This window comes from Streptomyces sp. NPDC091289, assembly GCF_044757365.1.
GTDB lineage: Bacteria > Actinomycetota > Actinomycetes > Streptomycetales > Streptomycetaceae > Streptomyces.
The window spans coordinates 54,676-110,773 of record NZ_JBIVUT010000019.1 but is presented as its reverse complement, the minus strand read 5'-3'; the positions used below and the strand labels follow the sequence as shown (position 1 = coordinate 110,773).

General features: G+C 72.8%; 51 protein-coding genes and 3 tRNA genes (2 of these 54 running past the window's edge). 24 read left to right on the top strand and 30 right to left on the bottom strand.

Annotation, left to right across the window (positions count from 1 at the left end; translation table 11 throughout):
• Positions 1-479, top strand: partial view of a hypothetical protein gene (locus ACIQPT_RS25160; RefSeq protein ID WP_401158691.1) — the 3' portion only. 88 nt of this gene lie to the left of the window's left edge; the window shows 479 of its 567 coding nt (coding positions 89-567); its start codon lies off the left edge, out of view; the stop codon is at positions 477-479.
• A gap of 29 nt (positions 480-508) precedes the next feature.
• Here ACIQPT_RS25160 and ACIQPT_RS25155 read toward each other — a convergent pair whose 3' ends face one another.
• Positions 509-1,483, bottom strand: coding sequence for a spermidine synthase (locus tag ACIQPT_RS25155; protein WP_401158689.1), 975 nt, complete (start codon positions 1,481-1,483; stop codon positions 509-511).
• 76 nt (positions 1,484-1,559) lie between these two features.
• Positions 1,560-2,045, bottom strand: coding sequence for a hypothetical protein (locus ACIQPT_RS25150; protein ID WP_401158687.1), 486 nt, complete (start codon positions 2,043-2,045; stop codon positions 1,560-1,562).
• Between the two features lie 312 nt (positions 2,046-2,357).
• Here ACIQPT_RS25150 and ACIQPT_RS25145 point away from each other — a divergent pair, with 312 nt between their 5' ends.
• Entirely contained in the window at positions 2,358-3,764 is a 1,407-nt protein-coding gene (locus ACIQPT_RS25145; protein WP_401158685.1) for a tetratricopeptide repeat protein, read from the top strand.
• 86 nt (positions 3,765-3,850) lie between these two features.
• Here the strand turns inward: ACIQPT_RS25145 and ACIQPT_RS25140 are convergent, their stop codons facing one another.
• Together ACIQPT_RS25140 and ACIQPT_RS25135 are read right to left on the bottom strand one after the other, a co-directional pair.
• Positions 3,851-4,450, bottom strand: coding sequence for a DUF1772 domain-containing protein (locus ACIQPT_RS25140; protein ID WP_401158683.1), 600 nt, complete (start codon positions 4,448-4,450; stop codon positions 3,851-3,853).
• A 266-nt stretch (positions 4,451-4,716) separates the two neighbouring features.
• The gene (locus ACIQPT_RS25135; protein WP_401158681.1) at positions 4,717-5,313 is read right to left on the bottom strand and encodes a histidine phosphatase family protein; all 597 of its coding nucleotides are present in this window, start codon (positions 5,311-5,313) and stop codon (positions 4,717-4,719) included.
• 251 nt (positions 5,314-5,564) lie between these two features.
• On the opposite strand from ACIQPT_RS25135, the gene ACIQPT_RS25130 reads away from it, so the two are divergent.
• From ACIQPT_RS25130 to ACIQPT_RS25100, 7 genes are all read left to right on the top strand, one after another.
• Positions 5,565-6,578, top strand: a complete 1,014-nt coding sequence (locus ACIQPT_RS25130) for a phosphatase PAP2 family protein (protein WP_401158679.1) — start codon at positions 5,565-5,567, stop codon at positions 6,576-6,578.
• 106 nt (positions 6,579-6,684) lie between these two features.
• A complete protein-coding gene (locus tag ACIQPT_RS25125; protein ID WP_401158842.1) occupies positions 6,685-7,695 on the top strand; it encodes a hypothetical protein in 1,011 nt (336 codons plus the stop codon).
• Positions 7,686-9,347, top strand: coding sequence for a hypothetical protein (locus ACIQPT_RS25120; protein ID WP_401158677.1), 1,662 nt, complete (start codon positions 7,686-7,688; stop codon positions 9,345-9,347). The genes ACIQPT_RS25125 and ACIQPT_RS25120 overlap by 10 nt, the downstream gene beginning before the upstream one ends.
• Positions 9,344-10,678, top strand: coding sequence for an AAA domain-containing protein (locus ACIQPT_RS25115; RefSeq protein ID WP_401158675.1), 1,335 nt, complete (start codon positions 9,344-9,346; stop codon positions 10,676-10,678). The genes ACIQPT_RS25120 and ACIQPT_RS25115 overlap by 4 nt, the downstream gene beginning before the upstream one ends.
• 126 nt (positions 10,679-10,804) lie before the next feature.
• A complete protein-coding gene (locus ACIQPT_RS25110) occupies positions 10,805-11,146 on the top strand; it encodes a hypothetical protein (protein ID WP_401158672.1) in 342 nt (113 codons plus the stop codon).
• A 242-nt stretch (positions 11,147-11,388) separates the two neighbouring features.
• A complete protein-coding gene (locus ACIQPT_RS25105) occupies positions 11,389-12,075 on the top strand; it encodes a bifunctional DNA primase/polymerase (protein WP_401158670.1) in 687 nt (228 codons plus the stop codon).
• Positions 12,066-12,139 (top strand) — tRNA-Lys (locus tag ACIQPT_RS25100). Before ACIQPT_RS25105 ends, ACIQPT_RS25100 begins: the two co-directional genes overlap by 10 nt.
• An 85-nt stretch (positions 12,140-12,224) precedes the next feature.
• On the opposite strand, the gene ACIQPT_RS25095 is transcribed toward ACIQPT_RS25100, so the two are convergent.
• Complete coding sequence (locus tag ACIQPT_RS25095; protein ID WP_401158840.1) at positions 12,225-13,466, bottom strand: M6 family metalloprotease domain-containing protein; 1,242 nt, start codon at positions 13,464-13,466, stop codon at positions 12,225-12,227.
• Between the two features lie 386 nt (positions 13,467-13,852).
• On the opposite strand from ACIQPT_RS25095, the gene ACIQPT_RS25090 reads away from it, so the two are divergent.
• Positions 13,853-15,754 carry a putative bifunctional diguanylate cyclase/phosphodiesterase gene (locus ACIQPT_RS25090; protein WP_401158668.1) on the top strand — a complete coding sequence of 634 codons (1,902 nt, stop codon included), beginning with the start codon at positions 13,853-13,855 and terminating at the stop codon, positions 15,752-15,754.
• A 23-nt stretch (positions 15,755-15,777) separates the two neighbouring features.
• Here the strand turns inward: ACIQPT_RS25090 and ACIQPT_RS25085 are convergent, their stop codons facing one another.
• The gene (locus ACIQPT_RS25085; protein WP_401158666.1) at positions 15,778-16,920 is read right to left on the bottom strand and encodes an LLM class flavin-dependent oxidoreductase; all 1,143 of its coding nucleotides are present in this window, start codon (positions 16,918-16,920) and stop codon (positions 15,778-15,780) included.
• A gap of 130 nt (positions 16,921-17,050) precedes the next feature.
• Positions 17,051-17,821, bottom strand: coding sequence for a decarboxylase (locus ACIQPT_RS25080; protein WP_401158664.1), 771 nt, complete (start codon positions 17,819-17,821; stop codon positions 17,051-17,053).
• Between the two features lie 224 nt (positions 17,822-18,045).
• Between ACIQPT_RS25080 and ACIQPT_RS25075 the strand changes: the two genes are divergently transcribed.
• Positions 18,046-19,089 (top strand): D-2-hydroxyacid dehydrogenase, encoded by a 1,044-nt coding sequence (locus tag ACIQPT_RS25075; RefSeq protein ID WP_401158663.1) that lies wholly within the window; start codon positions 18,046-18,048, stop codon positions 19,087-19,089.
• Here ACIQPT_RS25075 and ACIQPT_RS25070 read toward each other — a convergent pair.
• Positions 19,061-19,531, bottom strand: coding sequence for a hypothetical protein (locus ACIQPT_RS25070; RefSeq protein WP_401158660.1), 471 nt, complete (start codon positions 19,529-19,531; stop codon positions 19,061-19,063). The genes ACIQPT_RS25075 and ACIQPT_RS25070 overlap by 29 nt on opposite strands.
• 224 nt (positions 19,532-19,755) lie before the next feature.
• Between ACIQPT_RS25070 and ehuB the strand changes: the two genes are divergently transcribed.
• From ehuB to ACIQPT_RS25035, 7 genes are all read left to right on the top strand, one after another.
• Positions 19,756-20,658: an ectoine/hydroxyectoine ABC transporter substrate-binding protein EhuB gene (gene ehuB / locus ACIQPT_RS25065; RefSeq protein ID WP_401158659.1), complete on the top strand. Its 903-nt coding sequence runs from the start codon at positions 19,756-19,758 to the stop codon at positions 20,656-20,658.
• A 22-nt stretch (positions 20,659-20,680) separates the two neighbouring features.
• Complete coding sequence (ehuC, locus tag ACIQPT_RS25060; protein WP_401158656.1) at positions 20,681-21,412, top strand: ectoine/hydroxyectoine ABC transporter permease subunit EhuC; 732 nt, start codon at positions 20,681-20,683, stop codon at positions 21,410-21,412.
• A complete protein-coding gene (gene ehuD / locus ACIQPT_RS25055; RefSeq protein ID WP_401158655.1) occupies positions 21,409-22,053 on the top strand; it encodes an ectoine/hydroxyectoine ABC transporter permease subunit EhuD in 645 nt (214 codons plus the stop codon). Before ehuC ends, ehuD begins: the two co-directional genes overlap by 4 nt.
• Entirely contained in the window at positions 22,043-22,900 is an 858-nt protein-coding gene (gene ehuA, locus ACIQPT_RS25050) for an ectoine/hydroxyectoine ABC transporter ATP-binding protein EhuA (RefSeq protein WP_401158652.1), read from the top strand. The genes ehuD and ehuA overlap by 11 nt, the downstream gene beginning before the upstream one ends.
• Positions 22,901-23,067: 167 nt before the next feature.
• Entirely contained in the window at positions 23,068-23,826 is a 759-nt protein-coding gene (locus ACIQPT_RS25045) for an IclR family transcriptional regulator (protein ID WP_401158650.1), read from the top strand.
• 45 nt (positions 23,827-23,871) lie between these two features.
• Positions 23,872-24,423: a hypothetical protein gene (locus ACIQPT_RS25040; protein ID WP_401158648.1), complete on the top strand. Its 552-nt coding sequence runs from the start codon at positions 23,872-23,874 to the stop codon at positions 24,421-24,423.
• Between the two features lie 88 nt (positions 24,424-24,511).
• Positions 24,512-24,585, top strand: a tRNA-Lys gene (locus tag ACIQPT_RS25035).
• Between the two features lie 56 nt (positions 24,586-24,641).
• Here the strand turns inward: ACIQPT_RS25035 and ACIQPT_RS25030 are convergent.
• The 4 genes from ACIQPT_RS25030 to ACIQPT_RS25015 all read right to left on the bottom strand — a co-directional run bounded on the left by ACIQPT_RS25030 (position 24,642) and on the right by ACIQPT_RS25015 (position 30,387).
• A complete protein-coding gene (locus ACIQPT_RS25030) occupies positions 24,642-26,294 on the bottom strand; it encodes an AMP-binding protein (RefSeq protein WP_401158647.1) in 1,653 nt (550 codons plus the stop codon).
• Positions 26,295-26,320: 26 nt separating this feature from the next.
• Positions 26,321-26,911 (bottom strand): lytic polysaccharide monooxygenase, encoded by a 591-nt coding sequence (locus ACIQPT_RS25025; RefSeq protein WP_401158646.1) that lies wholly within the window; start codon positions 26,909-26,911, stop codon positions 26,321-26,323.
• A 204-nt stretch (positions 26,912-27,115) separates the two neighbouring features.
• Positions 27,116-29,065 carry an SPFH domain-containing protein gene (locus ACIQPT_RS25020; RefSeq protein WP_401158644.1) on the bottom strand — a complete coding sequence of 650 codons (1,950 nt, stop codon included), beginning with the start codon at positions 29,063-29,065 and terminating at the stop codon, positions 27,116-27,118.
• Between the two features lie 29 nt (positions 29,066-29,094).
• On the bottom strand, positions 29,095-30,387 hold the full coding sequence (locus ACIQPT_RS25015) for a peptidoglycan-binding protein (RefSeq protein WP_401158838.1): 1,293 nt from the start codon (positions 30,385-30,387) through the stop codon (positions 29,095-29,097).
• Positions 30,388-30,592: 205 nt separating this feature from the next.
• Here ACIQPT_RS25015 and ACIQPT_RS25010 point away from each other — a divergent pair.
• The 3 genes from ACIQPT_RS25010 (at position 30,593) to ACIQPT_RS25000 (ending at position 34,948) form a co-directional block, all read left to right on the top strand.
• Positions 30,593-30,666, top strand: a tRNA-Lys gene (locus ACIQPT_RS25010).
• A 428-nt stretch (positions 30,667-31,094) separates the two neighbouring features.
• A complete protein-coding gene (locus tag ACIQPT_RS25005; protein WP_401158642.1) occupies positions 31,095-33,014 on the top strand; it encodes a glycosyltransferase family 2 protein in 1,920 nt (639 codons plus the stop codon).
• Positions 33,011-34,948 carry a galactose oxidase-like domain-containing protein gene (locus ACIQPT_RS25000; RefSeq protein WP_401158640.1) on the top strand — a complete coding sequence of 646 codons (1,938 nt, stop codon included), beginning with the start codon at positions 33,011-33,013 and terminating at the stop codon, positions 34,946-34,948. Before ACIQPT_RS25005 ends, ACIQPT_RS25000 begins: the two co-directional genes overlap by 4 nt.
• A 122-nt stretch (positions 34,949-35,070) precedes the next feature.
• On the opposite strand, the gene ACIQPT_RS24995 is transcribed toward ACIQPT_RS25000, so the two are convergent.
• The 14 genes from ACIQPT_RS24995 to ACIQPT_RS24930 all read right to left on the bottom strand — a co-directional run bounded on the left by ACIQPT_RS24995 (position 35,071) and on the right by ACIQPT_RS24930 (position 50,072).
• Positions 35,071-36,114 carry a glycoside hydrolase family 6 protein gene (locus tag ACIQPT_RS24995; protein ID WP_401158637.1) on the bottom strand — a complete coding sequence of 348 codons (1,044 nt, stop codon included), beginning with the start codon at positions 36,112-36,114 and terminating at the stop codon, positions 35,071-35,073.
• A 351-nt stretch (positions 36,115-36,465) separates the two neighbouring features.
• Positions 36,466-37,191 carry a class F sortase gene (locus ACIQPT_RS24990; protein WP_401158635.1) on the bottom strand — a complete coding sequence of 242 codons (726 nt, stop codon included), beginning with the start codon at positions 37,189-37,191 and terminating at the stop codon, positions 36,466-36,468.
• A 1-nt stretch (position 37,192) separates the two neighbouring features.
• Positions 37,193-37,759, bottom strand: a complete 567-nt coding sequence (locus tag ACIQPT_RS24985; protein ID WP_401158633.1) for a hypothetical protein — start codon at positions 37,757-37,759, stop codon at positions 37,193-37,195.
• 146 nt (positions 37,760-37,905) lie between these two features.
• Entirely contained in the window at positions 37,906-38,739 is an 834-nt protein-coding gene (locus ACIQPT_RS24980; RefSeq protein ID WP_401158631.1) for an HAD-IIA family hydrolase, read from the bottom strand.
• Between the two features lie 75 nt (positions 38,740-38,814).
• Positions 38,815-40,365 carry an alkaline phosphatase family protein gene (locus tag ACIQPT_RS24975; protein WP_401158629.1) on the bottom strand — a complete coding sequence of 517 codons (1,551 nt, stop codon included), beginning with the start codon at positions 40,363-40,365 and terminating at the stop codon, positions 38,815-38,817.
• A gap of 133 nt (positions 40,366-40,498) precedes the next feature.
• Positions 40,499-41,554, bottom strand: a complete 1,056-nt coding sequence (locus tag ACIQPT_RS24970; RefSeq protein ID WP_401158627.1) for a 2-aminoethylphosphonate ABC transporter substrate-binding protein — start codon at positions 41,552-41,554, stop codon at positions 40,499-40,501.
• Between the two features lie 39 nt (positions 41,555-41,593).
• Positions 41,594-42,391 (bottom strand): ABC transporter permease, encoded by a 798-nt coding sequence (locus ACIQPT_RS24965; protein WP_401158625.1) that lies wholly within the window; start codon positions 42,389-42,391, stop codon positions 41,594-41,596.
• A complete protein-coding gene (locus ACIQPT_RS24960) occupies positions 42,378-43,337 on the bottom strand; it encodes a 2-aminoethylphosphonate ABC transporter permease subunit (protein ID WP_401158623.1) in 960 nt (319 codons plus the stop codon). Before ACIQPT_RS24960 ends, ACIQPT_RS24965 begins: the two co-directional genes overlap by 14 nt.
• Entirely contained in the window at positions 43,334-44,410 is a 1,077-nt protein-coding gene (locus tag ACIQPT_RS24955) for an ABC transporter ATP-binding protein (RefSeq protein ID WP_401158836.1), read from the bottom strand. Before ACIQPT_RS24955 ends, ACIQPT_RS24960 begins: the two co-directional genes overlap by 4 nt.
• A gap of 188 nt (positions 44,411-44,598) precedes the next feature.
• Entirely contained in the window at positions 44,599-45,339 is a 741-nt protein-coding gene (locus ACIQPT_RS24950) for a phosphonatase-like hydrolase (RefSeq protein WP_401158621.1), read from the bottom strand.
• Positions 45,340-45,343: 4 nt separating this feature from the next.
• Positions 45,344-46,468 carry a TIGR03364 family FAD-dependent oxidoreductase gene (locus tag ACIQPT_RS24945; RefSeq protein ID WP_401158619.1) on the bottom strand — a complete coding sequence of 375 codons (1,125 nt, stop codon included), beginning with the start codon at positions 46,466-46,468 and terminating at the stop codon, positions 45,344-45,346.
• Positions 46,469-46,611: 143 nt separating this feature from the next.
• A complete protein-coding gene (locus ACIQPT_RS24940) occupies positions 46,612-47,382 on the bottom strand; it encodes a GntR family transcriptional regulator (protein WP_401158617.1) in 771 nt (256 codons plus the stop codon).
• A 241-nt stretch (positions 47,383-47,623) separates the two neighbouring features.
• A complete protein-coding gene (locus ACIQPT_RS24935; protein WP_401158615.1) occupies positions 47,624-48,784 on the bottom strand; it encodes a peptidase in 1,161 nt (386 codons plus the stop codon).
• A gap of 172 nt (positions 48,785-48,956) precedes the next feature.
• Positions 48,957-50,072, bottom strand: coding sequence for an ROK family protein (locus tag ACIQPT_RS24930; RefSeq protein WP_401158613.1), 1,116 nt, complete (start codon positions 50,070-50,072; stop codon positions 48,957-48,959).
• Between the two features lie 73 nt (positions 50,073-50,145).
• Here ACIQPT_RS24930 and ACIQPT_RS24925 point away from each other — a divergent pair, with 73 nt between their 5' ends.
• Positions 50,146-51,339: a Gfo/Idh/MocA family oxidoreductase gene (locus ACIQPT_RS24925; RefSeq protein ID WP_401158611.1), complete on the top strand. Its 1,194-nt coding sequence runs from the start codon at positions 50,146-50,148 to the stop codon at positions 51,337-51,339.
• A complete protein-coding gene (locus ACIQPT_RS24920) occupies positions 51,336-51,815 on the top strand; it encodes a heme-degrading domain-containing protein (protein ID WP_401158609.1) in 480 nt (159 codons plus the stop codon). The genes ACIQPT_RS24925 and ACIQPT_RS24920 overlap by 4 nt, the downstream gene beginning before the upstream one ends.
• Positions 51,816-51,878: 63 nt before the next feature.
• On the opposite strand, the gene ACIQPT_RS24915 is transcribed toward ACIQPT_RS24920, so the two are convergent.
• The 4 genes from ACIQPT_RS24915 to ACIQPT_RS24900 form a co-directional block, all read right to left on the bottom strand.
• Positions 51,879-52,739 (bottom strand): fumarylacetoacetate hydrolase family protein, encoded by an 861-nt coding sequence (locus tag ACIQPT_RS24915; protein WP_401158606.1) that lies wholly within the window; start codon positions 52,737-52,739, stop codon positions 51,879-51,881.
• Between the two features lie 138 nt (positions 52,740-52,877).
• A complete protein-coding gene (locus ACIQPT_RS24910; RefSeq protein WP_401158604.1) occupies positions 52,878-53,648 on the bottom strand; it encodes a YidC/Oxa1 family membrane protein insertase in 771 nt (256 codons plus the stop codon).
• A 149-nt stretch (positions 53,649-53,797) separates the two neighbouring features.
• Positions 53,798-54,130, bottom strand: coding sequence for a DUF6412 domain-containing protein (locus tag ACIQPT_RS24905; protein ID WP_401158602.1), 333 nt, complete (start codon positions 54,128-54,130; stop codon positions 53,798-53,800).
• Between the two features lie 261 nt (positions 54,131-54,391).
• Complete coding sequence (locus tag ACIQPT_RS24900; RefSeq protein ID WP_401158600.1) at positions 54,392-55,189, bottom strand: class E sortase; 798 nt, start codon at positions 55,187-55,189, stop codon at positions 54,392-54,394.
• 298 nt (positions 55,190-55,487) lie between these two features.
• Between ACIQPT_RS24900 and ACIQPT_RS24895 the strand changes: the two genes are divergently transcribed.
• A protein-coding gene (locus tag ACIQPT_RS24895) for an SEC-C domain-containing protein (RefSeq protein ID WP_401158598.1) crosses the window boundary here: on the top strand, positions 55,488-56,098 show its 5' portion. Its footprint extends 394 nt past the window's final position; 611 of the gene's 1,005 nt are visible here — the first part of the coding sequence; the start codon lies at positions 55,488-55,490; its stop codon lies beyond the right edge, outside the window.

Here is a 56,098-nt window from a genome sequence, read left to right as displayed (position 1 = left end):
TGACGGGGACGGCGTACGACCCGCCCCGGGCCGTGCCGATCTCGGTGGGCGCGGGGCCTCCTCAGCGCATCGGGCAGTCCACCGAGGCGCCCCTCGTCTCCTCGACGCACCGGGCGTCGCCCTCCCCTTCCGCCTCCGCCTCCACCTCTCCGAGCGCCGGTGGCGCGCGCCCGTCCCCGTCGGCCTCGCGCCCCTCCCGTACGCCGTCGGCGCCCCCGGCGAAGCCGCCCGCGTCCTCGACGTCCGGCGAGGTGAAGAGCTATCGCACCGACGGCGGCCGGGTCGTGTTCGAGCTGGGCTCCGACGCGGCGAAGCTCGTCTCGGCGACTCCGGAGCCGGGCTGGTCGATGCAGGTGTGGACGAACGACGCCTGGATCCGGGTCGACTTCAGCGACGGGGGCGGGAAGGACGGAACGACGTACTCCGTGTTCTGTACCTGGAACGGGCATCCGCCGCTGGTGCAGATCGTCGCCCCGTAGGCCGTCCGGATCGTCGGGCGTGGCCCGGGCTACTCGAAGACCGAGGGCGGCGGCGCGGGGGACGGCTTGGCCGCGGCGTCGGTGACGACGGCCGCGCCGCCGGTGAAGTCGGTGAGCGCACGGCCGTGTTCGACGCGGCCCGGGTGCGGGTCGCTCGCCACCCGTCGGGTGAACTCCGCGACCGGGAGCGGCAGGGCCGAGGCGAGCAGGACCGCGTTGCCGAAGCGGCGGCCCCGCCACACCACCGGGTCGGCGGCCAGCGCCAGTTCGGGGAAGACGGCGGCGGCGGTGGCGACCTGGCCGCGCAGATGGGCGAGCGGGGGGCCGTCGGCGAGGTTGGCCGCGTACCGCCCCTCGGGCTTCAGGACCCGGCGGACCTCGGTGAGGAACTCGGCCGACGTGAGGTGCGCGGGGGTGCGGGCCCCGCTGAACACGTCCGCGATGACCAGGTCCGCCCAGCCGTCCGGGAACCTGCCGAGCCCTTCGCGGGCGTCGGCCGCCCGGACCCGGACCCGGGCCTGGGGATCCAGCGGGAGGTGGTCGCGGACGAGCTGCACGAGGGGCGCGTCGAGCTCGACGATCTGCTGGGTGGAGCGGGGGCGGGTCGCGGCGGTGTACCGGGCGAGGGTGAACGCGCCGCCGCCCAGGTGCAGGACGTGCAGCGGCCGGTGCGCGGGAGCGGCGAGGTCGATGACGTGGCCGAGGCGGCGCTGGTAGGCGAACGAGAGGTGCGTGGGGTCGTCGAGGTCCACGTGGGACTGCGGGGCGCCGTCGATCAGGAGCGTCCAGCCGTGCGGGCGCTCCCGGTCGGGTATGAGCTCGGCGAGCCCGCCGCCGACCGGCCGGGAGACCGGCTCGCGCTCGGCCCGCCCGGAGCCCCGGCCGCCGGTCCGGCGCTCGTCGCGCGCCTGCGCCTTGGCGCCGCCGGCCTTGTCCCCGCCCGCGGATTTGTCCTTGCCCGCGGCTTTGTTCTTGCCCCGGGCCGGCGCTCCTCGACGTGCCACGTTCGCTGGTCCTTGCTGGTGGGGGCCCGGGTCGCCGGCCGCGGCGGAGCGTTCCGCCCGTCCGGCCATTATGGGCTCAGCAGCAGTTGTCGGCCGCCTCGATCAGCCGGGCGGCCTGGTCGAGGGCGGCGCGGAGCACGGCCGGATCGGTGACCGGGGCGTCGTCGGCGGGCGGGAGCAGCCAGCCGGAGCCGGAGCCGGGCGGCTCGGCGGGGATGCGCAGCCCGCGCCCGTCGGTCCGCGTACAGGCGCTGCCGGGTACGTCCCAGGCGTCGGCGGTGCCCGGCGGCACGATGAAGCCGAGGGTGTCGCAGGCGCCGTCGTGCAGGACCGGGCCGACGGGCTCCTGGTCCCGCCCCCGGCGGAGGATGTCGACGGCTTCCAGGCCCTGCCGCGCCGGGACCGTGACGAGGTCGCAGGACTGGTCCCGCCCCGCCGGGTCGGTCGAGGCCGTCGGAATGGCCGGGGCCGCCGGACCGGCCGGGGCCGTCGGACCGGCCGGGGCCGTCGGACCGGCCGGGGCCGTCGGAATGGTCGGGGTCGCAGGGATGGTCGGGGGCATCGGAATGGTCGGGGGCATCGGTTTCGTCGCGGTCGTCCGTGAGCCGGTCTCCCTGCCGAGATGCAACAAGGGAACCCCTCCTCTCATCGCCGAACGGAGCCACACTCCGTCTCCACATGGACCAACGCCGCGGGTGCGTCAAGGGCTACGGGCCCACACCGCCGCAAAGGGTGGCAGTTCATGGCGGATCGGGGGCGGAATGCCCCTTTCGCAACGAAACGCTGTGTGTGCGACTCGTCACAGCAGGTACGTTCTTGCTCCGCCGGGACACCGGGAACCACGCATCCCGGCCGCACCAGAGAGGGGCCGGCCATGGTGTCGACAGCGGCAGTTCCCAACCTCACCTTCCGCCGGCTGCGCGGACAGCGCTCCGCCGGAGAGTTCGCGGCGGCGGTCCGCAGGGCCGCGCGGGAGATCGGGGAGCAGGTCGCGTGCGACGCCCGGTACATCGGGCGGGTGGAGTCCGGGGAGATCCGCTGCCCCAACTACGCCTACGAACGCGTCTTCCTGCACATGTTCCCCGGGGCGTCCCTGGCCGACCTGGGGTTCTCGGCCCGCGAGAGCGTACGGGGGCGGGGCGCGCGGGTCGTGTCCGAACCCCCGCCCGTGTCCGCCCCTTCCCCTGCCGGTCCCGGCTCCCTCCGCCGCGACACCGAACCCGACGACATCCCCATCCCCACCCCCGAGGAGAGCGACGTGCTGCGTCGCATGTTCATGACGAGCGGTACCGCCACGGTGGCGGCCGCTTCCCTGGGTCTCGGCGGGGCGCCCGCCTCCGCCGCCCGGGTCTCTCTGCCCGCGCAGCGCCGGGTCGGCGAGGCGGAGGTGAACGCCGTCGAGAAGGCCGTACGGCAGATCCGGCTGCTGGACGACCGGCACGGCGCGGACGGGCTGTACCGGCGGGCCGCGCAGCCGCTGCGCGCCGCGTACGAGCTGCTGGACGCCGGGACCACCGCACGGCGCGCCACCTCGGACCGGCTGCACGCGGGCGCGGGCGAGCTGGCCATCTCCGTGGGGTGGCTGGCCCACGACTCGGGCCGCTTCGACGACGCCCGCTCGCACTACGCGGAGGCGCTGGCCACGGCGCGGCTGGCCGGGGACGCGCGGCTCGAGGCACACGCGTTCTGCAACACGTCGTTCCTGGCCCGGGACGCGGGCCGGCCCCGGGAGGCGGTACGGGCGGCGGAGGCCGGCCAGCGGGCCGCCCGCACGCTGGGGTCGCCCCGGCTGCTGGCGCTGCTCGCGCTGCGGGAGGCGGGGGGCCGGGCGGGGCTCGGTGACCGTACGGGGTGCGACCGGGCGATCGGGCGGGCCCGGGCGGCGTTCGACCGGGGCCCGGCGTCGGGTGATCCGGAGTGGATGAGCTTCTTCCGGGAGGCGGAGCTGGAGCTGCTGGAGGCGCAGTGCTGGTCGGCGCTGGGCGACTGGTCCCGGGCGGCGCGGCACGGACGGCGGGCGACGGCGCTCCAGGACCCGCACTTCACCCGGAACCTGGCGCTGTACCGGGCCCAGCTCACGGGTGACCTGGCGCGGGCGGGGCGGCCGGACGAGGCGGCGGCGACGGGGCACCAGGTGCTGGATCTGCTGACCCGGGTGCAGTCGTCGCGGATCCGGGGGATGTTGGCGGGGGCGGCGCGGATGCTGGAGTCGGGGGCGGGTGGAGGATCCGGGGCGGCGTCCTTCCTGACCCGCCACCGGGACTCGGCCCCGGCCAGGTGAGTGGCTGTGTGTGACCCCCGGTTCTGAGTAGCCCCGGCCGGCGGGCCGCGCCGGGTCAGGAGTGGTTCACGGTCCGCGAGCCCGTCCTATCGCCGGCGGGTGTCCCACCGTGGGTCGCCCGAGCCGGCCGCCGGCCGCTCTGTCGGCCGGCCGGCCGCCTGGCCGGTCCCGCGATGGATCACGAGTGCCCAGGTGAGGCAGCCGAACCCGATCGTCGCCGCGACAGCCCGCACGGTGTTCCAGGCCGTCCACATCGTTTCGTCGAGCTGGGCGCGTACCGCCGCGAGCTCGGCGTTGCCGCCGAGCTCCGTGGCCGTCCGGATCTTCTCGTTGAGGGGCTCATGGACAGCGAACGTGATCGTGAGTACCGCCAGGACGCACACCAGTGCCGCCCCGGCCCACATCAGCACCGGCCGCTGCCCCGCACGGAGGTGGAGAACGACGGACAGGCCCGTGAACAGCAGCGAGCCCAGGAGCCCCACACCGAGGAACAGCGGATTGGTGATCGCCGCATCGAGCGCTCGGAAGGCCTCGACGAAGGTGCGGTCATCGACGTTGCTCAGGCCGGGCATGATCGTGTTCGACCAGTTCACGAAGACGCCCGCGATCAGTCCGGTCGTCATCGTGGCCAGGATCAGGACGACGGTCCTGAAGGCGCTGTCTCCGACACGCTGCTGCCCGGTCATGACGGCATCTCCGTCGGGGTAGTGATCATGCGCTCAGAAAAGCAGAACACGGCGGGACCTTCCGTGATTGAAGGAAGCCCGGCGCCCGTGGTCGTGCGCGAACCCAGCCCGTCCGGCGTTTGAGGACGGAACCGGTGAGCACGTTTCCGGGTGCCGGTACAGGGCCTCCCGCGCCACGGGGTCCGTGAAGAGCCCGCCCACCGGCCGAAGGGTTCCGTCCTCAATCGCCGGACGGGCTTGAAGGTGGCCGGACGGGCTCACTGCCCCTACCGCTCCAGGTGCCCCGTGTCGTTCCAGCGTTCCACGGCCGGCAGGCCGTACGCCCAGCCCAGGACCGACAGCGACGTCGGCTCCAGGCGGATGCGGGCGCCGAACGACAGATCCTCGCCCAGCCAGCGCGCGCCCAGCGCCCGCAGGATGTGGCCGTGGGCGAAGACCAGGACGTCCCGGTCCGCCGAGCGCGCCCAGGCGACGACCTCGTCCGCGCGGGCGGTGACGTCGGCGACGGACTCCCCGTCCGGGACCCCGTCGCGCCAGATCAGCCAGTCGGGCCGGTCCGCCTTGATCTGCGGCGAGGTCAGCCCCTCGTACGCCCCGTAGTCCCACTCCATCAGCGCGTCCCACGGCTCGGCCCGCTCACCGAACCCGGCGAGTTCGCAGGTCTCGGCGGCCCGGACGAGCGGGCTGGTGCGGACCTCGACGCCGGGCAGCCCCGCCCAGGGCTCCCGGTGCAGCCGCTCACCGAGCAGCTTGGCGTCCTCGCGCCCGCTGTCCAGGAGCGGGATGTCCGTCCTGCCGGTGTGGTTGCCCTGGACCGACCACTGGGTCTGGCCGTGCCGGGCGAGCAGGATGCGCGGTGCCATGACGGCTCTCCCTGAAACGCTGGAAACGTGGGTACTGGGCCTTCCATCATCCCGTACCGACCGGGCAGGCAACCTCCGGGGCCGCGCGGACGTCCCTCCCAGAGCAGCCCCCGCCGACCGCATCGGACCACGCCGGGGACCACTGCGTACGGGATGTCCGGCAGGGGACCCCCCGGGGGAAGCGGCGGCACGGTGCCGCCGTACGGTTGAACGCCCGCCGTCGGCCGCATGAACATGGGGAGAGCTACCGGATGCCGCACGCCACCGCGCCGCCCGCGACCGGTCATCGGCCCCGCTGGTGGACGGAGCTGCCACTGATCGCGGTGGTGTACGCGCTGTATTCGGTGGGCCGGCTCCTGGTGCGCGGCGATGTGTCGACCGCGGTCGACCACGGTCTGGCGATCCTGCGGCTGGAACAGGCGCTGTACCTCAACGCCGAGCATCCGCTGAACCGTCTCTTCACCAGCACCCCGTCGCTCGGGATACCCGCCGACTTCGCGTACGCGTCCCTGCACTATTTGGTCACCCCGGCCGTCCTCATATGGATGTTCCGGCGCAGGTCGGCGGCGTACCGGGCGGCCCGGGTCTGGCTGATGAACTCCACGCTGCTGGGGTTGGTCGGCTTCACGCTGATGCCGACCTGTCCGCCCCGGCTGCTGGACGCGAGCCACGGTTTCGTCGACACGATGGCGCAGTACAGCGCCTACGGCTGGTGGGGCGCGGGGGCGAGCGCCCCGCGCGGGCTGAGCGGGATGACCAACCAGTACGCGGCGATGCCCAGCCTGCACGTCGGATGGTCCCTCTGGTGCGGGATCCTGCTGTGGCGGCACGGCCGTCATCCCCTCGTACGGGCGGCGGGCATCGCCTATCCGCTGCTCACGACGATCGTCGTGATGGGCACCGCCAACCACTACTTCCTCGACGCCGTCGCGGGCGCCGCGGTGATGGGCATCGGAGCCCTGCTGGTCAGGCCCGTCATGCGGCTGGCCGACCGGTTCAAGGCGTGGGCCGGGGTCCGGGTCGCCGGCCCGGTCGCGGCGCTGTTCGGCGACCGGTTCCGGAGTGGCCGGGGCGCCGTTCCCGAGGACGTCTCTGCGACTGTGTCCCCGAATGTCAGTGCCGGGTGCAAGACTTCCCCGGGTGAGCGAATCCCCGGCCAGCGGACCACCTCCGCAGATCCCCCCGGCACGGCAGTCGGCGGCGCGGCAGACAGAGACGCCGCCGACGCGGCCGCGAGCGACGACGCTCCGGCAGCGGCTCGCTGAGCTGCGCGGTCCGTCCGTCGCGCCGCATCCGCTCGATGCCAGAGCCCTCGCCGCCCTGGCCGCCAACCCCGGCTGCAAACGGCGGGCCCTGCTCGACGGGGCCGGGGTGGACAAGGGTGTGCTGGCCACCGCGCTCGGCTCCCCCGCCCCCTTCGGGCAGTCCCAGTTCGCCTTCATGCGGGGCAACGCGTTCGAGGCGAAGGTCAAGGCCGACGGCGGCGCCGAGCTGCTGCGCCTGCTGTACGAGCGGCTCGGCGGCGGTGCTCCGCCCCCGGCCGGGGACGCCGCCACCCCCGATCTGAGCGCCGCCGGTCCCGAGGGCCGCGCCGCGCGCACCGCGCTGGCCCTGCGGGAGGCCACGGCGGCGGGCGGCTGGGCGCTGCTGGACCATCCGATGCTCGCCCTGGAGGTGGCGGGCTCCCCCGCCTATCTGGAGCCCGACGCGGTCGTGGTGCACCCCGACGGCCGGTGGACGGTCGTCGAGATCAAGTCGTTCCCGATGATCGACGCGTCGGCCGACGCGTCGAAGGTCGGCGCCGCCGCCCGGCAGGCCGCGGTGTACGTGCTGGCGCTGGAGCGGGTCGCGGCGGTCACGGAGGGTGCCGAGGTCGGGCACCGGGTGCTGCTGGTCTGCCCCAAGGACTTCTCGAACCTGCCGACCGCCTCCGTCGTGGACGTACGCAAGCAGCGGGCCGTGACCCGCCGGCAGCTGACCCGGCTGACGCGCGTCGAGGACATCGCGGCGGCGCTGCCGGAGGGGACGACGTTCGACCCCGCGTGCCCGCCCGAGGAGCTGGACGCCGCCGTGGCGGCGGTGCCCCCGGCCTACGCCCCGGAGTGCCTGGCCGCCTGTGAGCTGGCCTTCCACTGCCGGTCGAAGTCCCGGGCCGAGGGGGCGGTGGAGGCGCTGGGCCGCAGTGTGCGCGGTGAGCTGGGCGGGCTGACGACGGTGGCCGGGGTGCTGGCGGCCGCCGCGGGCAAGGAGGGCGATCCCGCCGATCCGACGGTCGCCGCGCTGCGCCGGGCCGCCGCCCTGCGCGCCGAGGCGCTGGAGCGTGCCTCCGTGCCGCGTGCCGAAGCGGCGGCGGGTCCGGAGGGTGCGGCCGTATGTCGCTGATCACCACGCTGGCCCGGCTGGAGGCCGTCGACACCGGCCGCGCCCAGCCGCTGGCGACCGTCCGGCACCGTCATCTCACCGACCGGCCGCTGGTGCTGGTCCCGCTGACCACCGCCGGTGAGGCCGGGGCCCCGCTCGGGGCGCTGGTCGGCACGGACCGGGAGGCGCCCCGGCTGTTGGCCGTCGCCCAGCCGCGCGACCGGGATCTGCGGTTCGCGTTCCTGGCCGAGCTGGCGGAGGCGGTCCTGCCGCACATCGAGGCGTACGCGGACGTCGTCGAGCCCGCCGAGCGCAACGAGACGGACCCGGCGACCGGCAAGAAGACCAAGGTCGAGGTGGAGCTGTGCACGGACGCCGCGCAGCTGATCGTGCCGAGCCGGGCGGGCGTCGAGTTCGTGCGGCTGCTGGGGAGGTCCATGCGGTTCCGCCGCACCGCCGAGGACGATCCGGACACCCCGTATCCGGCTCCGGCCCGGGTGCCGCTGCTCGGCCGCTGGCTGACGCATTACGGGGAGCGGGCCCGGGTGCCCGGCTCCTCGCTGCTGCCGGCCGCCACGGATCTGCTGAACCGGCACTGGGCGACCGGGCAGAGCAGCCTGGAGGACCAGCATCTGGGCGCGCTGCTGGCCTGGATCGACCCGCCGGCCGGGTCCTCGGGGGCCGAGGCGGCGCTGCGGGCGGAGCTGGCCCGGGACGGGGACGGCCAGTTGCTGTGTCCGCCGGCGGGTCCGGCGACCGACCCGGACTTCGACAACCGTCTGCTGGCCCCGGCGATCGAGCGGTACGACCGGGCGCGCACGGCGTTCGCGGCCGCCGAGGACGGCCTCGCGGCGGATGCCCGCCTCGGTGAGCTGAGCGACGCCGAGCGGGAGATCCGTTCCCTGCTGGCGAAGGTGATGCTGCCGACCTGGGACGCGGTGTGGCGGGGTCTCGATCTGCTGCGGGAGCTGCCCGAGGGGTCCCGGGCCGAGGACCGCTGGACCCGGGACCGGTGGTCGTTCACCGGGCACCGGGACCGGGTGCGCTCGGGCGAGCCGCCGCAGCCGCGCCGCGACGACGCGGTGACGGCGGCCCAGAAGCTGGCCTCCCGGGAGACCGCCCAGGCCCAGCTGGAGGCGCAGGAGGCGCTGGACGATCCGCTGGTGCTGGCGGGGCGGCGGTTGGCGGGCGAGGCGTTCCTCGCCACGGTGACCGGGGTGGAGATGGCGTACACCGAGTCCAAGCGGCCCTCCCCGCGCCCGCTGGTCACGGTCCGCACGGACGAGCGTCCGCATCTGGGCGAGCGGACGAAGGTCTACCGCTCGCTGGACGGCAAGCCGCAGACGGCGGAGTTCGTGCGGTACGCGGACGCCTCCCCCGCCGACGAGGACGCGGCCGGCGCGGACGCCTCCCCGGCGGTCGCCGACGACGGCGAGATCCTGCTGGTGCTGCGGATCCTGGACCGGATGGGCCGGGGCAAGGAGCCCGCGCCCGGTTCGGTGCCGGAGCCCGGGGAGCGGATCGCCTGGACCCTGTTCGAGCACGACCAGCGCGGCGGCCCGAAGCTGCCGGACCCGGAGGAGACGCCGTGGACCCACGGCGGCCCGCCGGGTGCGGACGCCGCCGTGCGGGCGGAGCGACCCGACCCCGTGACCCCGGAGGATCTGCTGTGAGGACCGTCTTCGACCCGGGCGCGGAGGCGGCGCGCGCGACCGGCGCGATCCTCGACGACACCCTGCGCGGCGCCTCCCGGGGCATCGTCGTGGACTCGCCTCCCGGCGCCGGGAAGTCGACGCTGGTGGTCCGGGCGGCGATGGAGCTGGCCGCCGCCGGGCATCCGCTGATGGTGATCGCGCAGACCAATGCCCAGGTCGACGACCTGGTGGTGCGGCTCGCGGAGAAGGACCCGGAGCTGCCGGTGGGCCGGCTGCACAGCAGCGACTCCGACCCGTACGACAAAGTCCTGGACGGGCTGGACAACGTACGGAAGTCGGCGAAGGCGGCGGATCTGGCCGGGCTCGACGTGGTGATCTCGACGGCCGCCAAGTGGGCGCATGTGAAGAACGTGGAGCCGTGGGGGCACGCGATCGTCGACGAGGCGTACCAGATGCGCTCGGACGCGCTGCTGGCCGTGGCCGGGCTGTTCGAGCGGGCGCTGTTCGTCGGGGACCCGGGCCAGCTGGACCCGTTCTCGATCGTGGGCGCGGACCAGTGGGCGGGGCTGAGCTACGACCCGTCGGCGAGCGCGGTGTCCACGCTGCTCGCGCACAATCCGGAGCTGCCGCAGCACCGGCTGCCGGTGTCGTGGCGGCTCCCGGCGTCGGCGGCCCCGCTGGTGTCGGACGCGTTCTACCCGTACACGCCGTTCCGCAGCGGTACGGACCACGGCGACCGGAAGCTCTCCTTCGGGGTGGCGTCGGACGGGTCGGGGCCCGACCGGGTGCTGGACGAGGCGGCGGAGTCCGGGTGGGGGCTGCTGGAGCTGCCCGCCCGGCACACCCCGCGTACCGACCCCGAGGCGGTACGGGCGGTGGCGCTGGTGGTCCGGCGGCTGCTGGACCGGGGCGGGGTCGCGACGAGCGAGCGGGCCGAGGAGCCGGTGCCGGTGACGGCGGACCGGGTGGCGGTCGGCACGGCCCACCGGGACCAGGCGGCGGCGGTCCGGGCCGCCCTCGGTGACCTGGGCGTCACCGGAGTGGCGGTGGACACGGCGAACCGGCTCCAGGGCCGCGAGTTCGACGTCACGGTGGTGCTGCACCCGCTGTCGGGCCGGCCCGACGCCACGGCCTTCCACCTGGAGACGGGCCGGCTGTGCGTGCTGGCCTCGCGCCACCGGCACGCCTGCGTCGTGGTGTGCCGGGAGGGGGTGGCGGACCTGCTGGACGAGCATCCGTCCACGGAGCCGGTCCAGCTCGGCGTCACGGTGAAGTTCCCCGACGGCTGGGAGGCGAACCACGCGGTGCTGGCCCACCTCGCGGAGCGGCGGGTGCGGTGGCGGCCCTGAGCGGAGGCGCGCCCCCGCGCCCCCGCGCCCCCGCCGCACGCCCCGGCCCCCTTGCGCGGGGTTGGACAATGGAGGGTGGCCGTCCGGGTCTTCCGGTCATCAGGTCGCCCGAGGGAGGAACACCACATGACACAGTCCGAGCGGAACGAACGGCAGCGGCTGCGCCCCGCGCCGCTGCTCTTCGAGCCGTCTCAGGCCACGGCGGATCCGGAGCACTTCTTCGACCTGGAGTCGATGGAGGACCCCCGCGAGCTGCTGGCCCGTGCGACCGAGCTGACGCAGGCCTTCCGGGCGGCGACGGACCGGTCGGTGGAGTTCCAGGCGCTGGCGGCGGCCCAGCTCGCCGACCCGCGCCGGTTCGACCGGCTGACCCCGGCGGATGTCGCGGAGCGCGCGGAGTGGACCGAGGACTACGCGAAGAAGATGATCGAGTTCGGCCGCACCCTGATGGACGCGCCCGGAGCCTGACGTGCGGGGCGCCCTCCCGGGCAGCCGAGGGTCCCGTGGGGCCGGTGTGGCCTGTGGGGCGGCCGGGGCGGACGTTAGTCCTTGGGGCCGGTGGGGCGGCCGGGGCAGGTGCTGTTCCGTCAGGCCGGGGGTCAGGTCCCGTGGCATATTCCGGCGGGCAAGATACCCCTCCCCCTCCCGCCCTGTCCCGGTTTCCGGCAACTCTCGGAATCCTTTCCGTCACTCCCGGTAGACCTTGCTCCATGAGCGCATGGCTGAAAGACGAAACGACCCTGCAGGCCGGTGCCGCCCCGCACCACGGCGTCGACATCTTCGCCCTGCTGCGGGACCAGTCCGGGCCTCAGGCCGCACAGGTCACGGCGGCCGGCGCCGCCTGGCTGGCGGGGGCCGCTCCCTACCCGCGCAGCACGCTCGCCCAGTGGGAGGAGCGCCCCACGGCTCCCGGGGTGCTCCCCTGCGGTTCCGCCTTCGACGTCGTGAACGTGCCGGCGCTGTTCGGGCGGCGGATGCTGGAGCAGCTCTGGGCCGAGGGGCCCGGCTCCGGTCCGGTCGCCACGCACCGGGGCCGGATGCTGCTGTTCGCCGCGCCCGGAACGGCCCAGCGGCTGCCCTCGCTGCTCGCCTGGGAGGAGTGGGGATCCGGTGGCCCCGCGGGCTCCGGCGAGCGGCGCGTGGAGGTGCCGCCCCTGCTCTGTCACGGCACCGGTGACGCCGTGACCGTACCGCCGCTGACCTGCACGTCGTCCGACGGCGGGCCGCGCTGGGTGGTCGCCCCCGACACCCGCAATCCGTGGCTTCCGGGTCCCGACGTGCTGCTCTGGGCGTGTGTGCGGGTGAGCCGGTCCGCGTCCTCCCGGGGTGCCGCGCATACGATTTTTCCTCGGCCGGATCAGGATGCTAATGTCTACGACGTCAGCAGGCGCCGTTAGCTCAGTTGGTTAGAGCAGCTGACTCTTAATCAGCGGGTCCGGGGTTCGAGTCCCTGACGGCGCACAGACGGAAGAAGCCCCTCGCGAAAGCGGGGGGCTTCTTCGTGTGCGGGGGCTTCTTCGTGTGCGGGCCGCCGGACAGCGTGGGTTCAGACCCCCGTGGTGATCCGGACGGTCCAGGAGCCGGACGGGGTGCGGTCGGCGACCTCGATACGGGTGTCGCCGCCCGGCACGGTGAAGGTCTCCCCGACCCCGAGCGGGGCGTCGGCCAGCGGCGGGTAGACCGAGCGGTCCCAGCAGGCCCCGGTGTTCGGATGGGTGTCGACCACCTCGACGGGCCCGCCGCCGGAGGCCGTCCCGCTGCGGACGCGGTAGATCAGGATGCCCTCGGTGCAGGTGCCCCGGTCGTTCCCGGTGGCGCTGCGGGCCTCGATGGCCAGGGCGCTGCCGGCGCCGGTACGGACGACGGCGAGCCGGGTCCCGATCGACCCGCCGGGCACGGGAGCAGCGGCGACCGGTTCCAGGGTGAGGTCGGCCGAGCCCTGGACGCAGACGACCTGGCGTCCGCCGAGCCAGCCGAGCTTCCACTTGTGCCAGCCGAAGAGGTCGGGGGCGAGGCCGAACTGGCTGCCCATGACGTCCCAGTCGCCGACGTGGGTGTCCCAGTCGCCCTTGCCGTCGGTGGGCCGGTGGTAGAGGTCGGCGAGGTCGAAGACGTGCCCGGTCTCGTGGGCGAGGACGTTGCGGTCGGGCGGGTGCTGCTCGAAGACCGTGACGACGCGCCGGATGTCGCTGTCGTCGGCGCGCAGCGGCCGGTCGAAGTTGACGACCTTGGTGGCGTCGGAGTCGACGCCGGGCGCGTCCGGGTCGGCCACCAGGTAGACGACGTCGTACCGGGAGAAGTCGACGTCCGGGTCGGCGGCGTCGATGGCGTCGCGCAGGTAGGCGGTGCGCCGCTCGGCGCTCCAGTCCCGCTCTATGCCGTACCAGGTGGAATCGCGCGGCATCCGCGTCCAGGTCCGCTGCGGGTGGGCGCGCAGCGTGAACCGGCCGTAACTGGCGCGTTCGAAGAAGCGGGTGGTGGCGGGGAAGTGGTCGGCGGTGAGGACCTCGGGGGTGAGCGTGGGCTCGGAGTCCGGGAAGGACAGGAAGATCATGATCGCGTCGAGGCCCTCGTCGGGGCGCGGATAGGCCGTGTTCCACGTGTTCAGGCCGAGTGAGTGGTGCGCCGCCGTCCGGGGCAGGGCGCAGGGCGCCGCGTCCCCCGTGGCGGCCGCGGCGGGGCCCGCGACGAGGGACATGGCGGCGAGCGCCAGGAGGGAGGTGGCGGCGGCGGCCAGACTGCGCAGCGGCGGCCGTTCCGCTCCCCCGGGTCCGCGACGGCACGGCACATCGACCTCCGGGTGGGGAAACACGGTCCATCCCGTCCACCCTGTGCCGCTTCACCACGCCACGCCCTGTTGTGCTGCCCCACACGGGTCAGCGGTCAAAATCACCGCCCACACCTTCACGGAACGTCACCGTCGATCAGTTCAGCCACCCGATGCAACAGATCCACACAGAAATGATCAGGACCGGGCAAAGCGGAACGCCTGCTACCAGCCATGCGCGGACCCGCGCGGCGGACCGGACCGGACGGCGAGCTGGAACGGCCGACGCGGCACCCTCTATGCTTCACCACGCTTTCCCGCGTGGAACGGCTCCCTTCACGGGACCGCCACCCGGTGGCCAGTCCGACCCCACCAGTTCACGACGACCTTCACAGCGGGAGCGAGCGGTGAGCGGAACCTCCGAAGGGCCGAGCGCCCCGGCAGGCACGGCCCCCGGCGTGCCCCCCGCGCCGGTCACGGAGCGTCATGCGACGGACCCGCCGGCCGCCGGTGACGGCCCCACCGCCACCGAGCCGCACGACCACCGGGCCGCCTCCGAGCTGCGCGACCACCGGGCCGCCTTCAACGCCGCCACGCTCCCCATGGGCGTCGTCGACGGCCGGGGCCATGTCGTGCGGGCCAACGAGGCGCTCGGCGGGCTGCTGGGCACCCCGGCGGCGGGCCTCGCCGGGCGGCAGGCGTGCGAGCTGCTCGACCTCGCCTCCGACGACCGCACCTGGCACGCCTACCGCGAGGTCCTCCTGGGCCGCCGTTCCCGGTTCCGCTGCACCCGTCGCCTCAAGCACCCCGACGGGCGCTCCCTGTGGGCCGAGATCACCGTCGTACCGATGACCGGCGCGTCGGCGGCGGAGTCCGCCCGGGTCCTGCTGACGGTCGCGGACGTCAGCGACCGGCGCGAGCTCCAGGAGCGGCTGCGCCACCTCCAGATGCACGACCCGGTGACCCGGCTGCCCAACCGGACGCTGTTCTTCGAGCGGCTCGCCTCGGCACTGGAGACCCCGCCGTACCAGGACGACTCCATGCCGCCCCGGCAGCACGCCCGGATCGGGCTCTGTTACCTGGACCTGGACGGCTTCAAGGCGATCAACGACACCCTGGGCCACCGGACCGGGGACCGGCTGCTGGCCGCCGTCGCCGCACGGCTCACCGACTGCGCCGAGAACGACGCCTCCCGCAATCCCGGCGGCAGCCGGCTGGTGGCGCGCCTGGGCGGCGACGAGTTCGCGATCCTGGTGGAGGACTCGGCCGGTACGCAGGAGCTCACCGACCTGGCCCGCTCGGTCCTCGCGGCGCTCCAGCAGCCGTTCGACCTGGCCGGGCAGCGGCTCTCGGTCTCCGCGTCGATCGGCGTGGTCGAGCGGACCGCGGCGGGCACCTCGCCCACCGGTCTGATGCAGGCCGCCGACACCACGCTGTACTGGGCGAAGGCCGACGGCAAGGCCCGCTGGACCCTGTTCGACCCCGAGCGCAACGCCCACCGCATGACCCGGCAGTCCCTCTCCTCCACGCTCCGGCCCGCCGTGGAACGCGGCGAATTCACGCTGGAGTACCAGCCGTTGGTCGGGATGGCGGACGGGGTGCTGCGCGGGGTCGAGGCGCTGGTGCGCTGGAACCATCCGCAGTTCGGCGTGCTCCCGCCGAATCGGTTCGTCCAGATCGCCGAGGAGGACGGCTCGATCGTCCAGCTCGGCCGCTGGGTGCTGCGCACCGCGTGCCGGCAGGCGCGGCGCTGGCAACTGGACCACCCGGCCGAGCCGCCGCTGTTCATCAGCGTCAATGTCGCCGTACGGCAGGTGTGGGACTCCGACCTGGTCGCCGACGTGGCCGAGATCCTGGCCGAGACGGAGCTCGCTCCCGGGCTGCTCCAGCTGGAGCTGACCGAGTCGGCGGTGATGGGCTCGGGCGGCCGTCCGCTGCGCGCGCTCCAGGCGCTGAGCGACATGGGCGTACGGATCGCCATCGACGACTTCGGGACGGGCTACAGCAACCTCGCCTACCTCAGCCGGCTGCCCGTCTCGGTCCTGAAGCTGGACGGGGCGTTCGTGAAGGGCTTCCGGTACGAGGACGGTACGCATCCGAGCCCGGCCGACGAGACGATCGTGGAGGCCATGGTGCAGCTGGCGCACCGCCTGGGCCTGACCGTCACCGCGGAGTGCGTGGAGACGGCCGGGCAGGCGGAGCGGCTGCGGCGGATCGGCTGCGACACCGGGCAGGGCTGGCTGTACTCCCGGGCCGTGGCGCCGGAGCTGATCGCCGGGCTGATCGGGTCCCGGCCGCTGGAGGGCTGACCGGGACCACCCGTAGGAGCGGGCTAGGCGACGGCGGGCAGGCCGTACGCGTCCGCGATCAGGTCGTAGCTGCGCAGCCGCGCGTCGCCGCCGTGGGCGTTGGCGGTGATCATCAGCTCGTCGGCGCCGGTGCGCTTGGCCAGGTCGTCGAGGCCGCCGCGGACCTCGTCGGCGGTGCCGTGGATGACGTTGGCGAGCCAGCCGTCGACGAACTCCCGCTCCATCGGGGAGAAGTCGTACGCCTCCGCCTCCTCGGGGCTCGGGATCAGCCCCGGGCGGCCGGTGCGCAGCCGGACCATGGACAGCGCGCCGGTCAGCACCTGGCGGCGCGCCTCGCCCTCGTCGTCGGCGGCCAGCGCCGAGACCCCGATCAGGGCGTACGGGGCGTCCAGCACGGCGGAGGGCCGGAAGGACTCGCGGTACAGGTCGAGCGCCGGGATGGTGTTCTGCGCCGAGAAGTGGTGCGCGAAGGCGAACGGCAGCCCGAGCGTGCCGGCCAGCCGCGCGCTGAAGCCGGAGGATCCCAGCAGCCAGACGGGCGGCCGGTGCGCGGACTGCACCCCGCCGGGGGCGGTCGCCTGGACCGGGCCGGGCACGGCGTGGATCCGGCTGTACGGGTGCCCGTCCGGGAAGTCGTCGTCCAGGAAGCGGATCAGCTCACCGAGCTGCTGCGGGAAATCGTCGGCGCCCTCGTTGAGCCGGTCGCTGCGGCGCAGCGCGGCCGCCGTCGCACCGTCCGTGCCGGGGGCCCGGCCGAGGCCGAGGTCGACCCGGCCCGGGGCCATCGCCTCCAGGGTGCCGAACTGCTCGGCGATCACGAGGGGCGCGTGGTTCGGCAGCATCACGCCGCCGGAGCCGAGCCGGATGCGCTCGGTGTGCGCGGCGATGTGCGCCAGGATCACGGCCGGGGAGGACGAGGCGACCCCGGGCATGGAGTGGTGCTCGGCGACCCAGAAGCGGTGGAAGCCACGGCTCTCGGTGAGCTTCGCGATGTCCACGCTGGTGCGCAGGGCCTGGGTCGCGGTGCGGCCCTGCCCCACGGTGACCAGGTCGAGGACGGACAGCGGAACGGTGGCCGTTCCGGCTGCGGCGCCCCGGATCCCGTCACCGTCGGCCGCGCCGCCGCTCGCGTCGCTGCGGGTCTCGTCGCCTCGGATCTCGTCCACGTGTCGGCCTCTCCCGGTGCTGCTGTCGTACGTCTGCGTATCGGAGAGACACAACAGGAGGGCGACTCCGTTTTATTCCCGGAGGGTCCCGGGCATGCGCGGCGGCACTGGCCCGGCTTGCACGGCGGTGCTACTCCCGTACCTCGATGCCCTTCGGCTCCAGCGACCTCAGCACCGGCTCACGGGTGGCGAACAGGGTGCCGAGCGCGGGGGCCCAGGTCCGGCGGTCGGTGAGGCGCAGCCCCTCCCACACCGTGACCTGGTTCGCCGTGAGGACGGGCTTGCCGAGCAGTTCCTCCAGCTCGGGGACGTACGCGGCGGTGTGCAGGGCGGTGTCCGGGATCAGCACCACCTCGGCGTCCGGGTGGTCCGCCTCGCGCACCAGCCGCTTCACCCCGTCCGGGCCCCAGGACCCGGCCTCCACCGAGGAGCCCGCCCCACCGGACGCGGCGGCCACCACCTCGACGCCCGCCGACGCCAGGAACTCCGCGAAGAGCCCGGTGACGTCCTCGGGGTAGGGCGCGGCGACGGCGACCCGGCCCGCGCCCAGCTCCCGTACCGCGTGGCCGAAGCCGATGGAGGTGCTGGAGGCGGGCAGGCCCGCCGCCCGGGCGAGCGTGGCGACCTGCTCGTGAGCGCCTTCCCAGCCCTGCGCGAAGCTGCCGCCGCTGGAGGCCCAGAGCAGTGCCTCGGCCCCGGCCAGCCGCAGTTCCTCGACGCCTTCGGCGAGCCGGGCGGGGGCTCCCTGCTCGCGCAGCGCGTCGGCGCGGTAGGCGTCCTCGCCGGTCTCGGTGGCGAACAGGGGCAGCCGGATGTCGGTGTCGAGCAGGATCTCGATCCGTGGGAAGTCGTCCTCGGCGGCGTGGCCCGGGCCCGGGTAGAGAAGTCCTACGGTCGTCATGTCCACCCTTCCTGTGCGTCGACGGCTCGCCGCGCGGCAGACGGCCCCGGCACGGGGGCGCGGCGGCCGTGACCGCGCGACCGGTCACTCTTGCCCCGACTTGTTCCCAGTATTCCCCCGCGTGCGCACCGGGGCGCGCGGCCGGGCCTCGTTGACGAAGGGGGGACCTGCTGCGAGCGTGGGCGGATCCGTACGTCCGCTCCGTCACGGAGGGCCGACCACCGATGCCGGATCCCGTGCCCGTGCTGCTCGTCCTCGGCGCCGACCCGCCCCCGCGGCTCGGCCGGCTGACCGGCCGGGTGGAGGTGCGGTACGCGGACGCCTCCTCGCTCGCCGGGCTGCTCCCGGCCGCCGATGCGCTGCTCGTGTGGGACACGGCCTCCGACGCGGTGCGGGAGTCCTGGCCCGGGCCGGGGGCTCGGCCGCGCTGGGTGCACACGGCGAGCGCGGGCGTGGACCGGCTGCTCTGCCCGGAGCTGGTCGCGTCCGACACCACTCTCACCAACGCGCGGGGCGTCTTCGAGCGGCCGGTCGCCGAGTGCGTGGCGGGTCTGGTGCTGGCCTTCGCCACGGATCTCCCCGGCACGCTGGAGTTCCAGCGGCAGCGGCGGCGGCACGACCGGGAGGGGCAGCGGGTCGCCGGGTCGCGGGCGGTGGTCGTGGGGGCGGGGCCGATCGGCCGGGAGATCACCCGACTGCTGCACGGCCTGGGGGTCACGGTGGCGCTGGTGGGGCGGACCGCCCGGCGCACGATCCACGGGGTGGCGGATCTGGACCGGCTGGCGGCGCGGGCGGACTGGGTGATCGCGGCGGTCCCGCTGACGGAGTCGACGCGCGGGATGTTCGACACCCGGTTCTTCGGGCTGCTCCAGCCGTCGGCGCGGTTCATCGACGCGGGGCGGGCGGCGACGGTGGTGGAGGCCGACCTGGTGGACGCGCTGAACCGCCGCTGGCTCGCGGGGGCGGCGCTCAGCACCTTCCAGGAGGAACCGCCGGATACCGGAAGCCCGTTGTGGGACACCCCGGGCCTCGTGCTCACCCCGCACCTGGGCGGGGACACCGCGGGCTGGCGCGACCGGCTGGGCGAGCGGTTCGTGGCGCTGTACGAACAGTGGTCGCGCGGCGAGCCGTTGCCGAACACGGTGGACAAGGCGCTCGGTTACGTACCGTCCCCGGACCTGCCGGCCGGCCCGGACCTCTCCGACGGCCCGCGCCCGCCCGATGTCTCCGGCCCGGGTGTCAACGGGTCAGCGGCGCGGCCCGGGTGATGAAATCCTCGATCGCCTGCCTCGCCCCGGCGTCCAGCGCATCGTGCTCGGCCTGGTCCTGCGCGGTCGACACGTCCCGTGTGCACCCATAGGCCTGTTCGGCGGCGGCGATCACTTCTGGGTCGTCCGTGAGCAGTTTGACCCGGTAGAGCACCTGCCGGGTGGCAGTCCGAAGGCGGTGGGCCTCGTCGCGCGCCTCGATGAAGGCCTCTCCCGCATGGTCGTTCTGCCGCATGCGGTACCAGCGGCCTGCCTGACCGTGGCGGTAGTCCTCCACCGCCGCGGCGAACGAACTGTAGGTGGCCGTACGCTCCTGCCGGAGCGCCTCCGACCGCGCGAACAGCTCACCGCGCGTGGCCGCGAGGCGCTGGAAGAGGTGCGTGATCACGGCACCCATGAGCGTGCCCCCGACCGCTACGACGCTTGTCCATATGGCAACCATGACGCCACCTGATCACAGAAGGGGCTGATGCGGAGTCATGAGTCCTGCGTGACCGGGGAACACGCCCCGCACACTCCCGGTCGCGCTCCGCCCTCCTCCGGGCACGGGAAGGTCACCTTCCGGCCACTGTTGGGTTACATGACCCCGGCTTCCTGCATAGACGTACGGGATCGGGCAGGCACTCACCCTGTCCGGACTGTTCGACCTCCAGGAGATTGCGAACCATGGCTGAATTCCCGAATCTGTCCCGCCGGGGTTTCCTCAACGGATCGGCGGCCGTGGGCGGCCTCCTCGTCGTTCCCGGCCTCCTCACCGCGTGCAGCAAGACCGACGCCGGCTCCGCGACGGGCGAGGGTGCCCTGGACAAGCTCCGCAAGCAGGGCTTCGTACGGGTCGCGTACGCCAACGAGGCCCCGTACGGGTATCTGGAGGGCAAGGAGCTCAAGGGCGAGGCCCCGACGCTGCACCGCGAGATCTTCAAGGCGCTGGGCGTGGACGAGCTGAAGCCGACGCTCTCCGAGTGGGACGGGCTGATCCCCGGGCTCCAGGCCGGGAAGTACGACGTGGTCAGCGCGGGCATGGCCATCACCCCGGAGCGCTGCGGCAACGCGATCTTCTCCGAGCCGGAGTTCATCTCGCCGACCGCGCTGATGGTGAAGAAGGGCAACCCGAAGAAGATCACCGACCTGGCCTCCGCGAAGGAGGCGGGGATCACCATCGGCGTCATGTCGGGTGCCGTGGAAGGCAGTTACGCCAAGGGCGCGGGCATCCCCGAAGGCAAGATCAAGACGCTGCAGAAGCCGCAGGACGGGGCGGACGCCGTCAAGGGCGGCCGCGTCGACGCCTTCCTGCTCACCGGCATCTCGCTGCGCTGGCTGGCGAAGACCAACCCGGACACCGAGGTCACCGAGGCGTTCGTGCCGGAGATCGACGGCAACGCCCAGTTCTCGCCGGGCGGCGCGGTGTTCCGCAAGGGCAACGAGGACCTGCGGGACTCCTTCAACCGCGAGTTGAAGAAGATCGTCTCCGACCGCTCCCGCTATGTGCAGTTGCTGGAGCCGTACGGGTTCGGGGAGACGGAGATCCCGCCCGCCGATCTGAAGACCGCGGATCTGTGCAAGGGCTGACGGGGCGGGCGGGCGCGCACGCATGAATGACTTCTTCTCCACATTCGTGGATGAACTACCCCAGATCCGTGCGGGTCTGTGGGTAACGCTGGAGGCCACGGCCCTCGGTGCGCTGCTGGCTCTCGTCCTGGCCTTCGCGCTCGGTCTGATGGCGGGCAGCCGACTGCTCCTGGCGCGTGGGGTCTCCCGGGTGGTCGTGGAGTTCTTCCGGGGCACCTCCCTCTACGTCCAGCTGTTCTGGTTCTACTACGCGATGCCATCACTGACGGGCTACGAACTCACCCCGATGGTCTGCGGGGTGATCGCGTTCGGGCTCAACTTCGGTGCGTACGGCGCGGAAGTGGTGCGCGGAGCCATCAACTCCGTACCGCGCGGGCAGTACGAGGCGGCGATCGCACTCAACCTGAGTCCCGCCCGCCGGCTGTGGAAGGTGATTCTGCCGCAGGCCTGGGTCCAGATGATCCCGTCCTTCACCAACCTGCTGATCCAACTACTGAAGGCGACCCCGCTGCTGTGGCTGATCTCGGCCGCCGATCTGATGACGGTGATCCAGCAGCTGCGCGACCGCACCGGTGAGACCCTCACCGCCTATCTGACCCTGCTGGCCGTCTACTTCGCGCTGGCCTACGCCCTGACGATGCTGATGAACCTCCTCGAACGGACCGCCAAGCGGCGGCTCGGCCTGGAGACCGGCGCGAAGGGTCTGTTCAAGGGCCGAAAGGTGACCACAACCGCTGCCGGAGGTGCCGGGTGAACGGCTTCGACTGGAACGCCGCCGCTGAGGTACTGCCTCTCCTGCTGGAAGGATTCCGGGTCACCCTGCTCGCCACCGTGCTGGGCACCGTGGTGGCGGCGGTGCTCGGACTGGCCATCGCGGTGGCCGGGCGGGCCCCCAGCAAGTTCGTGACGGTCCCGGTGCGGCTCGTCATGGAGTTCGTCCGCTCCACTCCGCTGCTCGTGCAACTGGTCGGCGCCGCTGCCCTGTTCACTTCGGTCGAGCCGCTGACCATCGGCATCGTGGTACTGGGCATCCACTACGCCGCGTACACCTCCGAGGTCTACCGGGCCGGAATCGACGGGGTGCCGAAGGGGCAGTGGGAGGCGTGCCGCGCACTGTCGCTCTCACCCCGGCGCACCTGGCAGGCCGTGATCCTGCCGCAGGCGGTGCGCAACGTGCTGCCCGCGCTCGGGAACTACGCGATCTCGATGTTCAAGGAGACGCCGTTCCTCGCCGTGATCACGGTGCACGAGATGGTCTACGAGGCCCGGCAGTACGGTGCCGAGAACTTCGGGTACTACACCGAGGCGTTCACCCTCGCCGGCCTGATCTTCCTGGTCGCGAGCTACCCCACGTCGCTGTTGATGAGAAAGCTGGAGAAGCGCCTTGGCCACTGAACCCCTCCCCCTGAAGAAGACGGAGTCGCCGGGGCCGGCCGGAGCCCCCGAGGACGCCGCACCGGCCGCCGGGAGCACGGGCGAGCCGCTGGTGCGCTTCGACAAGGTGGTGAAGCGCTACGGCGACCATGTGGTCCTGGACGAGCTGGACTTCACCGTGGACCGCGGCGAGCACGTCACCCTGATCGGGCCCAGCGGCTCGGGCAAGACCACGATCCTGCGGCTGCTGATGACCCTGGAGAAGGTCAGCGACGGGGTGATCTGGGTCGACGGCTCCCCGCTGACCCACGTCCGGGCCCCGGACGGTTCGCTGAAGCCCGCGGGCGAGAAGCAGCTGCGCGCGTCCCGGAAGAAGATCGGGATGGTCTTCCAGCAGTTCAACCTTTTCCCGAACATGAAGGTGATCGAGAACATCACCGAGGCCCCGGTCAGCGTGCTGGGCAAGAGCCGCGAGGAGGCGGAGACCCGGGCCCGCGAACTGCTGGACCTGGTCGGGCTCTCCGCGAAGGTCGACGCCCACCCCTCCCAGCTCTCCGGCGGCCAGCAGCAGCGGGTCGCCATCGCCCGCGCCCTGGCCATGGAGCCGGAGATCCTGCTGCTGGACGAGGTGACATCGGCGCTCGACCCGGAGCTGGTGGCGGGCGTGCTGGAGCTGCTGGAGGACATCGCCCGGAACACCGACATCACCATGCTCTGCGTGACCCACGAGATGAGTTTCGCCCGGGACGTCTCGGAGAAGGTGCTGATGTTCGACGCGGGACGGGTCGTGGAGTCCGGATCCCCGGAAAAAATCTTCTCCGATCCGTCGCACGAACGTACGCGCGAGTTCCTCAACGCGGTGCTGTGACCTCGCAGTTGAGACCCCGCCCATGACGTTGGCATATGCCAGACGGGTGCGCCCCAGTTGACAGCTCCGGGGCGCGCCCATCGGCTCGTCAACTGCCACCCCGTGGGGGCGTTTCGGCGGCTATCGTGGGGCGAAAGCTTGCGGTCACAACCTGGTAGGGGGACACCGTGGCGTTGAAGCCCGAGCCGACCGCACCGTTCCACTCGGTGCAGTACGCCCTGCGCGTGCTCGAAACGGTCTCCAAGCACGGCAACGGCGTGACCGACGCCCAGATCTCCCGCGAGACGGGGCTGCCCACCGGCCACCTCGCCTCCCTGCTCCTCACGATGCGCCGCGAGGGGTATGTGGAGCAGGTCAGCGACGGCGCGTACGTCATCGGCGCCTCGCTGCTGCTGCTCGGCTCCGGAGCGGCCCGCCGTCAGGCCCTGGAGGACCGCCTCCAGCACACCCTGACCGAGCTGCGTGACACCGTCGGCGCGGCGGTCTACCTCAGCCGCTATGTCGACGGCGAGGTCAGCGTGACCCAGGTCGCGGACGGGCCGCTCACCCCGGCGGTCAACGAGTGGGTGGACTTCCGCTCCTCCGCGCACGCCAGCGCGGTCGGCAAGTGCCTGCTGGCCCAGCTCGACCACGACGGCCGGCGCGACCACATCTCCCGGCACCGGACGGCCCGGCTCACCTCGCGGACGATCACCAACGAGAAGATCCTCTTCTCCCAGCTGGACGCCCAGTCCGCCACGGTCCCGGTGCTGGATCTCCAGGAGTACGCGGTGGGCACCGTCTGCGCGGCCGTGCCGCTGACGGCCGGCTCCGCCGCGGGCTGCCTCGCCCTGTCGCTGCCGATCGAGGACGCGCACCGGCTGCGGGCGGCGGCCGACACGCTGAGCCGCCGGGCGGCGCCGGTGCTGCTGTCGCTGGCGCTGTAGCGGGCGGGGCCCAGGAGGCCCCCGTCCGGCGGTAGCGTCACCGCCATGTACGCACCGATCCCCGCGCTGAACCTCCTCAAGGAGTTCGAGGACAGCGTCGACGACTACTTCGCGCCCGGCTTCGAGCTGATCGCCTTCGGCGAGGACGACGGCGGCTACCCACCGCTCTCCGACCGGATCCGGCCCTTCGCCCAGGCCAACGGCTCCGGATCGACGTACGCGATCTGGCTGCGGGACGACCGTGCCGACCTCGCCACACTGCCGGTGCTCCTCCTGGGGGACGAGGGGGGCGTCCATGTCGTCGCCCGTGATCTGCCCGAGCTGCTGCGCGTCCTCGCCTCCGGCTGGTCCCCCATGTGCGACTGGGACAGCCTGGACTACTACGACGAGCGCGAGGAGGACGACGGATGGGACCCCTGCCCGGAGAACCCCGCGTTCCGGACCTGGCTGCGCGACCGCTTCGGCCTGGAGGCCGCCGAGGATCCGAACGCGGTCGTCCGTGCGGCGGGCCAGGAGCTGCGGGAGCCGTTCGCCGCGTGGATCGGGCCGCTGATCCCGGACGCGGTGGGCGGGGACGGGAGCGCCGGGGAGCGCTAGCGGGCGGCTGGAGGGGGCTTGGAGGGAGCCTCCTGGGCGGGGTGTCATCAGCACGCTTCCGGACCGGGTATTATTTTCGAGTCAGCAGGCGCCGTTAGCTCAGTTGGTTAGAGCAGCTGACTCTTAATCAGCGGGTCCGGGGTTCGAGTCCCTGACGGCGCACGACACGCAGTGGGCGGTCTCCTTCACGGAGACCGCCCACTGTGCTTTCCCCCTGGTCAGAGCGTTCTGCCGTGCTCGGCGTACCGGGCGAGCAGGATCCCCAGGCCCTCGGCGTCCAGCGGCGTGTACGAGCCGTCCCCGGCCCGGTCCCACCAGACCGGGTCCGGGCAGCGGAAGCCCGCCCGGCGCAGCGCCACCCGGTGGATCTTGTTCGTCGCGGTGACCGGCATCCGGTCGAGGATCCGGACGAACCGAGGGGCCATCTTCGTCCCCAGGTCCGGCTGGGCGCGCAGGAACGCGGTGAAGGCCGCCGGGTCGAAGGCCGCGCCCGCCCGGAGCGCCAGGGCGGCCATCACCTGATCGCCGGTGACCGGGTCCGGGACGGCGTAGACGGCGGTGGCGGCCGCCTCCTCCCAGCGGGCCAGGATGTGCTCGATCGTCGCGGCGGCCAGGTTCTCGCTGTCGACGCGGAGCCGGTCGTCGGTGCGGCCGGCGAAGTAGAGGAAGCCGTCGGCGTCCCGGTAGAAGAGGTCCCCGGTCCAGTACCAGCCGCGCCGGGCCCGCTCCGCGTCCGCCTCCGGGTTGCGCCAGTAGCCCTCGAAGGGCGTCGGGCCCCGGTTGACCAGCTCGCCGATCGCCTCGTCCCCGTTGAGCAGCCGGCCGCCCGGGCCGAAGCGGGCCGGAGTCCGCTCCTCGCCGCTCTCCGGGTCGACGACGGCGAGGTCGTCGCCCGGGGCGGCCCGGCCGATCGCGCCCGTCGGGGTGCCGGGGGTGCGCTGGATCGCGGCGCCGCCCTCGGAGGAGCCGTACCCCTCGACGAGCCGCACCCCGAACCGCTCCCGGAACCGGGCCGCGTCCACCGCGCCCGCCTCGGTGCCGAAGCCCAGGCGCAGCGGGTGGTCCCGGTCGTCGGGGCGCTCGGGAGTGGCCAGCAGATACTGCACGGCCCGCCCCACGTAGGTGAAGTACGTCGCCCCGTAGGCGCGTACGTCGTCGAGGAAGGCGGAGGCGGAGAAGCGGGGGCGCAGCGCTATGGCGGCTCCGGCGGCCAGCGCGGGGGCCCAGTCGGCGAGGACCGCGTTGCCGTGGAACATCGGCATGCAGATGTAGTGGGTGTCGGAGGGCCGTACGTCGAAATGCCCGGCGAGGGAGGCCCCTGCCCCGGCGAGTCGGCCCTGGGTGCAGATCGCGGCCTTGGGCGCGCCGGTGGAGCCGGAGGTGAAGTAGAGGAGCATGCGGCTGTCGGGGCCGACCGGGGCGACGACGGCGTCGCCGGGGCGTGCGCCCGCGTACGGGGCAAGCAGGGCGGCGTACGCCTCGGTGTCGGTGACCAGGACCCGTACGCCCGGCAGCTCCAGGCCCGCGAGGAGCGGCAGGTGGGCGCGCTCGGTGATCAGGACCGGGGCTTCGGTGTGCAGGATGTCGCGGGCCAGCTCGGGGCCGCGCCGGGTCGGGTTGATCCCCGCCACGGCGGCCCCGGCCAGGGCCGCCGCGCTGAGCCACAGCGGGAACTCAGGGGTGTTGTCGAGCAGTACGCCGAGGTGCGGTTCGCCGCCGCGCGGCAGCAGATCCGCGAGGAGCGCCGCCCGTGCGGCGGCGCCCTCGACCACCTGGTGATGACTGAGCACGGTGGGGCCGTGCTTCAGGGCGGGCCGGTGGTCACCCCATTGACGTCGTACGAGCTCCGCGACGGTGCCGGTACTCCTCATGGCGCCGCACGATAACTGATGAAGCGTCAGAACTTAATGTCGGAGCAGGCGTAGAACGCGTTGGTGGTGTCCGCGACGTTCCACACGGCGAGAACGATGTGCTTGCCGCTCTTCTGGGTGGGGATCGTGCCCTGGTGGGTCAGCGTGGCCGGCGGCTGCTGGTTCCCGTAGGGCACGGTCATGAAGGGCTGCGATTCGAGCGCGGCCCGGGTGAGCGGCTTGGTGGAGTCCCAGCCGTCCTTGGTGATGTAGTAGCGGAAGTCGCTGGTGGAGTGGCGGGCGGTGAACTGCCAGCGGAAGTTGTAGCCCTGTCCGCCGGTGACCTGGGTGGCGGGCCAGTCGCCGCCACGCGGGTCGTCCAGCTGGGCGAACTGCCCGTTGCCGCCGGAGCAGATCTGACCGTCCGCCGGTCCTGACGCCGGGAAGCCCTTGGGCCCCTCGACACTCTGCGGCTCCCACTGGATGTTGCCGCAGCCGGTCACCGTGCCCTCGGCACAGAGTTTCTGACGGCTGATCGGGGAGTCCGTGTAGCCGTGACTGCTGGCGCTGGTGGTGGCGAGCACCGAGACGCCCGCTATCGCCAGGCCGATCACGGCCGCGCTTGCCTTTTTCCGCATGGGCTGTCGCTCCTCTAGAACGTGGGGGAGGTTCCATGAGCATTGCTCGACTGCTGCGCGCTTGGTACGGGGTGCGTGGTGCTGTGCATGCGGTGCTGCGGTCTAGACCAAGTCTTAGATTATTGACGCGGCGTGAACATGTCCAGACCAATGAGCGTCATATTCCAGTGGCTCCCCGAACCGCGCCGGACCTCCCCCGGACGCTCAGGCCCCGTCCCCTCCCCCGCTGCGACCGGTGTAGAAGGCGACCGTCAAGTCCTTGACGAGTGCCTTGCGTTCGTAGTCGTCGAGCTCGACGATGCCGCGGGTGGTGAGCCGGTTGACCGTGTCGTCGACCGCGTCCACCACGGAGGTGAGCACGCTGTCGCGGTGCTTGGAGTCGATCGCGGCGATCCGCCGCCGCTGCATCGCCGCCGCGACCTCGGGGGCGTACTCGATGCCGGTCGGCTGCGCCGAGTACACCTCCACGCCCACGGGTTCGCAGTCCGCCTTCAGCATCCGGGTCAGCGCGTCGCCGACCGCCTCCGCGTCGCGCAGGCTCGGGGCGTCCTCGTGGAACGCGTCGGCGGGCAGCTGCGAGAGGACCCGGGCCATCGCGGCCTCGACCTGGGCGCTCAGGTACGCCTCGTGGTCCTCGATGCCGAGGACGGCCCGGACCGTGTCCTTGATCCGCCACACCACGAGGACGACCACGCGCAGGGCGGTGCCGTTCGCGTCGACGGCGGGCAGCGGTTCGCTGCGCCAGTGCCGCAGCCGTACGTCGACGCGGCGGCGCAGCAGCAGGGGCGAGACCCAGACGAGGCCGGTGCGCCGGACGCTGCCCCGGTAGTCGCCGAACAGCGTCAGCACCCACGCGTATCCGACCCGGCCCCGGCCCAGGCCGCCGAGTGCGAGGAGCACCGCGGTGGTGAGGAGGGCGAGCAGGGCCCAGGCGCCGAAGCCGATGCCGAGGTCGGGCCGGGGAGTGAGGCCGACGGCGCTCTGCCAGGCGGCGGGCAGTGCGCCCCGCCACCACAGGACGGCCAGTCCGCCGGCGATTCCGGCGGCGCCGGTGAGGAGGGCGGCGTAGCCGGACAGGGCGGGGCCGGGCCGTTCGGCGAGCCGGGGGTCGGCGACCGGGGCGGGCCGGGTCGACGGCTGCACCCGCGTCTGCGGCGAACGCGGCACGGGGGGCCGCCGGGTGGCGGGTGCGGGCAGCGCCGCCGCTTCGGCCGGCTTGGCCGGCTCGGCCGGTTTCCGGTCGTCGCGGAAGAGGAGGTGTACGGGGATGGAGGCGGTGGTCTCGTTGGCGATGACGGAGTGGCGGCGGCCGGGGTACGAGGTGGGGGTGGTCGCGGTGGTCAGGGTGGCCGAGCTGGTCGGCGACGCGGGTACGGGTACGGGTACCGGCACGGAGAACGTGGCGGAGGCTGCCCGGTCGCCGGGGGCCAGGTCCAGGACGAGGTCCAGCTCGGTGTCGGGTCCGGGGTCGTCCACGGGTCCCTTCGCGGGGGTGGCCTGGGACTCCCGTTCGACCGGGGCCTTCCGGGCTGAGCCCTTTCCGGCCTCCGGCTCGGCCCCGTAGGAGGGATGCGGGGTCCAGTCCGCCGAGGGTTCCGTCCTCAAACGCCGGACGGGCTTGAGATGGAGGTTCCCGTCGAGCGGCACGGGGCGTGCGGGGGCGGGCCGGTCGGGAGCGGAGCCCGGGGCCGGCCGGTCCGTGCGGCTGTCCGTGCGGCGGTCCGGGGCGGGGCCGAGGTGCAGGCTGAGACTCGGGGGCTCCGGGGCGACGGTCCGGGGTGGCGTGGGCGGGGCTTTGTCCGCGTTCGGCTCGGGCGCGGCTTTGCCAGCGCCCGGCGTAGGCGCGGGCGGGGCCTTGTCGGCGTCCGGCGCGGGCGCGGGTTCGGCGCGTGGCGGAGGCGGGAGTTCACCGTCCGGCCGAGGCGGGATCCGGCCGTCCGGCGCGGGCACGGGCTCGGCGCTCGCCCGAGGCGGGGCCCCGCCGCCCGCTCGCGGGGCGGCCTTGTCGGTGACCGGGCCGAACAGTGGGGGCGGGGTTCCCTTGCCCGGTGGGGCGAAGAGTGACGGTGGGAGCTGGTCGTCCAGGGAGTGGGGGGCGGGGGTAGGTGTGGGGGTGGGGGTGGTGCGGGGGGTCTGGTCGTCGTTGGGGGTCACCGGTTCCCGATTCCTTTCCGTCAGGTCCGTCACGCGAAGAGCCGGCGCCAGGTCTCCGGCCCCGGGTAACCATCGGCCGCGCCGCCGCGCCAGCCCTGGGCCCGCTGGAACGCCTCGACGTTGCGGCGGTCGGCCTCGGTCCAGAGCGGGCCGGGGCCCGACACGTAGTGCTTGCCGTATCCCTTCTTCACCAACTGTTTGCCGAGCCGGTCGACATGGCTGTTGGACTGACCCGGCTGGAAATAGCCGCGTCCGGGGAACGCGACGGCCGTATTCGGGCTGCCGCCCGCGCCGGCGGCCGGAATGTTCCGTCCGGCGCCCGTGGTCAGCAGGCGCCAGGTGTCCGGACCGGGGATGCCGTCCGCCTCCTTGCCCTTCCAGCCCTGCGCCTGCTGGAACGCCTGGGTCGCACGCTGGTCCGCCGTTCCCCACACGGGTCCGGGGCCGACCGCGTAGAAGCGCTTGCCGCCGCGCTGGACCAGCATCTGGCCGAGCTGGGTGACGTACTTGTTGTTGGCACCGGGGCCGAACTGCTTGGCCCCGGGGAAGGCGGTGGAGGATCCGGAGCCGGGCGACCCGCCCGTGACCCCTTTGTACCGGTAGGCGACGTAACGGGATGAGTTGTTCCAGTACGCCATGGGGGTCGACTGCTTCCGCGTCTGCGGGCGCGCCTGCTCGTAGGCGACGTAATGCGTACGCGTGTAGTCGGTCCAGCCGCCGAAGATCGTGACGTGCGAGCCCTTGGCGGGGTCGGCCGGGTTGTGGAAGAGGAGGATGTCGCCGGGCTGGAGGTCGGCGCGGGCGATCTTGGTCCCGTAGGCGGCGAGGCTGCCGGTCCACTCGTTGGTGCCGAGGTTCCAGGCCATCGACACATAGCCGGAGCAGTCCTGGCGGTACCCGTCCGACCAGTACTTCTCCATGCTGTACGGGACCTTCGCCGACACCCACTTCTTGGCCCGGTTGATGATGTCGGCCCGGGTCGTCTTCGGCGCGGCCGCCCCGGCCGACGGCGGGCCCGATGCGCCGGCGCCCTTCAGCGGGCCCTTCTCGCCCTGCGGGGTGGCCGGCTCCGGATCGGCGCCCCCGTCGGCATGCGGCGCCCCGGGGGCGGGGCCGCCCGCGGCCGCCGCACCCGCGGCCCCGCAGGAGAGGACCACTCCGGCGGCCGTCGCCAGCACCAGGGCGCGCCGCGCGCCGTGCGCGGCGGGGTGGCCGCCGTGCCGCACCGGCAGGGCCCTCGCCGCGGAGCGCCGCCGCACGGCGCACCCCGCGCATGCGCAGTCGATGGCGGGTTCGTACTCCTCGAAGACCGGCACAGTCATCGGCACAGTCATGCGATTCCCCTCCGCACTCGTCATTCCGTCAAGATCTTTGGGCGCAGCCGCAACGGACGTCAGGGTCCAAGCTCTCCCGACATATCGCATTTTGACGGAACAAAGGAAAAAAACGACTATCTGACGGGGCGTGGCGTCCGGTAAATGGTTCGGAGCACCCCTGCGGGTCGGGTAGAGTTTTCCAGGTCAGCAGGCGCCGTTAGCTCAGTTGGTTAGAGCAGCTGACTCTTAATCAGCGGGTCCGGGGTTCGAGTCCCTGACGGCGCACGCACAGTCAAAGCCCCCTCACGTTCAGTGAGGGGGCTTTGATCATTCCCCGTCCGGCATGCGTCACACCCTCTCCACAAGTGGGGCCCAAATCGTGCGTATAGCCGGTAAACAGTCTGTTTCACCCTTGCGATCCCGTTCGGTGTCGGACAATCTGTCTGGGTGCCCGAACGGGCGCCAAGGGGGCTGCTGATCCGTACAGTTGGCACAGCAGAGCGTGACGTTCCGGTTGTCCGTGCCGCGGGGTGGGGGTCCCGCTCGGGGGCGGACACCGAGGGGGCATCATGCAACCGGAAGGCCGCCGATCCATGTCTGTGGGAACGGTGGCTTGCCACCGTGTGCGTGCCCGGTGAAGAACGGGGGCCCACCGCGCACGAAGAGAGAGACCGAGCAGTCACGCACCAGCATGCGTGCGGGGGGATGTACCCATGACGTCGACGCCGCCAGGCGACCGGCAGGAGAACGACGCTTCCCGGACGACACAGCTCCGGATACCGGCACAGCTGCGGGCCGGGGCGTCGAGGCGGCGTGCCAAGAAAGAGCTGCCGCGCTACGACTACGAGCACTACAGCCGGCTCGCCGGACCGCTGACGCAGCCCCCCGCGGGCAAGCCGTACAAGGTCCAGTACCGCTCGCTCATATCGCAGGAGCCGCACCGGGTGCGCGCGGCGCTCCTGCTCGGCGCGGCTCCCCTCGTCTCGCTCGGCCTGTTCGCCTGGCTGATGCAGCCCAGCCACTGGACGGACCGCGACCCGAACCTGGACAACGACCTCCTGCTGGTCCTCGACATCGTCATGCTGGTCTCGATCGGTCTGATCGAGCTGTTCCGCACGATGAATGTCCTGTCGAACGCGCATGCCACCCTGGTCGCCCGCGACCCGGTCCCGGTGATCCCCGAGTCCGGCACCAGGGTCGCCTTCCTCACCTCCTTCGTTCCCGGCAAGGAACCCCTGGAGATGGTGACGAAGACCCTGGAAGCGGCCGTGAAGATCCGCCACCGCGGTCTGATGCACGTCTGGCTGCTGGACGAGGGCGACGACCCGGCGGTCAAGGAGGTCTGCGCCCGGCTCGGCGTGCACCACTTCTCCCGCAAGGGCGTGGCGCACTGGAACCAGGCCAAGGGCCCGCACCGCGCCAAGACCAAGCACGGCAACTACAACGCCTGGCTGGACGCGCACGGCGGCGACTACGACTTCTTCGCCTCGGTCGACACCGACCACATCCCGATGGCGAACTACCTGGAGCGGATGCTCGGCTACTTCCGTGACCCGGACGTCGGCTTCGTCATCGGCCCGCAGGTCTACGGCAACTACGACACCTTCGTCACGAAGGCCGCCGAGTCGCAGCAGTTCCTCTTCCACGCGCTGATCCAGCGCGCGGGCAACCGCTACGGCTCGCCGATGTTCGTCGGCACCAGCAACGCGGTCCGTATCTCGGCGCTCAAGCAGATCGGCGGTCTGTACGACTCGATCACCGAGGACATGGCCACCGGCTTCGAGATCCACCGCCACCGCAACCCGGCCACGGGCAAGAAGTGGCGCTCGGTCTACACCCCGGACGTGCTGGCCGTCGGCGAGGGCCCGACCGCGTGGACGGACTTCTTCACCCAGCAGCTGCGCTGGTCCCGGGGCACCTACGAGACGATCATCGGGCAGTTCTGGAAGGGCTTCGGGACCATGCCCCCCGGCAAGCTCTTCAACTACACGATGATGATCATCTTCTATCCGATGTCGGCCCTGAACTGGATCCTCGCGGCTCTCAGCTGCGCGCTGTTCCTCGGCATGGGCGCCTCCGGTGTCCAGATCGACCCGACGATCTGGATGATGCTGTACGGCAACGCCTCCGCGCTCCAGATCGGCCTGTACATCTGGAACCGCCGCCACAACGTCTCGCCGCACGAGCCCGAGGGCTCCGGCGGTCTGGCCGGCATGGTGATGTCGGCGCTCTCCGCGCCGATCTACGCCCGCTCGCTGATGGACGCGGTGCTGCGCCGCAAGAGCTCCTTCGTGGTGACCCCGAAGGGCGACTCGTCCAGCCCGGACACCCTCTTCGGCACCTTCCGCATCCATCTGTTCTTCATCGTCGTCTTCGGCGCCTCGATGATCTCCTCCTTCTTCCTCGGCCACAGCCATCCCGCGATGGTCACCTGGGCCACGCTCGCGCTGCTGATCACCGCCGCGCCGATCATCGGCTGGCGGTACACGATCCGCGCCGAGAAGAAGAAGCGCCGGGCGGGCGGATCCCACCGCAGCGGCGGGCCGGCCCCGGAGCCCCGGCCGGCGCCCCTGCCCGGAGCGCCCGGAAACGACCAGACCATGCAGATCGCCCTTGGGGGACGTAAGAAATGAAGTACCGTCCGAGCCGCCGTACCCGCCGCCTGGCGATCAGTACGGCGGTGGTTCTCGCGCTCGCGGGGGCGAACGGGCCGTGGCTGTACCGCTTCAGCACCGAGCGCTATCACGAGTACAAGATCAACCAGCCGGATTACAAGGCGGCCAACGGCCACTGGGACTTCCTGGACGTCCCCTCCGAGCACCGGATCAACACGATCCACGCGGCCCTGCTGCACACCGGCAAGGTGCTGCTCGTCGCGGGCTCCGGGAACAACCAGAAGAACTTCGACGCGAAGAGCTTCCGCTCGGTGCTGTGGGACCCGAAGACGAACGTCTTCAAGGACATCGCCACTCCCAAGGACATGTTCTGCGCCGGGCACACCCAGCTGCCCGACGGCAAGCTCCTCATAGCCGGCGGCACCAAGCGCTACGAGAAGCTCCAGGGCGATGTCACCAAGGCCGGCGGCCTGATGATCGTCCACAACGAGAACCCGGACAAGCCGATCACCCTGCCCGCGGGCACCCGGTTCACCGGCAAGGAGAACGGCAAGACGTTCGTCTCCAAGGACCCGATCCTGGTCGAGAAGGCCACGAAGGTCTTCGACAAGCAGACCGGCGCGTTCCTGCGCAACGACCCCGGCCTCGGCCGGATCTATGTCGAGGCGCAGAAGACCGGCAAGAAGTACGAGACCGGCACCGAGGACAACTACCGGGTGGCGGGCCTGTCCGGCTCGGACACCCGCAACGTCTACGGCATCGCGCAGAAGCTGGCCCTGGACAAGAAGGACTTCCAGGGGATCAAGGAGGCCTTCGAGTTCGACCCGGTCGCGGAGAAGTACATACCCGTCGACCCGATGAACGAGGCCCGCTGGTACCCGACGCTGACGACGCTGGAGGACGGCAAGGTCCTCGCACTGTCGGGTCTGGACGAGATCGGGCAGATCGTCCCCGGCAAGGACGAGATCTACGACCCGGCGACCAAGGAGTGGGAGTACACCGGCATCGAGCGGAAGTTCCCCACCTATCCGGCGGTCTTCCTGCTGAACGACGGCAAGCTCTTCTACTCCGGCTCCAACGCCGGATACGGTCCGGCGGACGTGGGCCGCGACCCGGGCGTCTGGGACCTGTCGACGAACAAGTTCAAGAAGATCCCCGGGCTCAGCGACCCGGACCAGATGGAGACCTCGGCGACCGTACGGCTGCCCCCGGCCCAGGACGAGAAGTTCATGGTGATCGGCGGCGGCGGGGTCGGCGAGTCGGAGAAGTCCAGCGAGAAGTCCCGGCTGGTCGACCTCCAGCAGAAGAACCCGAAGTTCACCGACGGGGCCGCGCTCTCCGAGGGCACCCGCTACCCGAGCGCCTCGCTGCTGCCCGACGACTCCCTGCTGGTCACGGGCGGCTCCAACGACTACCGGGGGCGCGGCGGCTCGGACGTGCTCCAGGCCCGGCTGTACGACGCGAAGACGGACACGTACAAGAAGGTCGCCGATCCGGCGGTCGGCCGGAACTACCACTCGGGCTCCCTGCTGCTGCCGGACGGCCGGGTCATGATCTTCGGCTCGGACTCGCTCTACTCCGACAAGGCCAACACCCGGCCCGGCGTCTTCGAGCAGCGCATCGAGATCTACACCCCGCCCTACCTCTACCGGGACTCCCGGCCGGAGCTGACGGCCGGGCCCAAGAAGATCGAGCGCGGCTCCACCGGACTGTTCACCACGCAGCACGCCTCGAAGATCACCTCGGCGAAGCTGATGCGGCCCTCGGCGGTCACCCATGTCACCGACACCGACCAGCGGACCATCGCGCTGGACATGAAGAAGTCGGAGGACGGGATCACCGTCACCGTGCCGGCGAACCGGGCGCTGGTGCCGGCCGGCTGGTACATGCTGTTCGTCACCGACGACCAGGGCACACCGTCCGAGGGCATGTGGGTGGAGGTGCCCGAGTAGGGGCGCGTACGGCGTATACGGCGTATACACGCGTGCGGCGCATACGGCGTATACAAGCGGCGAAGGCCGCACCCCGGGAGATCAGGTCTCCCGGGATGCGGCCTTCGGCGTCCGCCGCCCGGCTACTTCGTGGCGCGGGCCAGGCCCAGGGCGTACTCCGGCCACCAGTCGCCGGCCTTCGGGCCGCCCTTGCAGTCGCCGTCGGACTCGCCGGGGCGCTTGATCCACAGGTAGGCGTCGACCCGCTCGTCGCCGGTCTGCGTGGTCGGGGCCTCGCCCAGCGCGCGGCCCGGGGGGTTGCACCAGCTCTCGGCGGGGTCGCCGCCGGTGTAGGGGCCGTTGCCGTTGCGGCTGGTGTCGATGACGAAGGGCTTGTTGCCGATCTTCTCCGACAGCTTCTTGCCGAACTCCGTGGAGACGGCCGTCGTCTGGAAGTTGGAGACGTTGAGCGAGAAGCCGTCCGCCTCGGCGATCCCGGCCCGCTGGAGCGGCTGGAACAGCGCGTCGGGCGACTGCCAGCCGGCGTTGCCCGCGTCCAGGTAGACCTTGGTGGCGGGCTGCTGCTTCAGCCGCTGGATCGCGCCCTTGAGGAGGTCGTAGCGCTCCTCGTGGAACTCCTGGGGCGTGCAGCCGTCGACCAGGTGGAGCAGGGCGTCCGGCTCCAGGATCACGGTGGCACTGCGGTCCCCGATGCCCTTGGCCACGCCGTCCAGCCAGCTGCGGTAGGCGTTGCCGTCGGAGGCGCCGCCCTTGGAGAACTGGCCGCAGTCGCGGTGGGGGATGTTGTAGAGGACCAGCAGGGCGTCCCGGTCGGCGGCGGCCGCCGCCTCGGTGACGCCCCGCACCTGGTTCTCCGGGTTGTCCGGGGTGATCCACTCGCCGACCGGCTGCTGGGCTATCTTCCGGATCAGTGCGGCGTTCTTCTCGTCGCCGTCCTTGCTGTACGCGGCGACCTGACGGGCCGCGTTGCCCTCGGGGTTGACCCAGTACGGATCCTTGTCCTTGGGCTGCTGTTCGACGGTCGGCGCACTGTCCTTGCCGCCCTCCCCGTCGCCGGAGCAGCCCGCCAGCAGCAGGGCCGCCCCGAGCGCCGCCGCCGTACCGGATGTCCGCAGGCCCGCCGCGCGCCTGCGCGTCCGGGACCGGCCGGTGTAACTGCCGTACATCCACTCCCCCTTGGGTGCACTGCCTGCACTGTTCTCACTGGTTGCACCGATGTGCTGCCGGTCCGATCCATCCTGGCACAGCGGCCGGGCGCGCACGCTCCCACCCGTACAACGGTCACACCGGGGCACCGGTTCCGGACATCCCGTTCGAAAGCCGGTCATCCGTCCGGCGGGGCCCCTACAGTGGCGAGGGATCGGGCTTCCCACCGCACCGACCTCCCGTACCGCGCCGGGCGACTCCCGCGGCCGGGCGCACGCGGTCGAGGACCGGCCCGGCCGGCACGCCCCGTGAGAGGCGGCCGGCCGGGCCGGGTTGAACGCGGTGCGTGATGCGGTGCGTGATGCGGTGGGTCAGCCGTGGGCGGCCGCCTGTGCGCGCTCCGAGCCGTCGTCAGCGTCCTTCGCGTACTTCGCGTCCTTCGCACCGGTGAGGTAGGCGGAGACGACGACGTTCGCCGTGTAGGAGCGGGTCGCGCGGTCGTACGTCCCGCCGCAGGTGATCAGCCGCAGTTCGGCCCGGCCGTCCTCGCGGGGCCCGTACGCCTTCTGCGCGTCGAAGCGTTCGCGGGTGACGAGCTGGACGTCGTCCACGGTGAACTCCGCGACGCTGCCGTCCGTGCGGGTGACCTCGATCCGGGCGCCCGGCTTCACCGCGCTGAGCCCGTAGAAGACCGCCGGCTTGGTGTCGGTGTCGACATGGCCGACGAACAGGGCCGCGCCCTTCGCCCCGGGCCGGGTGCCGTCGCCGTACCAGCCGGCGGTCTTCGGCATGCCGTACGGGGGCGGGTCGATGGCCCCGTCGTCGTCGAGGCCGCGCGCGACGACGGGGGCCGTGATCCCCACGGAGGGGACCTCGACGCGTTCGGGGGCGGCCGCGTCGAGCGGGGCGTGGGCCGGGGGCAGCGGGGCCCCGAAGGGGCGGCCGACCGCGGCCACGTCGCCGGTGGTGGGTCCCGACAGGCCGCCGAGCCCGCCGCCCGCCTCCTTGCCCCAGAGCCACAGGCCGAGCAGCAGCACGGCCCAGGTCACTCCGGTGAGCAGTCGCCCGTTGCCTGCCGGGCGGTCCGGGGCGCTCATGTCAGCTGCCGGCCGGGCCGCGACGCCGGCGCGAGCTGCGCAGGGCGACGGCGACGGCCGCGACGGCGGCGAGCACCAGGCCGATCACCGCGTGCCGGGTGCCGGGGCCCTGGGCCTCGGCGGACCGTTCGGCGAGGGTGGCGGTGCCTCCGCCGCCCGCCTTGACGGGTGCGGCGGGCGAGGGGCGGTTGTGGTGGACGACGGTGAGGGTGCCGGTCGCCTTGGACCGGCCGTCCTTGCACGTCACCCAGACGTCGTAGGAGCGGGGTTCGGCATCGTCCCGGATCCGGGCCTCGGCGAAGAGGCCCTTGTTGTCGGCGGGGCGGAAGTGGGCCTCCGAGGCGAAGGCGTCGGAGTTGCCCGTCGCCTCGCGGCCCTTGCCGCAGACGTCGACCCACAGTTCCACCTGCCCGCCCGGGGCGGTCGTGGACGGGGTGACCGAGACAATGCCGGTCCGCCGGTCGTCGTCGCCGGCCGGGGCGGCCGGGGATGCCAGAGCGGCGGGGACGGGCACGGCTATGAGCGCGGCCGCCGCTGCGGCACAGAACGTGATGGGCATGGAACGCATCGTGAACCTCCTACGGGAAGGTTCACGCCTGCGGCGGCGGCCCGCATCCGCAGTCCTCCATTCGGGCGACGCCGGGGCGACGGCCCGGGCGACGGCCCGGACGACTGCGGATGCGGTCCGCGCAGGTCAGTGCAGGTCAGCGCAGGTCAGCGGGGGTCCGTCTGGGCCGCCTGCTTCCCCTGGTCCACCTGGTCCGGCAGGTCGATGAGGTCGACCAGGTCGGCGATGGACTCGACGACGTGCGACGGCCCGTACGGGTAGCGGTCGATGTCGGCGACGGCGGTGAGCCCGGTGAGGACCAGGAAGGTCTGCATGCCCGCTTCCAGGCCCGCCAGGACATCGGTGTCCATCCGGTCGCCGATCATGGCGCTGGTCTCGGAGTGCGCGCCGATGGCGTTGAGACCGGTCCGCATCATCAGGGGGTTGGGCTTGCCCGCGAAGTACGGGTCCTTGCCGGTGGCCTTGGTGATGAGGGCGGCGACCGAGCCGGTGGCGGGCAGCGGGCCCTCGGCGGACGGGCCGGTCTCGTCGGGGTTGGTGCAGATGAAGCGGGCGCCCGCGTTGATCAGCCGGATCGCCTTGGTGAGCGCCTCGAAGCTGTACGTCCGGGTCTCGCCGAGCACCACGTAGTCCGGGTCGTGGTCGGTGAGGACGTACCCGATGTCGTGCAGGGCGGTGGTGAGACCGGCCTCGCCGATGACGTACGCCGTGCCGCCGGGGCGCTGGTCGTCCAGGAACTGGGCGGTGGCGAGCGCGGAGGTCCAGATGTTCTCCACGGGCACGTCCAGGCCCATGCGCTTGAGCCGGGCGTGCAGGTCGCGCGCGGTGTAGATGGAGTTGTTGGTGAGGACGAGGAAGGGCAGCCCGGAATCCCGCAGCCGCTTGATGAAGGCATCGGCGCCGGGAATGGGGGTGCCCTCGTGGATGAGGACGCCGTCCATGTCGGTGAGCCAGGATGAGATGGGCTTGCGCTCTGCCATGTGTCGGGACTCCTGCCGTACGCACTGCGTGCTTGGGGGTGCCCGGACCACACCGTCCCGGCACCCCCAGCATAATTAGGCGGCGGTGACGGTGACCCCGTCGATCACCCAGTACCAGTTGTTGCTGCCGGTGTAGCGGAACCGGAAGCTCACGTTGGAGGCCCCGGACGGGACGTCCAGGGTGAGCGACTGGGGCTGCGAGATCACGTCGGACGTGTAGCTCTTCACGGCGACGGGCGTTCCGCCGTTCCAGGAGGCGAGGATCTGGGCGCTCTGGCTGCCCTCCTGCCGGTAGAGGGTGGTGAAGCCGAGCGTCACGGTGGGCCTGCCGCCGACCGCGTACGCCGGGGTGACGAGCGTGGAGTCGTACGGGCCCGAGGACGCCTTGTCGTCCCACTCGTCGGAGTCGGCGACCGCGAAGATCCCGCGCGAGCGGACGTTCAGCTCACGGGACTGGTTGCGCTCGCTGCGGCTCCAGAACTCGTCGGTGGCGAAGGACCAGCCGCGCCACTCGGTGACGCCCCCGGTGCCCATCGCGGAGTTGACGACGGACCAGCCGCTGGGCGCTGTGTGGGTCCAGCCGAGGACGCCGGCCGGGATGCCGGTCTCGTCGACGCGGGCGGACAGGGCCGGGTAGAGGGCCTCGAAGGGATCGGTGGAGCGCTCCTGGATCGGCTTGCCGTCCAGGCCCCAGGCGGGGTCGGGGGTGATGCCGAGCTGCCGGAAGACGGTGGCGGCGACGTCCACGAGGCGGGTGTCGGTGGGCTTGGCGCCGGCCGCGATGCCGGGGCCCTGGGCGAGGACGAAGGTGCGCCGTTCCTCGATGGCGCTGCCGCCGTGGCCGCCGGAGTCGGTGTGGCCGTGGTCGGTGGTGACGATGACGGTCCACCGCTCGGTGGAATAGGAGGGGCGGGCCTTGATCGCGGCGAGGAGGCGGCCGAGGTAGCCGTCCTGGACGGCGATGGCCTGGCGGTACGCGGCGCTGGCGGCGCCCGAGTTGTGGCCGGCGATGTCGGTCTGGCCGAAGTAGACGAACAGGACGTCCGGGTTCTGGTTCCGGAGGATCGACTCGGTCTCGGCGGCGATGGTGGCGTCGTGGCCGGTGTAGCCGTCGGCGTCGCCGTCGAGGACGAGCGTGGCGTCGGCGCCCGGGGTGACCGTGCCCTGGGTGTGCAGGGGCTTCCAGTCGAGGGCGGCGTAGGTGGAGAGCTGGGGGCGGACCTGGGCGAGGCGGGCGAGGAAGCCGGGGTACTTCGCGTAGTTCTTCCCGGCGAAGGAGTTCTCCTTGACGCCGTGCTTGTCGGGCCAGACGCCGGTGGAGATCGTCGACCAGCCGGGGCCGGAGGAGGTGGCGGCCATCGGGTCGGCGTACAGCAGCGAGGTGCCGTACGTGCCGTTGGCCATCATCGATGTGAGGTGCGGGGCGTCGGCGGCGGCGATGACGTCGTGGCGCAGGCCGTCCATGCCGACGACGAGCACCTTGTCCTTGCTGGTGCCGTCGGGGAGCGTGGGCGCGGCCGTGGCGGCGCGGGCCGTGGCGGCGGTGGCGAGCGGGCCGACGGCGGCGGCCGTGGCCGCGGCGGCGGTGGCGGCGAGCACGGAGCGGCGGGACAGGGACCGGGTCACGTGATCCTCCAGGGAGAGGGCGGGTCGAGCGGGGCTGGGCGTGAAAATCCGTCTGGACCAGACCCGTTACCTTGGCGAGATAACCGGGCCGGGTCCAGACCTTCGCAGGAATCCGTGGCCGAAAGGTGGCCGGTCAGCTTCCGGTGGCCGACTTCCAGGCGTCGATGTACGTGTCCAGGTTGGTCCCGATGTCCGACCAGTCGGGCTCGAAGATCTCCACGCCCTCCATCAGTCCGGCCAGTTCGACGGCGTTGGCGTCGGTGGCCTCGATGTCCTTGCGGGCGGCGAAGCCCCCGCCGACCGCGCTGACGTCGCGCTGGGCCTGCTCGGAGAGCATGAAGTCGAGCAGCTTCTTGCCGTTGTCGCTGTGCGGGGCCTTCGCGACGAGCCCGGCCGCGTACGGCAGGGCGAAGCTGGTGGGCTTCCCGTCGCCCTGGGCGGGGAACCAGATGCCGAGGTTGGGCATGTCCTTGGACTGGGCGAAGTTCATCTGGACGTCCCCGTTGGCGGCGAGGAGTTCGCCCTTGTCGACCTTGGGGGCGAGCTTGCCGGTGGAGGCGGACGGGCCGACGTTGTTGGTCTGGAGCTTCTTCAGGTACGCCATGGCCGGCTCCTGCCCGCCGAAGTCGTGCATCGCCTTGATGAGGACGGCGGTGCCGTCGCCCGCGACGCCGGGGGTGGAGTACTGGACCTTCTCCTTGTACGCGGGGTCGAGCAGGTCCTCCCAGGTGCGCGGCGGGTTCTTCAGCTCCTTCGTGTTGTGGATGAAGCCGAAGTAGTTGTTGACGACGGAGGTCCACTTCCCGTCGGCGGCCCGGTCGGCGCCGTCGACCTGCTCGGCGCCCTTGGGCTCGTAGGCGGTGAGGAGGCCCTTGGCGTCGGCCTGCTGGATGAAGGGCGGCAGGGTGACGAGCACGTCGGCCTGGGTGTTGGACTTCTCGCGGGCGGCGCGCTGCACCATCTCGCCGGATCCGCCCTCGACGTACTTCACCTTGATGCCGGTCTTCTTCTCGAAGTCCTTGAAGACCTTGTCGTACCAGCCGTCGCCGTTCTCGCCCTTGAGGCCGTCGGCGCTGTAGACGGTGACGGACTTCTCGTCGGACGCGGCGGAGGAGCCGCCGCAGGCGGTGAGGGTGACGGCGGCGAGAACGGCCAGGGGAAGGGCGAGGGTACGGGCGGGGGTGCGCATGGGTTTCTCCAGAGGACGGGAGGTGGTGGTGGCGGGGTTTCAGCGGTAGGAGGCGCGGGTCCGGATGCGGGAGACGGCGGCCAGGACGAGGAGCGTCGACGTCATCAGGACCACGGCGAGGGCGGCGCCGGTGAAGAGCGAGCCCCGGTCGGTGGCGGCGAAGATCTGCACCGGCAACGGGGTCCAGTCCGGTGGATAGAGCATCATCGTGGCGCTCAACTCCCCCATGGACAGGGCGAAGCAGAGCCCGACGGCCGAGGTGAGCGAGGGCAGCAGGAGGGGCAGCCGGATCCGCCACAGAACGCGTGCGGGGCTCGCCCCGAGGCCGGCGGCGGCCTGTTCGTACATCGGGTCCAGGCGGCGCACGGCGGCGGCGACCGACTGGTAGGCGAAGGCCGTGACGAGCACGGTGTGGGCGAGGATCACGATCCACCGCGTCCCGTTGAGCAGGACGGGCGGCTGGCTGTAGGCGACCAGCACCGCGAGGCCGACGACCACGGACGGTACGGCGACCGGCAGGATGAACAGGGCGTCCAGGAGCCGCTTCCCGCGCGTGCGGAGAGATGCGGCGGCGAGAGCGGCCCAGCCGCCGAGGACGAGGGCCAGCACGCTCGCGGTCACGGCCGTGACCAGGCTGGTGGTCAGCGCCTGGAGGGAGTCGCCGCTCGTCGCGGCGGAGTAGCGCTCGACGGTGGGTCCGGAGGGGAAGGCCCCGGACCAGTTGGTGGCGAGGGACGCGGCGAGGATGACGAGCAGCGGCACCGCGAACAGCGGGACGAAGAGGAGGAGGAAGACGGCCCAGGTGGCCCACTTCCCGGCCCGGCTATGCACCAGCACGACGGCTCACCACCCGGTAGAGGCTGTAGAGGCCCACGGAGATCGCGATGTTGACGACGGCGACGACGCAGGCGGCCGGGTAGTCCGACTCCAGGATCGCCTTGCTGTAGACGAGCATCGGCAGCGTCGTGACGCCCTTCGCCCCGGTGAACAGGACGATCCCGAACTCGTTGAGGCACATCACCAGGACGAGGCTGCCGCCCGCCGCGAGCGCCGGGAGCGCCTCGGGCAGGATCACCTGCCGGATGATCCGCACGGGTCCGGCGCCCAGCGAGGAGGCGACCTCCAGCTGTCCGGTGTCGAGCTGGGAGAAGGCGGCGAGCAGCGGGCGCATCACGAACGGCGTGAAGTAGGTGATCTCGGCGAGCAGGACGCCCCAGGGGGTGGTCAGGAAGTGGAAGGGCCCGTCGGCCGCACCGGTGATGTCGGTGAAGAGCCCGTTGGCCATCCCGACCGAGCCGTAGATGAACAGCAGGGCCAGGGTGATGAGGAAGGACGGGAAGGAGAGGAAGACGTCCACGAACCGGGCGACCGCCTTCCCGCCGGGGAACGGGACGAACGCGATGACCAGCGCGAGGACGAACCCGAGGACGAGGCAGCCCACGGTCGAGCCGACGGCGAGCCACACGGTGGTGGTGAGCGCGTCGCGGAAGACGGCGGAGGCGAAGACGTCGGCGTACGGGTCGAGCGAGACGCCGCCCTCGTCGGGGGTGAAGGACTGCTGGACGACGAGGGCCAGCGGGTAGAGGAACGCGAGCGCGAGGACGACGACGGGCGGCAGCGCCCAGACCCAGGCGGGGAGGGAGCGGGACCGGGCGGGGGTGGGGGTGGGGGTGGGGGTGGAGTTGGGGGCGGGGTCGAACTCGAACTCGGACCCGGACCCGGACCCGGACCCGGACCCGGACCCGGACTCGGCTGGGGTGGAGGCGGAGGCGGTGATGGTCATGGGCCGGCTCCGGGGGCTCCGGGGGCTCCGGGGGCTCCCGCCGTTCCCGCCGGGAGCAGCACCGCGTCCTCGGCCGCGAAGTGCAGGGTGACGGCGTCGCCGAGGGCCGGGGGCTCGCGCAGTTCGCGGAGGTCGGCCATGAGGTGGTGGCCGTCGGCGTCGGCGTGGAGGCGGTGGGTGGAGCCGCGCCACTGGACCTCGGTGACGCGGCCGGTGAGCGCGTTGGGCCCGTCGCCGAGGCCGACCAGATGCGGCCGGACGCAGAGGGTGGCGGTGGATCCGGGGGCGGCGGTGCCGGTGGGCACGGTGAGGGGGTGGCCGTCGAGGTCGACGCGGCCGTCGCCCGTGACGGTGACGGGGAGGAGGTTGGCGTTGCCGACGAACGAGGCGGTGAACTCCGTACGGGGTCGGCGGTAGAGCTCCTCGGGGGTGCCGCAGTCCTGGAGCCGGGCGCGGTCCATGACGGCGATCCGGTCGGCGAGGGTGAGGGCCTCGACCTGGTCGTGGGTGACGTACAGGATGGAGACGTCCGGCAACTCGCGGTGCAGCCGGGCCAGTTCGGCGAGCATGCCGGAGCGGAGCCGGGCGTCGAGGGCGGAGAGCGGTTCGTCGAGGAGCAGGACGCCGGGGCGGATGGCGAGCGCGCGGGCGATGGCGACGCGCTGCTGCTGGCCGCCGGAGAGTTCGCGCGGGTGGCGCTCGGCGTACGCGGCCATGCCGACGAGTTCGAGGGCCTCGGTGACCCGGCCGGGGATCTCGGCCTTGGGGGTGCGGTGGGCCTTGAGCCCGAAGGCCACGTTGTCCTTGACCTTGAGGTGCGGGAAGAGGGCGTACTGCTGGACGACCATGCCGATGCCGCGCCGGTGCGGGGGCAGGGCGGTGACGTCCCGGCCTCCGAGGAACACCCGTCCGGCGGCGGGCCGGACGAACCCGGCGACGGCCCGCAGGGCGGTGGTCTTGCCCGAGCCGGACGGCCCGAGGAGGGCCATCACCTCGCCGGGTTCGACGGTGAGGTCGAGCCGGTCGAGGACGACGTTCCCGCCGTAGGCGACGGTGACGCCGTCGAAGCGGATGCCGCTGGGGGCGGCGGGGGTGGCATGGGCCGCGTGGGTGGCGTGGGCGGACCGGCCGGGGTTGGGCGCGCCGGGCACTGCGGGGGCGCCGGGCACTGCGGGGGCGCCGGGCACTGCGGGAGCCGCGGGCACTGCGGGGGTGGACCGGTCCGGGCCGGGTGCGCCGGACGTGGCGGGGGCCGGGGCGCTCACGCCTCGGCCCGCGCGATGAGGTCGGGGAGCTCGGCGACGGACCCGAGGACGTGGGTCGCGCCGTGCCGGGTCAGCTGGTCCTTCTCGTGGGCGCCGGTGAGGACCCCGGCGACGATCCCGGCGCCGGAGCGTACGCCGCTGAGCATGTCGTACGAGGTGTCGCCGGCCACCACGGTCCGCTGGACGTCGGCCACGGCCCCGGTACGCAGGAAGGCGGTCAGCACCATGTCCGGGAAGGGCCGGCCCCGGCCGCCCGCGTCGGCGGGGCAGAGGGTGAGCGGGACGAGGTCCTGCCAGCCGAGGGCGGTGAGGATGGCGTCCTGGGTGGTGCGGGCGAATCCGGTGGTCAGGACGACGGTGCGGCCCTCGGCGGTGAGGCGTTCGATGGCCTCGCGGGCGCCGGGGATCGGGGAGATGCGGCCGCCGTCGACGCGTTCCCCGTACGCCTCCTCGAAGGCGACGTTGGCGCGCTGGGCCTTGTCCTCGCCGCCCTCACCGCCCTCACCGCCCTCACCCGCGAAGAGGTGCCGGAAGACGGAGATCTTGGACTCGCCCATGGTGGCGCGTACGTAGGCGAGTTGGCGGGCGTGCTCGTCGGATCCGGGCCGTACGCCCAGGCGTTGGGCGGCGGCGGAGAAGGCCTGCTCGACGAGGCCGCCGTCGGCGACGGTGGTGCCGGCCATGTCGAGGACGACGAGGTCGAAGGGGGTGTCCGTGTGCCGTGTTGCTGAAGTCATCTGTTCACCAGCTCAGTTGGTCGGCGGTCGTTTCGGCGATGGCGGGCGAGCACGTCATGCCGCGCCCGCCGGGCCCGGTGACGAGCCAGACCCCGTCGGACACCTGCTGCCGGTGGACGACGCGTGAGGTGTCGGTGCACTGGGCGTAGACGCCCGCCCAGCGGTGGCGGACGCGGGGCAGCGGGCGGTCGAGGAAGGCCTCGACGACCCGGGTGAGGTGCTCGTAGGGCTCCTCGACGGTGTCGAAGGCGAAGGGGTGCTCGTACTCATGGGTGTCGCCGATGGTCAGTCCGCCGTCGCTCCGCTGCACCATGAGGAGTTGCATGCGGTGTTCGGCGGCGACCGGGTCCTGGTCCTGTCCGGCGTTGAGGGCGTCGAGCGCCTCGCCCCGGTAGGCGGGGTAGTAGCGGAAGCTGTCGGCGTCGGCGACGGAGGTGGTGAGCGGCTCGCCGAGCGGGTCGGTCTGCATCATCTGGAGGCGGACGCGGCGCACGGGCAGCTCGGGCCCGGCGAGTTCCCGGACGAGTCCGCCGAGCCAGGCGCCGGTCGCGAGGATCACGGTGTCGCCGGTGTGGACGTCGCCGTGGTCGTCGCGCACCGAGGCGGTCCCGACGACGTCCCGCACTTCGCGGCCGCCGAGATAGGTGTAGCGCCCGGAGGCCAGCAACTCTTCTTTCAGGGCGAGTTGGGCGGTGCGGGGTTCGACCGCCGCGTCCCGCTCGCACCACAGGGCGGCGGTGAACGCGCCGCGCAGGGCCGGGTTGAGCGCACGGGCCTCGTCGGCGGTGAGCAGCTTGTAGCCGCGCGCCGCCGCGTCGGGCCGGGCGACGGCCGCCTCGGCGACGGCGACCTCGCGTGCGGTACGCAGCGGGGTGAGCGAACCGCAGGCCCGGAAGCCGAGTCCCGGCACCCGCTCCCCGATGGCCTCCCACAACTCGCGGGCGCGCAGGGCGGTTTCCAGCTCCTCGCCACCGGCCCGCCCGCTGATCCATATCTGTCCGAAATTGCGGAGCGATGCCCCGCGCGCCTCGCTCTCGCGCTCGATCTGTACGACCTCGTGGCCGCGGCTGACTGCGTGCCAGGCGTGCATGGTTCCCACCACGCCGGCTCCTACGACGATGACTCTCACGTCGGCCACGCTCCTCGGGACGGGTGTCCCGCACGCGTCCGTTCACCGACGGGACGGTGAACGACCCCGCAAGTTTGGACCAGACCCGTTACTCTTTCGTTACCAAAGGGGGTGGGTGGCGACCGACGGAACCGGCCCTCGCCTCAGCTCCGCCCTTCGCCCCGCAGATGGGCGGAGAAGGAGAAGCGGTCGCCCCGGAACAGGGTCCGCACGCGCTCCAGCGGCCGGCCGTCGGTGTCCCGGGACAGCCGGTGGATCAGGAGCATCGGCAGGGCGGGCGGGGTCCCGATGAGCAGCGCCTCGCGGGGGGTCGCGAGGACGGTCTCGATCCGCTCGTCGGCGTCGCCGAAGGCGATCCCGAGGCGGTCGCGGAGGTAGGCGTAGAAGGAGGAGTCCGGATGGAACCGCGTGTCCAGGTCCGGGACGCGGGCGACGCCGACGTACGTGCTCTCCAGGCCGACGCGTTCGTCGTCGGCGAGCAGCACCCGCTCCAGGTGCCAGACCGGCTCGCCCCGCTCGACCGCGATCTCGGCGGCGAGCGCCTCGGGGCAGGGGAAGCGGTCCAGGCCGATGAGGTGGCGGCCGGGCCGCTTGCCCTGACGGCGGACGCCTTCGGTGTAGCTGGCCAGCGAGAGCGGCTGCTCCAGCTTGGGCCCGGCGACGACGGTGCCACGCCCCTGCCGGCGCAGCCGCCCTTCCAGGAGGAGTTCGCGCAGGGCCTGGCGGACGGTCTCGCGCGAGACCTCGTGCCGCTGGGCGAGCTCCCGCTCGGTGGGCAGGAGCCCGCCCTCGCCCAACTCGTCCAGCAGCACCGCGATACGGGCCTTGACCGCGTAGTACTTCGGGATACGGCCGTGCTCGGGGATGCCGGAGCGGATCGGTGCGCCAGGTGCCTGGTCGTTCGGGTAGTCCACGGCCCGATCGTCGCAGACGCGGGTGAACGGGCCGGTGGGGGTGGGGGTTCCGGTGCGAGTGCGGGTGCCGGGGCGGGTGCGGGTGCCGGGTCCGGGTTCCGGTGCCGGTGCGAGTTCCGGTGCCGTACGGGTGCGGGTGCGGGTACCGGTGCCGGTGCGGGTACGTGTGGGGGTGCGGGTGCCAGTGCCGCTCCGGCCGCCGTCCGCGCGTGAGGCGGCGGGGTGGCCGCCGCGCCGCCCGTCAGCCGGTGGCGCGGCGGGTCCGGCGGGCGTGCACCAGGAGGACGGTCCCGCCGAGCAGCAGCGCCCCGGCGGCGGCTCCGGCCCAGGGCAGCGACGCCGGTCCGGTGCGGGCGAGTTCGGGGAGGGGCCGGCCCAGGCCGTCGCGGGGCGGGAGGCCGGGACTCTCCTCGCTCCCGTCGCCATCGATGCCGGGGCGGGTCGGCGGGCGGGTGCCGGGGGCGCGGTCCGGGGACGGGTCCCGGCCCGTACCGGGGTCCGTACGGGAGCCGTCGGGATCGCCGGGCCACTCCGTACGGGTGCCGGCACCCGGGCCGGTGCGTTCCGGGTCGGGACGCTCCGACCGGGAATCCTCCGGCCTGGGGTCTTCCCGCCGCGGGCGCTCGGGCGGGGTGCGTTCCGGTTCGCGGATGCCGCCCGTGGCGCCGTCGACGATCACGAAGGGGTACTCCTCCGACTCCCCCACCCATTCGCCGTCCTCGCGCCCGCCGCCCTTGGCCTTGTCCTGGTGGCGGCGCTGGACGACGGCGGCGTGGGCGGTGACCGGGCCGGGGGCGGTGTCGGAGGTGAAGGCCATCCGGACGCGTACGGAGACGGTCTTCCCGGCGGGAACGGTGAACCCGAGGAAGGCCTCGCTCTCCTCGCCGTTCGTGCCGTTCTCGCTGCTCTCACTGCTCTCACTGCTCTCACTGCTCTCACTGCTCTCGCCGAAGACGCCGATCTGCTCGTCGCGGTCGGTGCTCTCCCAGGTGACCCGGTGTTCGGTCCCGGGGCGGCCGGGCTCGGAGAACTCCAGCTGGATCTGGTCCGACGTCAGCCTGCGGTCGCGGTCGGCGAGGACGAGGACCGGGTGCAGCGCCCGGCAGTCGGTGTCGGCGGTGTTGGTGAGGTCGAGGAACCAGGTGCCGTAACCACCGCCGGAGGCGTATCGGTCCGGGGCGTCCTGGATCCGGGTCTCGATGGGGAACTCCTTGGCGTCCGGGTCACCGCAGGCGGGCTGCTCATCGGCGGCGGCTAAGGAGGCGGGGGCGGGCGCGCCCGGCTGGGCGGCGGCCTGCGGGCCGCCGCCCAGGAGCGCGGCGGGGACCGTGATCCCGGCGGCCAGCCCGAGGGCGGCGCGCACGCGGGCGTCACGCAGCCGTGCGCAGGAGGTGGGGGGCATGAGGGGACACCCTTCGCTGCTCGCGGACGACCGGGGCGGGGGCCTCCGGTGGTGGCCTCCGACGCCATCACGCGCGCGCGTACTCAGAGAGTCGACATGCCGACTTGATTCATAGGATCACCCGACTGCGCCCAGCCCTGCCCAGCCCTGCCCAGGCCCGGCTCCCCGCCCCCTACCCCCGCTCCCCCACCCGCCCGAACACCGGCGCGAGCACGAGCTGCGCCGCGCCCTCCGCGACCGGCCGGTCACCGCCCCCGGCGACCGTGACGGTCACGCCCGCGCCCGCCCCGCCCCGCGCGGCCCGCTCCTCGATCACGGCCCGGACGCCCCGTACGTACGCGTCCTCGTCGGCGGCCACCGTCCGGCCGCCCAGGACCACCCGGCCGATGTCGAGCAGGCCGACCAGGTTGGCCGCGCCCGTGCCCAGGACCCGGGCGGCCTCCGCCCGGTCGCCGCGCGCCTCGGCGGCCAGGCACAGCGCCTCGATGCAGCCGTGGCCGCCGCAGCCGCAGAGCGGGCCGTCCAGTTGGAGGGTCTGGTGGCCGAACTCGCCCGCGCCCGTCCGCGCACCCCGGTGCACCTCGCCGCCGAGGACGAGGCCGGCGCCGAGCCCCGTACCGAGGTGGAGGTAGGCGAAGTCCGCGCGCGGCTCGTCGAACGACAGGGCCAGGGCGAGGGCCGCGGCGTTGGTGTCCTTGTCCAGGACCACCGGCAGCCCGGTCCGCTCGGCGAGGGCGGCGCGCAGCGGGTAGCCGTCCCACTGCGGGAATCCGGTGACCCGGTGCAGGACACCGTCCCGGTGGTCGAGCGGCCCGGGGACGGCGACGCCGAGACCCAGCACCGGCTTGTGCGGTTCGGCCGCGCACAGGTCCCGTACCGCGTCCGCCGCATCCGCGAGGACCCGGTCCGCCGGTGCGCCGAGGTCCAGGGGCGCGCGGGTGACGGCGACCGGCCGGCCCGCGAGGTCGACCAGGACGGCGGTGAGCCCGTCGCGGTCCAGGTGGAGCCCGACGGCGAACTGGGCGTCGGGGACCAGGCGCAGCACGGTGCGCGGCTTGCCGCCGGTGGAGGGGCGCAGGCCCGCGCCGACGGCGAGGCCGTCCTCCCGCAGCCGGGCGGTGATCTTGCTGACGGCCTGCGGGGTGAGGCCGGTGCCCTCGGCGAGCTCCAGCCGGCTGATGCCCTCCGCCCCGGCCGCCCGCAGCAGGTCCAGCACCAGCGCGGCGTTGTGGTGGCGCAGGGCCGGCAGATTCACCCCGGCCTGGGCCTTCGTCCGGCTCCCGTTCACGGCTCACTCCTCTTCACCACCCCATTGTGCCGGTCGCTTGCACTTTGGCAACAGCGTTGCTTAAGTGGAATGCATGACCCCCAACGCCCCCGACGCCTCCACCACCACCGGCGCCTCCGGCATCACCGGCACCACCGGCGCGCCTCTCCGCGTCGCCCTCGTCGGCTACGGCCTGGCCGGCTCCGTCTTCCACGCCCCGCTGATCTCCGCGACGGACGGCCTGGTCCTCGACACGGTCGTCACGTCGAACGAGGAGCGCCGGGCCGAGGCCCGTGCCGCGTTCGGCGACGTACGCTTCGCCGCCTCGCCGGACGAGCTGTGGGAGCGCGCCGGCGAGCTGGACCTCGTCGTGATCGCCACCCCGAACAAGACGCATGTCCCGCTGGCGACGGCCGCGCTGAAGGCCGGGCTGCCGGTGGTCGTGGACAAGCCGGTCGCCGGGACCGCCGCCGAGGCGCGCGAGCTGGCCGCGCTGGCCGAGGAGCGCGGGCTGCTGCTCTCGGTCTTCCAGAACCGCCGCTGGGACAGCGACTTCCGTACGCTGGCCGCGCTGATCGCCGACGGCGAGCTGGGCGAGGTGCAGCGCTTCGAGTCCCGCTTCGAGCGCTGGCGGCCGCAGCCGAAGGGCGGCTGGCGCGAGTCGGGCGACCCGGAGGAGATCGGCGGTCTGCTGTACGACCTGGGCAGCCATGTCGTCGACCAGGCGCTGGCGCTGTTCGGCCCGGCGGTCCAGGTGTACGCGGAGTCCGACGTACGGCGTCCCGGTGCGGCGGCGGACGACGACACGTTCATCGCGATCACCCACGCCAACGGGGTCCGTTCGCATCTGTACGTCAGCGCCACCACGGCCCAGCTCGGCCCGCGCTTTCGCGTGCTGGGCTCGACGGCGGGCTATGTGAAGTACGGCCTGGACCCGCAGGAGGCGGCGCTGCGCGAGGGGCTGCGCCCGGCGGCAGGTGTGCCGTGGGGCGAGGAGCCGGAGGAGCTGTGGGGCCGCATCGGCTCCGGCGAGTCCCCGCTGACCGGCGGCGGCGACCCGGTCCGTACGCTGCCCGGCGACTACCCCGCGTACTACGCCGCCGTCGCCGCCGCCGTGCGCGGCACCGGCGACAAGCCGGTCACCGCGCTCCAGGCCGCTGCCGCGCTGGACGTCCTGGAGGCCGCCCGCCGCTCGGCCCGCGAAGGCGTCTCGGTCACCCTTCTCCCCCACCACGACGAACTCCACCACGACGAACCGCACCACGACGCAGAGGAGCGGCGCGCATGAGCACCACCTCCCCCACCATCTCCGAGCTGATCGCCCAGGAGCGCCGGCTCACGCTGCCGCACTTCTCCTACGACGACGCGTTCGCGCTCGGCAGCCTGCTGGTCGCGCTGGCCCGGGAGCGGCACGCCCCGGTCGCGATCGACATCCGGCGCGGCGCGCAGCAGCTCTTCCACGCGGCGCTGCCGGGTTCGAGCGCGGACAACGACGCGTGGATCGACCGCAAGCGCAAGGTCGTCGAGCGGTACGGCGAGAGCTCGTATCTGGTGGGCACCCGGTTCCGGGCGAAGGGCACGACGTTCGAGGAGTCCTCGCGCCTGGACCCGGACACGTACGCCGCGCACGGCGGTTCGTTCCCGATCGCGGTGGAGGGCGCGGGTGTGATCGGCACGGTCACGGTGTCGGGGCTGCCGCAGGCCGAGGACCACGCGATGGTGGTCGAGGCGCTGGAGCAGTTCACGGCGACGCGGGGCGCCTGAGGGACGTACGTACGGGGCAGGCCGGGGACCCGGTCACCGTGCCCCCGGCCCACTCGCTCCGGCTTACGCCCCCTTCAGCTCCTGCCGCTGCCGGCCGAGCCCCTCCACCTCCAGCTCCACCACATCGCCCGCCTTCAGGTACGGCTTCGGCTCGGGCTGCCCCATCGCGACCCCGGCCGGCGTACCGGTGTTGATCACGTCGCCCGGGTAGAGCGACATGAAGTGGCTGAGGTAGCGGACGACCTCGCCGACCGGGAAGATCTGCTCGGCGGTGGTGCCGTTCTGCTTCAGCTCGCCGTTGACCCAGAGCCGCAGCGGCAGGGCCTGCGGGTCGGGCACCTCGTCGGCGGTGACCAGCCAGGGGCCCAGCGGGTTGAACGTCTCGCAGTTCTTGCCCTTGTCCCAGGTGCCGCCGCGCTCGATCTGGAACTCGCGCTCGGAGACGTCGTGCGCGGTGGCGTACCCGGCGATGTGCGCGAGGCCCTCCTCGGCCGACTCCAGATAGCGGGCGGTGCGCCCGATGACGACGGCGAGCTCGACCTCCCAGTCGGTCTTGCGGCTGCCGCGCGGCACCAGGACCGTGTCGTCGGGCCCGACGACGGTGTCGGGAGCCTTGAAGAACAGGATGGGCTCCGCCGGGATCTCCGCACCCGTCTCGGCGGCGTGGTCGTGGTAGTTCAGCCCGATGCACACGATCTTGCCGATGCGGCCCAGCGGCGGGCCGATCCGCAGCCCCGTGGCGTCCAGGGCGGGCAGCACACCGGGCGCCTCGGCGGCCGCCCGTACCCGGGCGAGCGCGGAGGCGTCGGCGAGCAGCTCACCGTCGATGTCGGGGACGATCCCCGACAGATCACGCAGGGTCCCGTCGCGGTCGAGAAGTGCGGGGCGCTCGGCGCCCGCCGTACCGACTCGAAGCAGCTTCAACGGTCCAGCTCCTCTTGGTCGAGGTGGAGAGCCCTCCGGCGGGTTGCGGCCGGCGGAGGACTTGGCTGATCGTCCAAGAGATGCGGACACTCCGCAAGACCTCGTTCACACACTGGACCGGCGCATCGGCCGCGCCGATTACGCCGCCGTGGCCATGGCGCCCCCGCCGACCGGCATGTCGCGGTAGAGCCAGGCCCGCTCGATCGCGGTCCACGTGGTCGTGGTGACGACGTACAGGGCGGCGGCCAGCGGGACGACGGCGACGGTGATCAGAGTGAAGAAGGACAGCAGCGGCATGAGCTTCGTCATGGCGCCCATGCCCGGCACGGCCTGCCCGTCCGGGCCTGCGGCGGGCATCGTCGGGTTGGCGGCCATCTGCCGCTTGGTGCGTCCGTAGTTGAACGTGGCGACGGCGGTGACGATCGCGAAGAGCCCCAGGTAGACCCACCCCTGTCCGCCGAACATCCCGCCGTGCGCGAGCGCGTCGTGCCAGCGCCCGCCGAGCGGTGCGCCGAGCAGGTCGTGGCTGAGCAGCGCGTTGGGCTCGCCGCCGATCGAGCTGCTGGAGAACAGGTGGTAGAGCAGGAAGAACGCGGGCATCTGGAGCAGGCTCGGCAGGCAGCCGGAGAGCGGCGACACCTTCTCGGCGGCGTGCAGCTCCATGATCGCCTTCTGCATCCGCTCAGGATTCTTGCCGTGCTTCTTGCGGAGCTCGGCGATCTGCGGCTGGAGCCGGCTGCGGGCCTTCTGCCCGCGTGCGGCGGCCCGCGACAGAGGGTGGACGGCGAGCCGGACGAGCGCGGTGAACAGGATGATCGCGGCGGCGGTGGACGCGGTCTGGAAGAACGGTTCGAGCAGATCGGCGATGGAGCCGACCAGGTTCGCGAAGGCGGACATGAAGGCGGACATGGGTGAGCCCTCCGGGGGTCTCGTCGTGCCGGGAGGTACCTGTGCGGCCGGCGGACAGGTACGGGGTGATCACTCGGCAGGACGACCGGCGCGGGGCGCACCGCACGTACGACACGTACGACACGTACGAAAGGCGGTGCGGAGGTGCGCTACGCGGCGGCCGTCAGGAGGGCGTACCCGGGCGCTCGGGGCCTGGTGCGGCCCCGGGCGTCGGGGTCGCGTTGCGGGAGGAACGCGGTGCGTTGCTCCCGGTCCCTGATGGCCGTACGGACCCGGGTGCGGGGCACCGGGGGCGCGCAGCGGGCGCTGATGACGGAGCAGGCGAGGAGTGCGGAGCCGGCGGCCGCGGTGGCGGCGAGCGCGACGGCGGCGGAGAGGCTGCCGCCCTCGGCGAGGAGGACCTCGGTGAGGAAGAGGACGAGGAGTCCGGCGGGCCGGAGCAGCCGGGCGAAGGCGCGGCGCAGGGGGTTGGCGTCCCGCACGATATGCACCTCCCGTCCCTCGATCCGTCTCTCGAACCGTTCCTCGTACCGTTCCTGCGCACCGTTCGTCGAAGCGGACGGCACTCCATTCGTTATACAGGATGATCGGATGCGCCCCGGGCGGCCGGGACACACCAGGGAGGCTTCCGGGAAGCACCCGGGACGGATCGGCGGACACATCGGCGGGCGCATAGGCGGGCACGACGGCGGGCGCGACGGCCACGATCAGCCCGCTGAACGCGCCGCGCCCCGGTGTGCTGCTCACCGCGGGCGCATAGAGGTGAGCTTCCCCCAGACGACGAGCCGGTAGCGGGAGCTGAACTCGGGGGTGCAGGTGGTCAGGGTCAGGTAGTAGCCGGGCGCGCTGTAGCCGACGGACGTCGTGATGTTGCTGCGCGGCACGGGCGCGATGACCCCGCTGTCGGACGGGGCGGTCTGCGCGAGGCGTTTGTCGACGGTGTACGTGTAGACGGCGTCCCGGGTCTCGACGGTGATCCGGTCGCCGCTCCGCAGCCGGTCGATGCGCCGGAAGGGCTCGCCATGGGTGTTGCGGTGCCCGGCGAGCGCGAAGTTCCCGGCCTGCCCGGCCTGCGCGGTACGGGCGTAGTGCCCGACGTACCCCCGGTCGAGCACCCCGCCCTTGCTGGTGCCCTCGGCGACGGGGGCGGTGAGCCCGATCCGGGGGATGCGCAGCACGGCGTACGCCTGGTCCCAGCGGGGAGCGGTACGGGAACGGGCGAGGGCCGCCGGGCCGCCCGGCGCGCCCTCGGCCGCCCCATGACCGGAGGCAGAAGGACGAGGCCCCGCGCCCCGTACACCGCCACCGCCCCCCTCATCCTCACCCCCATCACCGCCCAGGTCCGCCTCAGGGGCGGGCTCTTCCCACTCCCGCTGGAGGCTCTGGACGGTGCGCCCGGCGTCGGCGCGGGCCTCGCGGTTGGTCCACCACAGCTGATGGGCGACGAGGAGGAGCAGCACGACGCCGAGGGTCACGACGCACTCGGCCGACACCCACAGCCCCCGGGCGAGAAGACGCGGGCCGCCGCCACGGCCGCGCAAGGCGGGCAGAACCCCGCGTCCCCCCACAGCTCCCCGCCGCCGCATCGAGTCACCCCTCCCGCGTCCCGCGTCCCGCTTCGTCGTCGCCCTTCACCACGTGGCAAGCACGGCGCACACGGTCCCGCACCGCAAGCGCACCACGCACCGCGCACCGCGCACGGCGCACGGCGCACGGCGCACACGGTAAGGACACGTCGCGCACGGTAGGGGCAAACCTCACAACTCTCCAGACTTCTCCCGTTTCTCATCCCCCGACCTCTTCTCCCCGCCGTCGCCGTCCGGCAGTACCGTGTGGTCCATGCGCCCCGACACGCCTGCCGACCACACCACCGAAGCCGAGCGTCTGCTCCGCACCGCGGCGCAGTACCCCGAGGACCACGAACCGCTGATCCTCCAGGCCGCGGCCCATCTGGAACTCGCGGGAGACCGCGCCCGCGCGAGCACGCTCTACGACGACCTGCTCGGGGCCCCCGAGTCCACCGTCGACAACCCGCACCTGATCAAGGCCCTGAAAGCGGCCAACCTCTGGGAGTACGGGCACGAGGCCGAGGCCCGGGCGATCATCGACGGCATCCGTGCCGCGGGCCCGCTGGACGCGGCGCCGTGGCAGGTGGCCGCGGAGACCCTGGAGGCGCACGACGAGTTGGAGTCGGCGCACGACTTCCTCTCGACCGCGCTGACCCTGCTGCTGGCCCCCGGCGAGGAAGTCCCCTATGCGACGCAGTCCCTGCTGACCGGCCGCCACCGGGTCCGCAGGCTGATGGGCCTGGACCACGACGAGTGGGACGAGCTGGCCGGCGCGCTGCACACGGCCCCGGTCCCCCTGGACGAACTCCACGACCCCAAGCGCCTGTGGTCGCTGGGCTCCTCGGACCCGGTCGAGCTGAAGGCCGAGATCACCCGCCTCCG

Coding starts and splice junctions, on each gene's coding strand:
- ACIQPT_RS25005 (WP_401158642.1), top strand. CDS start 31,095: ATGACGTCGACGCCGCCAGGCGACCGGCAGGAGAACGACGCTTCCCGG.
- ACIQPT_RS25070 (WP_401158660.1), bottom strand. CDS start 19,531: ATGGTTGCCATATGGACAAGCGTCGTAGCGGTCGGGGGCACGCTCATG.
- ACIQPT_RS24950 (WP_401158621.1), bottom strand. CDS start 45,339: ATGACTTCAGCAACACGGCACACGGACACCCCCTTCGACCTCGTCGTC.
- ACIQPT_RS24995 (WP_401158637.1), bottom strand. CDS start 36,114: ATGTACGGCAGTTACACCGGCCGGTCCCGGACGCGCAGGCGCGCGGCG.
- ehuC (WP_401158656.1), top strand. CDS start 20,681: ATGAATGACTTCTTCTCCACATTCGTGGATGAACTACCCCAGATCCGT.
- ACIQPT_RS24935 (WP_401158615.1), bottom strand. CDS start 48,784: ATGCCCCCCACCTCCTGCGCACGGCTGCGTGACGCCCGCGTGCGCGCC.
- ACIQPT_RS24960 (WP_401158623.1), bottom strand. CDS start 43,337: ATGACCATCACCGCCTCCGCCTCCACCCCAGCCGAGTCCGGGTCCGGG.
- ACIQPT_RS24970 (WP_401158627.1), bottom strand. CDS start 41,554: ATGCGCACCCCCGCCCGTACCCTCGCCCTTCCCCTGGCCGTTCTCGCC.
- ACIQPT_RS24920 (WP_401158609.1), top strand. CDS start 51,336: ATGAGCACCACCTCCCCCACCATCTCCGAGCTGATCGCCCAGGAGCGC.
- ACIQPT_RS25040 (WP_401158648.1), top strand. CDS start 23,872: ATGTACGCACCGATCCCCGCGCTGAACCTCCTCAAGGAGTTCGAGGAC.
- ACIQPT_RS25140 (WP_401158683.1), bottom strand. CDS start 4,450: ATGACCGGGCAGCAGCGTGTCGGAGACAGCGCCTTCAGGACCGTCGTC.
- ACIQPT_RS25105 (WP_401158670.1), top strand. CDS start 11,389: ATGAGCGCATGGCTGAAAGACGAAACGACCCTGCAGGCCGGTGCCGCC.
- ACIQPT_RS25015 (WP_401158838.1), bottom strand. CDS start 30,387: ATGACTGTGCCGGTCTTCGAGGAGTACGAACCCGCCATCGACTGCGCA.
- ACIQPT_RS25130 (WP_401158679.1), top strand. CDS start 5,565: ATGCCGCACGCCACCGCGCCGCCCGCGACCGGTCATCGGCCCCGCTGG.
- ACIQPT_RS24985 (WP_401158633.1), bottom strand. CDS start 37,759: ATGCGTTCCATGCCCATCACGTTCTGTGCCGCAGCGGCGGCCGCGCTC.
- ACIQPT_RS25110 (WP_401158672.1), top strand. CDS start 10,805: ATGACACAGTCCGAGCGGAACGAACGGCAGCGGCTGCGCCCCGCGCCG.
- ACIQPT_RS25000 (WP_401158640.1), top strand. CDS start 33,011: ATGAAGTACCGTCCGAGCCGCCGTACCCGCCGCCTGGCGATCAGTACG.
- ACIQPT_RS25025 (WP_401158646.1), bottom strand. CDS start 26,911: ATGCGGAAAAAGGCAAGCGCGGCCGTGATCGGCCTGGCGATAGCGGGC.
- ACIQPT_RS25120 (WP_401158677.1), top strand. CDS start 7,686: ATGTCGCTGATCACCACGCTGGCCCGGCTGGAGGCCGTCGACACCGGC.
- ACIQPT_RS25030 (WP_401158647.1), bottom strand. CDS start 26,294: ATGAGGAGTACCGGCACCGTCGCGGAGCTCGTACGACGTCAATGGGGT.
- ehuB (WP_401158659.1), top strand. CDS start 19,756: ATGGCTGAATTCCCGAATCTGTCCCGCCGGGGTTTCCTCAACGGATCG.
- ACIQPT_RS24910 (WP_401158604.1), bottom strand. CDS start 53,648: ATGTCCGCCTTCATGTCCGCCTTCGCGAACCTGGTCGGCTCCATCGCC.
- ACIQPT_RS25135 (WP_401158681.1), bottom strand. CDS start 5,313: ATGGCACCGCGCATCCTGCTCGCCCGGCACGGCCAGACCCAGTGGTCG.
- ACIQPT_RS24980 (WP_401158631.1), bottom strand. CDS start 38,739: ATGGCAGAGCGCAAGCCCATCTCATCCTGGCTCACCGACATGGACGGC.
- ACIQPT_RS25145 (WP_401158685.1), top strand. CDS start 2,358: ATGGTGTCGACAGCGGCAGTTCCCAACCTCACCTTCCGCCGGCTGCGC.
- ACIQPT_RS25075 (WP_401158663.1), top strand. CDS start 18,046: ATGCCGGATCCCGTGCCCGTGCTGCTCGTCCTCGGCGCCGACCCGCCC.
- ACIQPT_RS25150 (WP_401158687.1), bottom strand. CDS start 2,045: ATGCCCCCGACCATCCCTGCGACCCCGACCATTCCGACGGCCCCGGCC.
- ACIQPT_RS24925 (WP_401158611.1), top strand. CDS start 50,146: ATGACCCCCAACGCCCCCGACGCCTCCACCACCACCGGCGCCTCCGGC.
- ACIQPT_RS24990 (WP_401158635.1), bottom strand. CDS start 37,191: ATGAGCGCCCCGGACCGCCCGGCAGGCAACGGGCGACTGCTCACCGGA.
- ACIQPT_RS25080 (WP_401158664.1), bottom strand. CDS start 17,821: ATGACGACCGTAGGACTTCTCTACCCGGGCCCGGGCCACGCCGCCGAG.